Annotated in this window: 49 protein-coding genes and 1 pseudogene (1 of these 50 running past the window's edge); 19 read left to right on the forward strand and 31 right to left on the reverse strand. The window is 68.3% G+C overall.

Annotated features, from left to right (window positions below):
• Positions 1 to 3,252: non-ribosomal peptide synthetase (locus A5756_RS15115; protein ID WP_156659546.1), on the forward strand; the 3,252-nt coding region annotated here is incomplete at its 5' end.
• A 25-nt stretch (positions 3,253 to 3,277) separates the two neighbouring features.
• On the opposite strand, the gene A5756_RS15120 is transcribed toward A5756_RS15115, so the two are convergent.
• Positions 3,278 to 3,556 carry a DUF732 domain-containing protein gene (locus A5756_RS15120; protein WP_231989160.1) on the reverse strand — a complete coding sequence of 93 codons (279 nt, stop codon included), beginning with the start codon at positions 3,554 to 3,556 and terminating at the stop codon, positions 3,278 to 3,280.
• A gap of 534 nt (positions 3,557 to 4,090) precedes the next feature.
• On the opposite strand from A5756_RS15120, the gene A5756_RS15125 reads away from it, so the two are divergent.
• Genes A5756_RS15125 through A5756_RS15135 form a run of 3 tightly spaced genes read left to right on the forward strand, consistent with a single transcriptional unit; the run spans position 4,091 to position 9,217 of the window.
• The gene (locus A5756_RS15125; protein WP_066953623.1) at positions 4,091 to 5,896 is read left to right on the forward strand and encodes an N-acetylglutaminylglutamine amidotransferase; all 1,806 of its coding nucleotides are present in this window, start codon (positions 4,091 to 4,093) and stop codon (positions 5,894 to 5,896) included.
• Positions 5,893 to 7,686, forward strand: a complete 1,794-nt coding sequence (ngg, locus tag A5756_RS15130; RefSeq protein ID WP_066953624.1) for an N-acetylglutaminylglutamine synthetase — start codon at positions 5,893 to 5,895, stop codon at positions 7,684 to 7,686. Before A5756_RS15125 ends, ngg begins: the two co-directional genes overlap by 4 nt.
• 55 nt (positions 7,687 to 7,741) lie before the next feature.
• Positions 7,742 to 9,217: an MFS transporter gene (locus A5756_RS15135; RefSeq protein ID WP_066953625.1), complete on the forward strand. Its 1,476-nt coding sequence runs from the start codon at positions 7,742 to 7,744 to the stop codon at positions 9,215 to 9,217.
• Here the strand turns inward: A5756_RS15135 and A5756_RS26485 are convergent.
• Complete coding sequence (locus tag A5756_RS26485) at positions 9,208 to 10,713, reverse strand: serine/threonine-protein kinase (RefSeq protein WP_066953626.1); 1,506 nt, start codon at positions 10,711 to 10,713, stop codon at positions 9,208 to 9,210. The genes A5756_RS15135 and A5756_RS26485 overlap by 10 nt on opposite strands.
• 365 nt (positions 10,714 to 11,078) lie before the next feature.
• Between A5756_RS26485 and A5756_RS15145 the strand changes: the two genes are divergently transcribed.
• Both A5756_RS15145 and A5756_RS15150 read left to right on the forward strand, forming a co-directional pair.
• Positions 11,079 to 11,792: a TetR/AcrR family transcriptional regulator gene (locus A5756_RS15145; protein WP_066953929.1), complete on the forward strand. Its 714-nt coding sequence runs from the start codon at positions 11,079 to 11,081 to the stop codon at positions 11,790 to 11,792.
• Between the two features lie 19 nt (positions 11,793 to 11,811).
• A complete protein-coding gene (locus A5756_RS15150) occupies positions 11,812 to 12,717 on the forward strand; it encodes an alpha/beta fold hydrolase (protein WP_066953628.1) in 906 nt (301 codons plus the stop codon).
• Between the two features lie 31 nt (positions 12,718 to 12,748).
• Here the strand turns inward: A5756_RS15150 and A5756_RS15155 are convergent, their stop codons facing one another.
• The 9 genes and pseudogenes from A5756_RS15155 to A5756_RS15200 form a co-directional block, all read right to left on the reverse strand.
• Positions 12,749 to 13,573, reverse strand: a complete 825-nt coding sequence (locus A5756_RS15155) for a DUF1707 domain-containing protein (RefSeq protein ID WP_066953631.1) — start codon at positions 13,571 to 13,573, stop codon at positions 12,749 to 12,751.
• A 6-nt stretch (positions 13,574 to 13,579) separates the two neighbouring features.
• Complete coding sequence (locus A5756_RS15160) at positions 13,580 to 15,361, reverse strand: serine/threonine protein kinase PknE (RefSeq protein ID WP_066953632.1); 1,782 nt, start codon at positions 15,359 to 15,361, stop codon at positions 13,580 to 13,582.
• A 101-nt stretch (positions 15,362 to 15,462) separates the two neighbouring features.
• Complete coding sequence (locus A5756_RS15165; RefSeq protein WP_066953634.1) at positions 15,463 to 15,804, reverse strand: hypothetical protein; 342 nt, start codon at positions 15,802 to 15,804, stop codon at positions 15,463 to 15,465.
• Between the two features lie 144 nt (positions 15,805 to 15,948).
• The gene (locus A5756_RS15170; RefSeq protein WP_082960040.1) at positions 15,949 to 16,638 is read right to left on the reverse strand and encodes a pyrimidine reductase family protein; all 690 of its coding nucleotides are present in this window, start codon (positions 16,636 to 16,638) and stop codon (positions 15,949 to 15,951) included.
• Between the two features lie 2 nt (positions 16,639 to 16,640).
• Positions 16,641 to 17,138, reverse strand: a complete 498-nt coding sequence (locus A5756_RS15175) for a flavin reductase family protein (protein ID WP_066953643.1) — start codon at positions 17,136 to 17,138, stop codon at positions 16,641 to 16,643.
• Positions 17,139 to 17,184: 46 nt separating this feature from the next.
• Entirely contained in the window at positions 17,185 to 17,592 is a 408-nt protein-coding gene (locus A5756_RS15180) for an ArsI/CadI family heavy metal resistance metalloenzyme (RefSeq protein ID WP_066953645.1), read from the reverse strand.
• A 26-nt stretch (positions 17,593 to 17,618) separates the two neighbouring features.
• A pseudogene (arsB, locus tag A5756_RS15190) lies at positions 17,619 to 19,116 on the reverse strand (ACR3 family arsenite efflux transporter).
• Complete coding sequence (locus A5756_RS15195; protein ID WP_066953654.1) at positions 19,113 to 19,439, reverse strand: helix-turn-helix transcriptional regulator; 327 nt, start codon at positions 19,437 to 19,439, stop codon at positions 19,113 to 19,115. The pseudogene arsB and the gene A5756_RS15195 overlap by 4 nt, the downstream one beginning before the upstream one ends.
• Before the next feature lie 38 nt (positions 19,440 to 19,477).
• On the reverse strand, positions 19,478 to 20,725 hold the full coding sequence (locus A5756_RS15200; protein ID WP_066953656.1) for an APC family permease: 1,248 nt from the start codon (positions 20,723 to 20,725) through the stop codon (positions 19,478 to 19,480).
• A gap of 53 nt (positions 20,726 to 20,778) precedes the next feature.
• Between A5756_RS15200 and A5756_RS15205 the strand changes: the two genes are divergently transcribed.
• Both A5756_RS15205 and A5756_RS15210 read left to right on the forward strand, forming a co-directional pair.
• A complete protein-coding gene (locus A5756_RS15205) occupies positions 20,779 to 21,525 on the forward strand; it encodes an ArsR family transcriptional regulator (RefSeq protein WP_231989155.1) in 747 nt (248 codons plus the stop codon).
• A gap of 1 nt (position 21,526) precedes the next feature.
• On the forward strand, positions 21,527 to 22,984 hold the full coding sequence (locus A5756_RS15210) for a multicopper oxidase family protein (RefSeq protein WP_066953660.1): 1,458 nt from the start codon (positions 21,527 to 21,529) through the stop codon (positions 22,982 to 22,984).
• A gap of 2 nt (positions 22,985 to 22,986) precedes the next feature.
• Here A5756_RS15210 and A5756_RS15215 read toward each other — a convergent pair whose 3' ends face one another.
• Positions 22,987 to 24,111, reverse strand: a complete 1,125-nt coding sequence (locus A5756_RS15215) for an FAD-dependent oxidoreductase (RefSeq protein WP_066953662.1) — start codon at positions 24,109 to 24,111, stop codon at positions 22,987 to 22,989.
• 83 nt (positions 24,112 to 24,194) lie between these two features.
• Between A5756_RS15215 and A5756_RS15220 the strand changes: the two genes are divergently transcribed.
• Positions 24,195 to 25,040 (forward strand): hypothetical protein, encoded by an 846-nt coding sequence (locus A5756_RS15220; RefSeq protein WP_369817359.1) that lies wholly within the window; start codon positions 24,195 to 24,197, stop codon positions 25,038 to 25,040.
• Here the strand turns inward: A5756_RS15220 and A5756_RS15225 are convergent.
• Positions 25,033 to 25,965: a TIGR03619 family F420-dependent LLM class oxidoreductase gene (locus A5756_RS15225; RefSeq protein ID WP_066953664.1), complete on the reverse strand. Its 933-nt coding sequence runs from the start codon at positions 25,963 to 25,965 to the stop codon at positions 25,033 to 25,035. The genes A5756_RS15220 and A5756_RS15225 overlap by 8 nt on opposite strands.
• Before the next feature lie 134 nt (positions 25,966 to 26,099).
• Between A5756_RS15225 and A5756_RS15230 the strand changes: the two genes are divergently transcribed.
• Positions 26,100 to 26,783 carry a PadR family transcriptional regulator gene (locus A5756_RS15230; RefSeq protein ID WP_066953666.1) on the forward strand — a complete coding sequence of 228 codons (684 nt, stop codon included), beginning with the start codon at positions 26,100 to 26,102 and terminating at the stop codon, positions 26,781 to 26,783.
• A gap of 52 nt (positions 26,784 to 26,835) precedes the next feature.
• Here A5756_RS15230 and A5756_RS15235 read toward each other — a convergent pair whose 3' ends face one another.
• Positions 26,836 to 28,548, reverse strand: coding sequence for a 3-ketosteroid-delta-1-dehydrogenase (locus A5756_RS15235; RefSeq protein ID WP_156659550.1), 1,713 nt, complete (start codon positions 28,546 to 28,548; stop codon positions 26,836 to 26,838).
• Positions 28,549 to 28,650: 102 nt separating this feature from the next.
• On the opposite strand from A5756_RS15235, the gene A5756_RS15240 reads away from it, so the two are divergent.
• Complete coding sequence (locus tag A5756_RS15240) at positions 28,651 to 29,781, forward strand: Rieske 2Fe-2S domain-containing protein (protein ID WP_066953668.1); 1,131 nt, start codon at positions 28,651 to 28,653, stop codon at positions 29,779 to 29,781.
• Between the two features lie 4 nt (positions 29,782 to 29,785).
• Positions 29,786 to 30,076 carry a ferredoxin gene (locus tag A5756_RS15245; RefSeq protein ID WP_066953938.1) on the forward strand — a complete coding sequence of 97 codons (291 nt, stop codon included), beginning with the start codon at positions 29,786 to 29,788 and terminating at the stop codon, positions 30,074 to 30,076.
• Positions 30,077 to 30,161: 85 nt separating this feature from the next.
• Here the strand turns inward: A5756_RS15245 and A5756_RS15250 are convergent, their stop codons facing one another.
• The 7 genes from A5756_RS15250 to A5756_RS15280 form a co-directional block, all read right to left on the reverse strand.
• Complete coding sequence (locus tag A5756_RS15250) at positions 30,162 to 31,238, reverse strand: hypothetical protein (RefSeq protein WP_066953670.1); 1,077 nt, start codon at positions 31,236 to 31,238, stop codon at positions 30,162 to 30,164.
• Between the two features lie 72 nt (positions 31,239 to 31,310).
• The gene (locus A5756_RS15255; RefSeq protein ID WP_082948211.1) at positions 31,311 to 32,201 is read right to left on the reverse strand and encodes an alpha/beta hydrolase; all 891 of its coding nucleotides are present in this window, start codon (positions 32,199 to 32,201) and stop codon (positions 31,311 to 31,313) included.
• A gap of 67 nt (positions 32,202 to 32,268) precedes the next feature.
• Entirely contained in the window at positions 32,269 to 33,138 is an 870-nt protein-coding gene (locus tag A5756_RS15260; protein WP_066953672.1) for an SDR family NAD(P)-dependent oxidoreductase, read from the reverse strand.
• Positions 33,135 to 33,614, reverse strand: a complete 480-nt coding sequence (locus tag A5756_RS15265) for a nuclear transport factor 2 family protein (RefSeq protein WP_066953673.1) — start codon at positions 33,612 to 33,614, stop codon at positions 33,135 to 33,137. Before A5756_RS15265 ends, A5756_RS15260 begins: the two co-directional genes overlap by 4 nt.
• A 70-nt stretch (positions 33,615 to 33,684) precedes the next feature.
• Positions 33,685 to 34,710, reverse strand: coding sequence for an acyl-CoA dehydrogenase family protein (locus A5756_RS15270; protein WP_066953674.1), 1,026 nt, complete (start codon positions 34,708 to 34,710; stop codon positions 33,685 to 33,687).
• Positions 34,707 to 35,846, reverse strand: coding sequence for an acyl-CoA dehydrogenase family protein (locus A5756_RS15275; protein ID WP_066953944.1), 1,140 nt, complete (start codon positions 35,844 to 35,846; stop codon positions 34,707 to 34,709). The genes A5756_RS15270 and A5756_RS15275 overlap by 4 nt, the downstream gene beginning before the upstream one ends.
• A gap of 25 nt (positions 35,847 to 35,871) precedes the next feature.
• Positions 35,872 to 37,458, reverse strand: a complete 1,587-nt coding sequence (locus A5756_RS15280) for an acyl-CoA synthetase (RefSeq protein WP_066953675.1) — start codon at positions 37,456 to 37,458, stop codon at positions 35,872 to 35,874.
• Between the two features lie 102 nt (positions 37,459 to 37,560).
• Between A5756_RS15280 and A5756_RS15285 the strand changes: the two genes are divergently transcribed.
• Together A5756_RS15285 and A5756_RS15290 are read left to right on the forward strand one after the other, a co-directional pair.
• The gene (locus tag A5756_RS15285) at positions 37,561 to 39,492 is read left to right on the forward strand and encodes an NAD(P)/FAD-dependent oxidoreductase (RefSeq protein WP_066953676.1); all 1,932 of its coding nucleotides are present in this window, start codon (positions 37,561 to 37,563) and stop codon (positions 39,490 to 39,492) included.
• Entirely contained in the window at positions 39,489 to 40,376 is an 888-nt protein-coding gene (locus A5756_RS15290) for an SDR family NAD(P)-dependent oxidoreductase (protein ID WP_066953677.1), read from the forward strand. Before A5756_RS15285 ends, A5756_RS15290 begins: the two co-directional genes overlap by 4 nt.
• Positions 40,377 to 40,402: 26 nt before the next feature.
• Here A5756_RS15290 and A5756_RS15295 read toward each other — a convergent pair whose 3' ends face one another.
• The 6 genes from A5756_RS15295 to A5756_RS15320 form a co-directional block, all read right to left on the reverse strand.
• A complete protein-coding gene (locus tag A5756_RS15295; RefSeq protein ID WP_066953678.1) occupies positions 40,403 to 41,029 on the reverse strand; it encodes a Dabb family protein in 627 nt (208 codons plus the stop codon).
• Complete coding sequence (locus tag A5756_RS15300; protein WP_066953684.1) at positions 41,022 to 41,369, reverse strand: hypothetical protein; 348 nt, start codon at positions 41,367 to 41,369, stop codon at positions 41,022 to 41,024. The genes A5756_RS15295 and A5756_RS15300 overlap by 8 nt, the downstream gene beginning before the upstream one ends.
• A 10-nt stretch (positions 41,370 to 41,379) precedes the next feature.
• A complete protein-coding gene (locus A5756_RS15305) occupies positions 41,380 to 42,189 on the reverse strand; it encodes an IclR family transcriptional regulator (RefSeq protein WP_156659559.1) in 810 nt (269 codons plus the stop codon).
• 144 nt (positions 42,190 to 42,333) lie between these two features.
• Complete coding sequence (locus A5756_RS15310) at positions 42,334 to 43,800, reverse strand: FAD-dependent oxidoreductase (protein WP_066953689.1); 1,467 nt, start codon at positions 43,798 to 43,800, stop codon at positions 42,334 to 42,336.
• Positions 43,797 to 44,717, reverse strand: a complete 921-nt coding sequence (gene bphC / locus A5756_RS15315) for a biphenyl-2,3-diol 1,2-dioxygenase (RefSeq protein WP_066953692.1) — start codon at positions 44,715 to 44,717, stop codon at positions 43,797 to 43,799. Before bphC ends, A5756_RS15310 begins: the two co-directional genes overlap by 4 nt.
• A 9-nt stretch (positions 44,718 to 44,726) precedes the next feature.
• Positions 44,727 to 45,911, reverse strand: coding sequence for an acyl-CoA dehydrogenase family protein (locus A5756_RS15320; protein WP_066953695.1), 1,185 nt, complete (start codon positions 45,909 to 45,911; stop codon positions 44,727 to 44,729).
• A 193-nt stretch (positions 45,912 to 46,104) separates the two neighbouring features.
• Between A5756_RS15320 and A5756_RS15325 the strand changes: the two genes are divergently transcribed.
• From A5756_RS15325 to A5756_RS15335, 3 genes are all read left to right on the forward strand, one after another.
• A complete protein-coding gene (locus tag A5756_RS15325; RefSeq protein WP_369817358.1) occupies positions 46,105 to 47,799 on the forward strand; it encodes a flavin-containing monooxygenase in 1,695 nt (564 codons plus the stop codon).
• Positions 47,796 to 48,596 (forward strand): mycofactocin-coupled SDR family oxidoreductase, encoded by an 801-nt coding sequence (locus A5756_RS15330; protein ID WP_066953702.1) that lies wholly within the window; start codon positions 47,796 to 47,798, stop codon positions 48,594 to 48,596. Before A5756_RS15325 ends, A5756_RS15330 begins: the two co-directional genes overlap by 4 nt.
• 97 nt (positions 48,597 to 48,693) lie before the next feature.
• On the forward strand, positions 48,694 to 49,290 hold the full coding sequence (locus tag A5756_RS15335) for a PaaI family thioesterase (protein ID WP_066953947.1): 597 nt from the start codon (positions 48,694 to 48,696) through the stop codon (positions 49,288 to 49,290).
• 5 nt (positions 49,291 to 49,295) lie between these two features.
• Here the strand turns inward: A5756_RS15335 and A5756_RS15340 are convergent, their stop codons facing one another.
• Positions 49,296 to 53,753, reverse strand: coding sequence for a cation-translocating P-type ATPase (locus A5756_RS15340; RefSeq protein ID WP_231989156.1), 4,458 nt, complete (start codon positions 53,751 to 53,753; stop codon positions 49,296 to 49,298).
• A gap of 375 nt (positions 53,754 to 54,128) precedes the next feature.
• On the opposite strand from A5756_RS15340, the gene A5756_RS15345 reads away from it, so the two are divergent.
• The gene (locus A5756_RS15345; RefSeq protein WP_066953707.1) at positions 54,129 to 54,605 is read left to right on the forward strand and encodes a nuclear transport factor 2 family protein; all 477 of its coding nucleotides are present in this window, start codon (positions 54,129 to 54,131) and stop codon (positions 54,603 to 54,605) included.
• A 52-nt stretch (positions 54,606 to 54,657) separates the two neighbouring features.
• Here A5756_RS15345 and A5756_RS15350 read toward each other — a convergent pair whose 3' ends face one another.
• The 3 genes from A5756_RS15350 to A5756_RS15360 all read right to left on the reverse strand — a co-directional run bounded on the left by A5756_RS15350 (position 54,658) and on the right by A5756_RS15360 (position 57,586).
• On the reverse strand, positions 54,658 to 55,518 hold the full coding sequence (locus A5756_RS15350; protein WP_082959064.1) for an alpha/beta fold hydrolase: 861 nt from the start codon (positions 55,516 to 55,518) through the stop codon (positions 54,658 to 54,660).
• Positions 55,519 to 55,545: 27 nt separating this feature from the next.
• A complete protein-coding gene (locus tag A5756_RS15355) occupies positions 55,546 to 56,937 on the reverse strand; it encodes a wax ester/triacylglycerol synthase family O-acyltransferase (protein ID WP_066953710.1) in 1,392 nt (463 codons plus the stop codon).
• Between the two features lie 199 nt (positions 56,938 to 57,136).
• Positions 57,137 to 57,586, reverse strand: coding sequence for a nuclear transport factor 2 family protein (locus tag A5756_RS15360; RefSeq protein ID WP_066953713.1), 450 nt, complete (start codon positions 57,584 to 57,586; stop codon positions 57,137 to 57,139).
• Between the two features lie 76 nt (positions 57,587 to 57,662).
• Here A5756_RS15360 and A5756_RS15365 point away from each other — a divergent pair, with 76 nt between their 5' ends.
• Positions 57,663 to 57,671: the start of a transglutaminase family protein gene (locus A5756_RS15365; protein WP_066953716.1), read on the forward strand. It continues 834 nt past the right edge of the window; the window shows 9 of its 843 coding nt (coding positions 1–9); the start codon lies at positions 57,663 to 57,665; its stop codon lies beyond the right edge, outside the window.

Here is a 57,671-nt window from a genome sequence, read left to right on the forward strand (position 1 = left end):
GGCCGGGTGCTCGTCGGCTTCGACACCCCGACGCTGGTCGCGCCGCCACACAAGTTGGAGCTGGGTGCCCGCGGCCTCACGACGTTCACGGTGCCGGCCGAAACCACCCGGGCGCTCGGCGAGCTGGCCCGCTCCCACCAGACCACGGTCAGCACCGTGCTGCAGGCCGCGTGGGCGCAGCTGCTGACGTGGCTCACCGGCAACCACGACGTCGCGTTCGGCACCACGGTGTCGGGCCGGTCCGCCGAGGTCGCCGGCGCCGAGTCGATGGTTGGCCTGATGATCAACACGATCCCGGTGCGCGCCAACATCACCCCGGCGACCACCACCACGGAGCTACTGGACCAGCTGCAAACCGCCCACAACGACACCCTCGAGCACGAGCACCTGTCGCTCAGCGAAATCCACCGGATGACCGGTCACGAGAAGCTGTTCGACACGCTCTTCGCCTACGAGAACTATCCGCTGGAAACATCCGCGATGGCGGTCAACCACGAGCTGTCCATCACCGACTTCAACGTCTTCGAGCGCAACCACTACCCCCTGACGATGCAGGCCGCCCTATCCGGCGAACAACTCGGCCTCAGAGTGGAATACGACGCCGGCGTCTTCGACGCGCGCACCATCGAGGCGCTCACCGCGCGACTGCAGCGGGTGCTGGTGGCGATGACCACCGACCCGGCCCGGCGGCTCTCCTCGGTCGACCTGCTGGACGGGCCAGAGCATGCCCGCCTGGATGAAATCGGCAACCGGGCAGCGCTGACCCGGCCGACACCCCCGCCCGTCTCGATCGTGGAGCTGTTCGCCGCACAGGTCGCCCACCAGCCGGACGCCGTGGCGATCGGCTGGGGCCGGCTGTCCATGACGTACCGGGAGCTGGACGAGGCGGCGAACCGGTTGGCGCACCTGTTGATCGCCGAGGGCGCCGGCCCGGGACAGTCTGTGGCGCTGCTGTTTTCGCGTTCGGCGCAGGCGATCGTGGCCAGCCTGGCGGTGCTCAAGACGGGGGCGGCGTACCTGCCGGTCGACCCGGCCGCCCCGGCCGCGCGGATCAGATTCATGCTCCAGGATGCCGCGCCGATCGCCGCGGTCACCACCGCGGGACTGCTGTCGCGGCTGGACGGCAGCGGCGTGCGGGTCATCGACATCGAGGACCCGGAGATCGACGGCTATCCGCGCACCGCGCCGCCCGCACCCGCGGCGGACGGCATCGCCTACATCATCTACACCTCGGGGACCACCGGGGTTCCGAAAGGTGTTGCGGTCACGCACCGTAACGTGACGCAACTCATCGGCTCGCTCGACGCCGGCCTGCCGGCCCCGGGCGTGTGGACGCAGTGCCACTCGTACGCCTTCGACGTGTCGGTGTGGGAGATCTTCGCCCCGCTGCTGCGCGGCGGACGCGTGGTGGTGGTGCCCGAGTCGGTGGTGCGCTCACCGGAGGACTTCCGCGCCTTACTGGTCGACCAGAAGGTCAGCGTGCTGACCCAGACGCCGTCGGCGGTCGCGGCGCTGGACCCGGCCGGCCTGGATTCGGTGGCGCTGGTGATGGCCGGTGAGGCCTGCCCACCCGAGGTGGTCGATCGCTGGGCGCCGGGGCGGGTGATGGTCAACGCCTACGGCCCGACCGAGACGACGATGTGCGTGGCGATCAGCGCTCCGCTCGCGGCGGGCTCGGGAACGCCGCCGATCGGCTCGCCGGTGCCCGGCGCCGGGTTGTTCGTGCTGGACGGCTGGCTGCGGCCGGTGGCCCCCGGCGTAGTGGGCGAGTTGTACGTGGCCGGTACCGGGGTGGCCGCGGGATATCTCAAGCGCGCCGGATTGACCGGTTCGCGGTTTGTGGCCTGCCCGTTCGGCGAACCCGGGGCTCGCATGTACCGCACCGGTGACCTGGTGCTCTGGGGTGCCGACGGGCAGCTGGTGTATGTGGCTCGCGCCGACGAGCAGGTCAAGATCCGCGGCTACCGCATCGAACTGGGCGAGGTCCAGGCGGCGCTCGCCCGGTTGGACGGCGTGCAGCAGGCCGTGGTGATCGCCCGTGCGGACCGCCCCGGGGACAAACGCCTGGTCGGCTACGTCACCGGAACGGTCGATCCCGCCGAGGCGCGCACCGCGCTGGCCGGGCGACTGCCGGGCTACATGGTTCCCACGGCCGTGGTGGGACTCGACGCGTTACCGCTGACGCCCAACGGCAAGTTGGACACCCGCGCCCTGCCGGCGCCCGAGTACGCCGGCGGTGGATATCGGGCCCCGTCGAACGCAACCGAGGAGATCCTTGCCGGCATCTTCGCTCAGGTGCTCGGGGTCGAGCGGGTCGGTGTCGACGACTCCTTCTTCGACCTGGGCGGCGACAGCATTTCCGCGATGCGCTTGATCGCGACGATCAACACCAACCTGGTTGTCGACCTTGCCGTACGCACCCTGTTCGACGCGCCCACCGTCGCGACCCTGAGCCAGCGCCTGGGCACGGACACGACCGCCACCCAGGACGTCGTACCCATTCAGACCCTGAAGCAGGGCGCCGGCACTCCGTTGTTCTGCATTCACCCTGCGGGCGGCGTGAGCTGGCCGTATCAGGTGCTCGGCAGCTACCTGGACTGCCCGATCATCGGTGTCCAGCAGACCCGGCAGGGCGGGGAGACCGAACCGCGATCGATCCGCGAGATGGCGGAGAACTATGCCGACAGGCTGCAGGAGATCCATCCCTCCGGGCCCTACAACCTGCTGGGCTGGTCGTTCGGCGGGGTGATCGCGCACGAACTCGCGGTGGAGCTGCAGCGGCGCGGAGGCGTGATCGGCCGCCTGATCCTGCTCGACGCCCAACCCACCATGAACGGCGGTGGCGCCCCGCCCGAGGACGCGGTGGGCGAACTACAGCTGCCGGAAGCCTCGCGATCCAGGCGGCTTGTCGACCTGCTCTCCGAAAATCTTCGCCAGAACATCGACCGGTTCCGAACTCACCGGCCCGGCGTTTTCCAGGGCGACATCACCATCTTCTCCGCCGCGGGGGACGGGGCAGACCGCGATGGGTTCCTGTCCCAGTCGTGGCGGCCGCTTGTCTCCGGGGAGATTCTCACGTACTCCATCGACTGCGCGCACGACGACATGCTGACCCACGATTCGGTGGGGCTGTACGGACAGCGACTCAGGCATCTGCTGGTCCTCGCGGAGCGCCGGCTCGAACTGGCCCAGGGTGGTCAGCAAGCGGTGGCGTCGCGGGACGACAAGCTGCCCGGCGAGCGCGCCGGATAATGGTCAGGAGACCCTCAGGAGACCCTCAGGAGACCGGGGTGCCGATAGCGCCTCTGTGTTGGGGGCAATAGGACGCGACTGAGGCGCCGAGAAGATAGCCGGCCTCGTGCGCCGACAGATCGGTGGCCCGTACCACGTTCAGCACCAACGAGGTTGGCGTCTTCCCCGAATCGAGTCCGGCGCACATGTTATGTCCCGCGGCGATTGCCGCTCCGCGGTCGGTAAAGACAATCCCGTTGCGCTGAATCTCCGAGATGAACGAATCGTCTTTTTGATCGGCCGACGCCGGCGTCGCGAAAAACACCGCGGCGCCGCCCGCGAGCGCGACTATTGCCGACCAGTTCCCAAGGCGCGCAATTGTTCGGGTCACGATGTTCCTCGATGTGGCATCTGGGCTCTACGCCTTAACGGTGGCTGAACATTAGCCAGAATCGACGCATTTTTCCCGGCGGCTTCAACCGCGCCACCTCACAGAGATCGGCCCCGTTTTCCCGGGCGATTGGCGGCTCGTGCCCCAGCACGCCGCGCGGCACAGCGCCACGCGGGTATCAAAATCCCTGTGCGGCGGGCATTTCCATTCGCCACCCCCGGCGCGCACGATCCGCGCGCCGGCGCAGCGGCGAGGCGCACCTCGCGCGGGGCGGCCACCGGCGAGAGCGGAGCGAAACCAAGATTTAACCGTCGCGGCGGCCGGCGCGGGCAAACTCCGGCCCTCCCACCGATAATCCGCGCCCGATTTGCCGCCGTCGGCCCCCGGAAGCCGGTGCGAGCTGCGCGCCGACCCATTTCACAGTGGCCGTACGGGTGCGCCGGAACCCCCTTCGGTATGGTTCAAGGAGTGTGCGGAGTCACCGGGGAGGTACGGCTCGACGGGCAGGTCCCCGATGTAGCAGCGGTGTCAGCAATGGCCGCCGTGATGGCGCGACGGGGTCCCGACGCTTCCGGCGCCTGGTCACAGGGCCGTGTCGCGCTCGGTCATCGTCGCCTCAAGATCATCGACCTGAGCGAGGCCGGCGCCCAGCCGATGGTGGACCCGGAACTGGGTCTGGCCATCGCCTTCAACGGCTGCATCTACAACTACAAAGAGCTGCGCCACGAACTCACCGGACACGGCTACCGGTTCTTCTCGCACAGTGACACCGAAGTCCTGATCAAGGGCTACCACCACTGGGGCGATGACTTCGTCAGCCACCTGCACGGCATGTTCGCCTTCGCGATCGTCGAACGCGACAGCGGCCGGGTGCTGCTCGGTCGCGACCGGCTGGGGATCAAACCGCTCTACCTGACCGAGGACAGCCACCGCGTCCGGTTCGCCTCGGCCCTGCCCGCGTTGCTGGCCGGCGGCGGGGTGGACACCCGCATCGACCCGATCGCGTTGCACCACTACATGACGTTTCACTCGGTGGTCCCCGCGCCCCTGACCATCCTGCGGGGCGTCCGCAAGGTGCCGCCCGCTTCGCTTGTCGCCATCGAGCCCGACGGCCGGCGCACCATCACCACGTACTGGACCCCCGACTTCACCCGGCACGACGACCGCGCCGGCTGGTCGGAAACCGACTGGGAAGACGTGGTGCTGGACGCGCTTCGCGTCGCGGTCAAACGCCGGCTGGTCGCCGACGTGCCGGTCGGCTGCCTGTTGTCCGGAGGTGTCGACTCGAGCCTGATCGTCGGCCTGCTCGCGGAGGCGGGCCAGCACGGCCTGATGACCTTCTCCATCGGCTTCGAGTCGGCCGGTGGCGTGGCGGGCGACGAGTTCCGGTGGTCAGACATCATCGCCCGCCGCTTCGAAACCGACCACCATCAGATCCGCATCGAAACCGACCGGATGCTGCCCGCGCTCGACGGGGCGATCGGCGCGATGAGCGAGCCGATGGTCAGCCACGACTGTGTGGCCTTCTACTTGCTCAGCCAGGAAGTGGCGCGCCACGTGAAGGTCGTGCAGTCGGGCCAGGGCGCCGACGAGGTGTTCGCCGGCTATCACTGGTACCCGCCGATGGGCTCGCCGGCCGCCGCCTCATTGGAGGGCGCGGTCGCCGAGTACCGCGGCGCCTTCTTCGACCGCGATTCGGCGGAACTGGCAGGCCTGCTCGGGCCGGGCATCATGGCCCCGGGTGACCCGAGTGAGCGCTTCGTCACCGAGCACTTCGCGCGCGCCGGCGCCGAGACAGGCGTCGATCGCGCGCTGCGGCTCGACACCACCGTGATGCTGGTGGACGACCCGGTGAAACGGGTCGACAACATGACCATGGCGTGGGGCCTGGAGGGCCGGGTGCCTTTCCTCGACCACGAGCTCGTCGAGCTGGCGGCGACCTGCCCCCCGGAACTGAAGATCGCCCACGAAGGCAAGGGCGTGCTCAAACAGGCTGCGCGACGGGTGATTCCGTCGGACGTCATCGACCGCCCCAAGGGATACTTCCCGGTCCCCGCGCTGACCCACCTCGAAGGGCCCTACCTCGACATGGTGCGCGATGCACTCTATGCGCCAGTTGCCAAGGAGCGCGGCCTGTTTCGCACGGAGGCGGTCGACGCCCTGCTGGCCGACCCCAACGGCAAGCTGACGCCGTTGCGCGGCAACGAACTCTGGCAGCTCGCCCTGCTCGAGCTCTGGCTGCAGCGGCACGGCATCACGGGCCCGGTGGCATGACCGTGACCGATCCCCCCGGCGACCACACCGAGGCGATCACGATGGGCCTCCACGACGCCTCGCCGCCGGAGCTGGTGGAGGCGATGGCCAAGGATGTCGAGCTCGAATTGGGCTGGGGCCGGCTGATATTCGGCCAGACCTTCGCCGACTCCCACCAGCTCGTCGAGGCGCTGCGCCGGGAGGGACCCGGCCGCCGCGACATCTGCATCTACGCACGCGAATCCCACGTGGTGGTCGCCGAAGCGCCGACCGAACTCTTCATCGATCCCAGCCACACCTATCGGCTGCGCTTCACCGATGCCAAGCCCGAAGACCTGTCGCCCGCGCCGCTGGGCGTCACCGTGCGCACGCTGAACGATCCGGTCGACGCCGACGCCATGAACCGCGTCTACGTGCGCTGCGGAATGGTCCCGGCCGGGGTCGACGTCATCTGGAGCAACCACCTGAATGTGCCTGCGGTGACCTACCTGCTGGCGGTGCGCGACGAAGACGGCGCGGTGGTGGGCACCGTGACCGGCGTCGATCACGAGCTGCTGTTCTCCGACCCCGAACAGGGGTCGAGCCTGTGGACGCTGGCCGTCGACCCGGCCGCCGGGCTCCCCGGGATCGGCGCCGCCCTCACGCGGGCGCTCGCGGAGCGCTTCCGCAACGCGGGCCGCGCCTACATGGACCTGTCGGTCGCGCACGACAACGCCGCCGCCATCGGCCTGTACGAGAAGCTGGGCTTCCGCCGCGTGCCCGTGCTGGCGATCAAGCGCAAGAACGCCATCAACGAGCCACTTTTCAGCCCGCCGCCAGAGACGGTCGACGACCTCAACCCCTACGCCCGGATCATCGCCGACGAGGCGCTGCGCCGCGGCATCTGGGTGGAGGTGCTCGACGCCGAGACCGGCGAGATGCGCCTCACCCACGGCGGCCGCAGCGTGGTCACCCGGGAGTCGCTGTCCGAATACACCTCGGCGGTCGCCATGTGCCGCTGCGACGACAAACGGCTGACGCGCCGGCTCGTCTCCGAGGCGGGCATCACCGTGCCCCGCGCCCGGCTGGCCACCTTCGACGAAGGCGACTACAACTTCCTCACCGAGGTCGGGGAGGTCGTCGTCAAACCCACCCGCGGCGAACAGGGGAAGGGCATCACGGTCGGCGTGACCGCCGACAACGGCCCCGAGGAGCTGGCCGCCGCCCTGGCCCGCGCCCGTCAGCAATACCCCGACGTGCTGATCGAGCAGCGCGTGCAGGGCGATGACCTTCGGCTGGTGGTGATCGACGGCCGGGTGGTGGCCGCCGCGCTGCGGATGCCGCCCGAGATCATCGGCACCGGCGAGCACACCATTCGCGACCTGATCGCCGCCGAAAGCCGGCGGCGCTCCGCGGCCACCGGTGGCGAGTCCCGCATCCCGCTCGACGACCTCACCGAGGCGACGGTCGCCGAGGCGGGCTGGACGCTGGACGACGTGCTGCCCCAGGGCACCCGCCTTCGCGTCCGGCGCACCGCCAACCTGCACCAGGGCGGGACGATCCACGACGTCACCGCGGTGGTGAACGCGGAACTGTGCCGGGTCGCGGTGACGGCGGCCGAGGCGATCGGCATCCCGGTGACGGGCATCGACCTGCTGGTGCCCGACGTCACCGGCGCCGAGTACGCCTTCATCGAGGCCAACGAACGACCAGGGCTGGCCAACCACGAACCACAGCCCACGGCCGCGGCGTTCATCGACTTCCTGTTCCCCGGCCACCCGGGCCAGCCGCAAGCCTGGACTCCAGAGGAGTCGCGCGCCGAACGCGGCTGAGGCTTGCTGTGCGCCTCGCTTGGGTAATTCTCCAATCACCTCAGATAGGAGCCAGATGAGCGAAAGCGTGCAAACCGGAACCATCACGACCCGCGTGCCGGCGCGGCTGGACAGGCTGCCGTGGTCCCGATTCCACTGGCGCGTCGTCATCGGGCTCGGCGGGGTGTGGATCCTCGACGGGCTCGAGGTCACGATGGTGGGCAACGTGTCCGCTCGCCTCACCGAAAAGGGCAGCGGCATCGACCTGAACGCGGCGCAGATCGGCCTGGCCGCCGCGTTCTACATCGCCGGTGCCTGCCTGGGCGCGCTGTTCTTCGGTCACCTGACGGACCGCTTCGGGCGCCGCAATCTGTTCATGCTGACCCTGGCGGTCTATCTGGTGGCCACAGTCGCGACCGCATTCGCTTTCGCCCCTTGGTATTTCTTCGCCGCGCGCTTCTTCACCGGCGCCGGCATCGGCGGCGAGTACGCCGCGATCAATTCGGCCATCGACGAATTGATCCCCGCACGCCTGCGCGGGCGCGTCGACCTGATCATCAACGGCACGTACTGGCTCGGCTCGGCCGCGGGGGCCGCCGGTGCGCTCGTCCTGCTCGACACCTCGAACTTCGCGCCCAACATCGGCTGGCGGCTCGCCTTCGGCATCGGCGCCATCTTCGGCATCTTCGTCCTTCTCGTCCGGCGCAACGTCCCGGAGAGTCCGCGGTGGTTGTTCATTCATGGCCGCGACCAGGAGGCCGAGCGGATCGTCGGCGAGATCGAGGAAGCGGTGCGGCAGGAAACCGGCGAGCCGCTGCCCGAGCCGCACGGGCGTGAGCTCAAAATCCGCCAGCGCGAGACGATTTCGTTCGGCGAAATCGCCCGGGTGGCGTTCAAGCTCTATCCGCAACGCGCCATCCTGGGGCTGGCGCTGTTCACCGGGCAGGCGTTCCTCTACAACGGGGTGACGTTCAATCTGGGCACGCTCTTGAGCGGGTTCTATGGAGTGCCGTCCGGGAAGGTGCCGCTGTTCTTCATCCTCTGGGCGCTCAGCAATTTCGTCGGGCCGCTCGCGCTCGGCCACCTCTTCGACACCATCGGGCGCAAGCCGATGATCACGGCCACCTACATCGGGTCCGCGGTCGTCGCCGCCGCCCTGGCGGTCCTGTTCGTGACCCAGACCGGCGGGGTCTGGGCGTTCATCGGCGTCCTCGCGGTCGCGTTCTTCCTCGCCTCCGCGGGCGCGAGCGCCGCCTATCTGACGGTCAGCGAGATCTTCCCGATGGAGACCAGGGCGCTGGCGATTGCGTTCTTCTACGCGGTGGGGACCGCGATCGGCGGCATCACCGGCCCGTTGCTGTTCGGGCAGCTGATCAGTTCCGGGGAACGCGGTCAGGTGGTCTGGTCGTTCTTGACCGGCGCCGCCGTCATGGCGATCGCGGGGCTGGTCGAATTGCGGCTCGGGATCGCGGCAGAACGCCGCCCGCTCGAAGAGCTGGCCTTGCCTCTGACCGTCGCCGACGCCGACGCCGATCGGCGGGATCAACCGTAGGCGTCCCACCAGGTGTGCAGGTCTTCAACGGTGGCCGGGTCCCCGGACACGTCGCTGAGCATCAGTTTCGCGTCGTTGGTCCAGATCACGTTCGGGTGGTTGTTGTAGGTGCCGCACGCGATCAGCCCGGCCATGTCGTTCGGGGTCTGGTCGTAATGCCAGCTGACCGGTGAGCGTCCCTCGCCGGGACAGTTCACCAGGCTGACGTTGGCGATGTCGTTCTCGAAGGCCCGCTTCAACGGGTCGGGCGTCGCGAACAGCCCGTAGGTGGCGTGGCTGGGACCGCCGGGCTGGGTGTTCTGCCCGCAGGTGACCATCGCGACCGCGTGCACCCAGATGCTGCCCGACTCCGGGGTCGCCGGCGTGCACGTGCCGGCCAGGTAGCCGGGCGGGAGCAGGCTGATCAGCCGGGCCTGGTCGTCATTGGGGGCGGCGCTCGACGGCGGCGGGGTCTTCGCGACGGTCGCCTTGGCGTGCCGCTGGCCGGCGGGTTTCAGGATGAGCCAGAGCCCGACGGCGCAGACGGCGACGACGACCACCGCGGCGGCGGCCACGATCGGCCAGCGATTGCGCTTAGCCGATGTGCCTGGCCGCTCGGAATCCGATGCGGGGGAGAGGATTTCGCTCTGGCGCAGGATCGTGTCCGCGCGTTCGCGCTCGGGGCTGCTGAGCGCCAGCCGCGCGGCCTCGGCCAGGGCGCCGGCGGTGGGGTAGCGCTCGATCGGGTTCTTGGCCATGCCGCCCGCGATCGCGGCGTCGAAGGCCGGGCTCACCCCGGCGCCCTGCTCGCTGGGTTTGGGGATGGGCTGCATCATGTGGGCGCTGATCAGCATCCCGGTGCTGTCGGCGCGATATGGCGGGGTCGCGGTCAGGCATTCGTAGAGCACGCAGGCCAGCGCGTAGACGTCGGCGCGCGGCGTCACGTCTTCACTCGAAAACCGTTCGGGCGCCATGTACTTCAACGTGCCGACCGCGGTGCCCAGTTGGGTGAGCTTTTCGTCGGTCTTGGCGCTGGCGATCCCGAAGTCGACGAGATAAGCGAAGTCGTCGCCGGTGATCAGGATGTTCTGCGGTTTGACGTCACGGTGGGTCACCCCGGCCGCATGGGCGGCGTCCAGGGCCGACGCGATCTGCCGGATGATGGCCACCGCCCGCGGTGCCGGCAGTGGCCCGGCCCGTTCGAGCATGCTGCCCAGGTCGACGCCCTCGATGAGCCGCATCTCGAGATACAGCTGCCCGTCGATTTCGCCGTAGTCGTGTATCGGGACCACGTGGGGTTCCAACAGCCGGCCGGTGATGAGGGCCTCGCGTTCCATTCGCTTGCGGAACACGGGATCCTGGCTGAAGGTGTGCGACATCAGTTTCAGCGCGACGGTCCACTGTTTGACGGTGTGTTCGGCTTCGTAGACCTCGCCCATTCCACCGCGACCGAGCAGCCGCGTGAGCCGGTAGGGCCCGAACATCGTCCCTACCCGCGGGTCCTGCGCGCCGGTCACTGCTGACTCCCATCGAAGGACCATGGCGGTGAGCGCCCATTGGCCGCACCGCAGGAAAAGTACAACATGCTCGCGCGGATGTGTCCGCGCGGGCGGGTGGTCAATCGGAAGCCGCAGCGGCGCCACTGCAGCCGCGATTGGCCAAAATCACGGTGGCGCAGCATGTTCGGATATTGACGTGCACAAGTCCCTTCGTTATTCGGCCGGGGTGCAGCGGGACGCATCCGACCGGTGGTCTTGTATACCGACCATCGGTCGGTTAACGTCTGTCTGATGGTCGAGGAGCCGAGTGTGCGGACTCGCCGGGGGCTGTGGGAGCCGGGCTCCCTCGACGGGGCTCCTGCCTTGGTGGCGGGATGGTCCGCATGCCACGGGTAGTGAAGCACCCCGACATTCGCCGGGCCGAGCTGTTGGAGCGAGCATCGGCGATGTTTGTCCAGCGCGGCTACGACAATGTCAGCCTGAATGACCTGATTGCCGACGCGGGGGTTTCCAAAGGTGCCTTCTACCATTGGTTTCCGTCAAAAGAGGCCCTGATAACCGCGCTGGCCGAGCGCAGCGCGCGCGATCAGTACGCATCGGTCGAAGACGCGGTCGGCCGATGCGGTGGTAACGCGTTGGATCGGTTGAACGCCCTATTGCAGTCGGGTTTTGACGTCAAGATGGAGTTGGAGCTTCCCGAACGGCTGGCCGCGATGGTTTCGTTGCTGCGGCCCGAGAATGCGCATCTGTACGGGCGAATCGTCGCTGCCGGAGAGGGTTTGGTCCGGCCACTACTGACGAAACTGATTTCCGACGGTGTGCAGGAGGGCGTCTTCGACACATTCGATCCCGAAGGCGTTGCCGATATGGTGCAGGGCCTCGCCGCCCGGCTCAACTCCAACGTCGTGCAGGTAGCCGATGCTTGCGATGAGTCGGCCAGAGATCGAGCGATCGAGGTTCTGACGATGAGGTCAAGGCTGCACGGCCTTGCGATCGACCGTGTCCTGCGACTACCCGACGGCAGCGTCGCCGTACTCACCCCTGAGCAGGTCAAGGCGATGGTAGCGGCACTGCCGCGCAATTACCGACGCGGTTGAATGGAAAGGACTGGTCTCGTTGAGCACGGCGAAACCGAAGTATTCAAAGGGCGCGGTGACGTCCAAAGACGGCACGACGATCGGCTTTCGCCGGCTTGGCGACGGCCCCGGGTTGGTGATCCTGCACGGCGGCGCACTGGCCTCCCAGCACTACTTGAAGCTGGGCGCCGCATTAGCCGACCGGTTCACCGTCTACCTGCCGGACCGACGCGGTCGGGGGATGAGTGGGCCCTATGGTCCCAACTACAGCATCGCCAGCGAGGACGAAGACCTCGACGCCATTGTCACCGGCACCGGCGCCCGGTATGTCTTCGGAGTCGCTGATGGCGGCTTGTTCGCCCTACATGCATCCATGGCGATACCGGCGATCCGCAAGGTCGCCGTCTTCGAGCCGGTCCTGTTCGTCGGCCAACCGGGGCTCGACGAGTTCAGAGGAATAATCACCCGTGGGCAACGCCTGGTGGCCAGCAACGACATCGGCGCAGCGATGGCAAGCCTGGCCAGAGACGCCCAAGGCTCAGACCCACGGGCACAGGCGGTTTCAGCGCCGTACCGTGTGCTGGGCCGGGTGATGACGCAGCCGAACATCTGTCGCGTGTTGTTATGGGCCGACGCGCGCCGGGTCAAGGATGACGATGCCGCCCTGCGTGACTTGATTGTCGCGTGGAAACGGGAATTGGAAATGGTCGAGGCCACCGAGGGCACCATCGACGACTACAAAAACGTGACCGCCGAGGTCTTGCTGCTGTGTGGCACCGGCGCCCCAACACTTTTCACCGGCACCCTGGACGCCTTGCAGACGGTGCTGCCGCGCGCGACCCGCGTCGAGTTACCCGGACTCAACCACGGCGCCCCCCAGGACCAAGGCGGCAGCCCCGCGGTCGTCGCCGAGTCACTGCGAACGTTCTTCGGCACCGGTACTTGACGGCGGGACCGGACCGGCGGGCTGTGGTCGCTCAGCGCGTTGGGGGAGAGATCTGGGTGACGGTGCCGTCCGCGGCCACCACGATGGTGCCGCTGAGGGCGCCGTCGCTGGCGTTGATCTGCAGGTGCAGGCCACCGTCCTTGCGCGATTCGATCCCCAGGAAGATCCGGTTGGCGTCGTAGATCTGTAGGGTCTGGGGCGCCTGCTGCACGACGTCGACGACCGCCTGCACGTCGAACTTGCTGAGGTCACCGACCACCAAGCGGGATGACACCGCGTTCTCGGGGCCGCCGCTGGCCCAGTTGCCGTCGCGATACAGCCAGCTCACCAGCTTCCGGGGGTTCGCCGTGTCCGGACGCATGACGACCACCTGGGTTTGGTAGATGTTCAGCTGATAGCCCAGGGTGTCGCCGAACTGCGTCCGCATCTGCGCCAGCACTCCGCTCACGCCGCTCAGGGTCAGCAGCCGCGGCGGCGGAGGGGTCGGGGTGGTGGTCATGGCCGCGGAGCTACTGGGGGCCGCGGTGGGGGCGGCGGATGGCGCTGGGGCCGAAGGGGTGTCGCGCTGCAGTCCCCAGGCGAGGCCGGCGCCGAGCAGCACCAGCGCGACGGCCACGGCAATCCAGGCCCGGCGCCTATTGATTCCGGCCGGCGTCGACGGCGGTCGTGCGGCGGCCGGGCGGATCTGGAGGTCGGTCACCAGCGACCGCAGCTCGCCCAGCGTGGTCGCCCTGGTTGCGGCGGCTACCCGCTCGCGGTGCTCTTCGGTCGACAGCTGGCCGTCGCCGAGGGCCGCGTCGAGCGCTTCGCAGGTCCGGTTTCGGTCGTTGTCGCTCGCCCGGGTGTCATCGATCATCGCCCGCTACCCGATGAGCTTCGTCAGCCAGGTCGGGTCGGAATAGTTCACCGACGCGGTGCCGTCCCACACGAACGGTGTCGAATTGGCGTTGAGCCCGGACAGCGTCGCGTACCCGGCCGCGGACTTCGCCTTGCCTGTGCCGACGTCGTCCCCGGACTTGATGCACGTCAGCACGTCGGCGTCCGCGCCGATGTTCTTGGCCAGTTGGGCCAGTTCGCCGTCGGTGCGGTCCTCCGCGGCGTCCTCCGCCGGCTGGAAGTTGCTGGCGAACAAGCCCGAATAGAAGGCGGTGTAGGTCTTGGCGTCGTTTTGCGCTGCGACGCAGTACGACGCCGCCACCGCCCGGGTCGAATAGTTCTTGCTGTGTGACTTGTCGTCGAGGAAGTCGAGCAGGTGGTAGCGCACCGCGAGCTTCTTGTTGTTCACCGCGCTCTCGATGTCACCCGCGTTCGACCTGATGAAACTGCCGCAGGGCGGGCAGATGGGTTCGTTGAACACGTCGATGGTCATCGACGCCGCCGAGCTGCCGACGAACACACCGTCATCGAGGACCCGGAGCGCGACGGCATCCGGTGCTGGCGGCGGCTTGGTCGGCTCCGGCGGCGACGCCGACTCCCAGGGCCGAACGACGGCGAGCGCCACGCCCACGGTGGCCACCAGGGCGGTGGCGGCGACGCCCACCCACAGCCAAGGCTTTCTGCTGCGCCGCGGCGGCTGGCCCCATGGCGGCGCCCCGGCGATGCTGGGAGTCCAACTGGGGGAACCGGCCCAGCCTGTCGGCTGGGGCACCGGACCCCCGGGCGGTGGCGGCGCCGACCACATCGGACCGGACGAAGGGGCGTGCGCCGGGGCGGCCTGGGCGATTCCCCCGGGCTGCTGGCCGGCGAACGCCGCCGGCATCCGCGCCACCTGGCTGCGCGCCAGGATGTCGGTGGCCCGGTCCTGGTCTGGTTCGGCCAGTGCCGCGTAGGCCGCCGCCGACAGGTCACCGCAACTGGCGTAGCGGTCCGCGGGATCCTTGGCCATGCCGCGGGCGATCACCGCGTCGAAGGCGACCGGGATGCCGGGCCGCGCGGCACTGGGCCGCGGGATCGCCTGGTGCAGGTGGGCACCCATCACGCTGATCTGGTCGCCGGTATACGGCGGGGATCCGGTCAGGCACTCGTACAGCACGCAGGCCAAGGCGTAGATGTCGGCCCGATGGGTGACCTCGGAGTCGCTGAAGCGCTCCGGGGCCATGTATTTGACGGTGCCCACGGTGGTGCCGATCTGCGTCAGCTTTTCGTCGGCGGTGGCGCTGGCGATTCCGAAGTCCACGAGGTAGGCGAAGTCGTCGCCGCTCACCAGGATGTTTTCCGGCTTGACGTCGCGATGCAGGACGCCGGCGGCGTGCGCGGCGTCGAGCGCCGAGCCGATCTGGCGCACGATGGCCACCGCCCGGGGCGGGGACAGCGGCCCGTACCGGCTCAGCATGGTGGCCAGGTCCTTGCCGTCGATCAGACGCATGTCGACGTACAGCTGGCCGTCGATCTCGCCGAAGTCGTGAATGGGGACGACGTGCGGTTCCTGCAGCCGGCCCGCGGTGCGGGCCTCGCGCTGCATGCGGGAGCGGAAGACCGGGTCGGTGGACAGCGTCTGCGACATCAGCTTCAGCGCGACGGTGCGTTCCCGGACCGTGTCCTCGGCCTCATAGACGTCGCCCATGCCGCCGCGACCGATCAGCCGCCGCAGCAGATATGGCCCGAACTGCGAACCCTCCCGCGAATCCGCGGTCGTGTCACCCATCCCGACTCCTCAGTCACCGACCGTGCGCAGGCATAAGGCTAAGGTTTCACAGGCCACTGGGCACGGCGAATAGCGAAAGCCAGCTAATTGGGCAACGCGGATTAACGGAGTTCGTCGTCACCGTTGGTGCGTTCGGTCAGCCCTTCGCGGGACAGGGCGCGGACGAATCCGAACGCCTGCATCCCGGCGGGGCCGGGGTTTTCGGTGATCCAGTCGTTGATCTTGCCGAACGCGTTGGCCAGGTCATCGCGCTTGACGCGGACCAGATAGGTCATCCTGTCGTCGTCCGGATCGTCGATGGATTCGGCGACGGCGACGGGATTCTTGAAGGCGTACGCGATCCCGTGTACGGCGTCGTGGTTCAGCGCCCATTGAAGTTCGCTGGGCCGCAGCCGGTTGACCGCCAGATTGCGGTAGTCATGGTCGTCTTTTGAGCTGCTCACCTGGCCGATAGTCCTCCTCTGTGTGGCTCGAGAAAGTGGACGGCGAGGAATTGAAAATGATGCCGCGCAGGCGATTCGATACGAGTGCGCAACCGGGCATTTCCATCATAGGAAGCGGTCCCGTCGGCTGCATGTCGAGCGGAATCAGCGGCGATATTTCAAGAACAGGTAACCGTCGCAAGCCAGCGCGTGTTCGAGGCGCATCGTCACCGGTGCGGGCAGCGACGACGGGGTGAGACGTTGGCCCACCGGCTGGCTGGCGGCGAGTTTGGGCGCCAAAGTCACGCAGATCTCATCGACGGCGTCGGCTTCCACCAGCTCGTCGAGCACGGTCGGGCCGCCCTCGCACAGGATGCGGTGCAGCCCCCGCGCGCGCAGCAGCGCGCCGGCCCGCGCCACGTCGACGGATTCTTCGCCGGCCACCAATACGTGCCGCCCACCGTCGCCGAACTCGTCTCGCGCCGCCGCTGCGTGCGCGCACGTCACCACGATCGGTGGCTGGTCGGGGTCGCCGAACAGCCTCGACGGGAGCCGGCCGCTGCGGCTGATCACCGCGATCGGGGGCGGTGCGGTCCGGGCCGGGTCGAGGAGCCGCACCGGGCCGTAGTTCTCGGCGCGCGCGGTGCCGGCGCCCACCAGGACGACGTCGGCGAAGCCGCGCAGGGTTTTCAGCAGCTGTTGGTCGATGGGACACGACAGCGGACCGGCTCGACCGCCGAAGGCGGCCGCGCCGTCGGCGCTGAAGATCATGTTGGCGCGCACGCCCGGCGGGGGATCGGCGTAGAACGATGCGAGTTCGGTGATGCCGGCGACGGTGCCCACCCGGGGGATCACTGCTACGCCTCGTGGCCGGGTTCCAGATGCTGAACGTCGCTGAATGACACCCAGCTTTCCAGTTCCCGCGGGGGCCGGCCGTCCACCGGCGCGAGCAGATGCCCTACGTGGTCACCCAGCGTGAAACGCTCGAGAATCTCGCCGACGAACCATGCGGCCGCGTCGTCGAGGATGGGCATCCGCGCCGGACCGCTGTGCCACGAGCAGCGGTCGAACTTGTTGATCTTGTCGCCGGTTTGGCTGCCGAACAGCTCGACGATGTCGAGGTGCTCGTGGTCGAACACGTGCACCGCCAGGTGAGTCGCCTCGGTGGCGACCCGGAATGTGTGGTTCTTCCGGGACAGACCGACCAGAAATCGGGGTGGGTGAATGCTGGTCTGGCTGGCGAACCCGACCAGGCAGCCCGCCGCGACGCCGTCGGCCCGCGTCGTGACGACGTACATCGGGTAGTTCAGCACCGCGACCAGCTTTTCGAACGCGTCTTCTCCCGGGTCGGCCATCCGGTCAGTGTTCCCGTTGGGCCCGCGGGGGAATCGGGCGGTGCCCCTAGGCCTGGCAGCAGGGCTCGTCGGTGGTTTCTCCGAAGGTGTCGGAGTCCGCGATCACCGTGTAGACCTCCCAGCGTTCCCCGCCGGGACCGGTGACCCAGACCTTGTCCTGGCTGGCGAAGCAGCAGGTGGTGTTGAGCTCCTCCTCGGTGACCAGCCCACCTTCGGCGAGGCGGGCGATTTCGGCGTGCACGGTGTCACTGGTGGCGACCTCCACGCCGAGGTGGTTGAGGCTGCCGCCGTGGCCGGGATTCTCCAGCAGCACCAGCTTCAGCGGGGGCTCGGCGATCGCGAAGTTCGCGTATCCGGGTTTGACCTTGGCCGGTTCGGTGCCGAACAGCTTGGAATAGAAGGCGATCGCCTGGCCGAGGTCGTCGACGTTGAGGGCGAGTTGCACACGAGACATGAGGTGTCCTTTCTTTCGGTGCGGGGCTATGGGGTGGTGGGCAGGAGTTCGGCGATCAGCGCCTCGACGCGGTGGGCGATGTCGTCGCGGATGGCGCGCACCGTGGTGAGCGGCTGGCCGGCGGGGTCGGGCACGTCCCAGTCGCGATAGGACACTCCCGGAAAGTACGGGCAGGTGTCACCGCAGCCCATGGTGATGACGACGTCGCTGGTTCGCACGTCGTCGCCGGTGAGGATTTTCGGGTCGGCGGCGGCGATGTCGATGCCTCGTTCGGCCATGGCGGCAATCGCAACGGGGTTGACCTCGTCGGCGGGTTGCGTTCCGGCCGAGCGGACTTCGATGCGGCCGTCGGCCATCGTGCTCAGCAGGGCGGCGGCCATCTGTGAGCGTCCGGCGTTGTGCACGCAGACGAACAGGACGCTGGGTTTACCGGACATCGGCGCGGGTCCCTCGGGTCGACTCGGCCGGGAACAGCCGGGCGCGCAGCGCAAGCGAAACGTAGACCAGCCCAACCAGCACGGGCACCTCGATCAGTGGTCCGACAACCCCGGCGAGGGCTTGCCCCGACGTGGCGCCGTAGGTCGCGATGGCCACCGCGATGGCCAGTTCGAAGTTGTTCCCGGCGGCGGTGAATGCCAGCGTGGCGGTGCGGGCATAGCCGAGCCGCAGCAGCAGGCCGAGGCCGTACCCGCCCGCCCACATGATCGCGAAGTAGGCCAGCAGCGGAATGGCGATGCGGGCCACGTCCCCCGGCCGGGACGCGATCGCATGGCCCTGCAGCGCAAACAGAATCACGATGGTGAACAACAACCCGTACAGCGCCCACGGCCCGATGCGGGGGATAAACCGCATCTCATACCAGTCGCGGCCCCGGATCCGTTCGCCCAGCCGCCGAGACAGGTACCCGGCGAGCAGCGGGATGCCGAGGAAGATGAGCACCGCCTTGGCGATCTGCCATGGCGAGACGTGGATGCCGGTTTGGGGCAGGCCCAACCACCCGGGCAGCACCGATAGGTAGAACCAGCCCAGGGCGGCGAACATGACCACCTGGAACAGCGAATTGAGTGCGACCAGCACGGCCGCTGCCTCGCGGTCCCCGCAGGCCAGGTCGTTCCAGATGATGACCATCGCGATGCAGCGGGCGAGCCCGACGATGATCAGGCCGGTGCGGTACTCGGGCAGATCCGCCAGCAGCGACCAGGCCAGCGTGAACATCACCGCGGGACCGATCACCCAATTGAGCAACACCGAGGACACCATCAGCTTGCGGTCGGCGGTGACCTCGTCGAGCCGGTCGTAGCGGACCTTGGCCAGCACCGGATACATCATGACCAACAGGCCGACCGCAATCGGCAGCGAAACCCCTTGCACCGCAACCGCGCTCAGCGCCGTTCCGAGCCCGGGAACGATGCGTCCAAGCAACACGCCAGCGGCCATCGCCGCACCGATCCATATCGGCAGGAACCGGTCCATGACAGGGAGCCGGGCCGTTGCCGCGGCTGCGGTGGACGTCGGCGTGCTCATGGCTTCAAGACCGACGAAAGTTGCTGCAGCGCGGCGGGAATCACCCAGTAGTACACCCAGGTGCCGCGTCGCTCGCAGTCCAGCAGCCCGGCCGAGCGCAGCAACTTGAGGTGATGGGAAATCGTCGGCTGCGAAAGGTCGAAGGTCGCCGAAATCTCGCAGACGCAGGCCTCGCCGCCGGGGTGGCTGGCGATCAGGCTCAACAACCTCAGGCGCACGGGGTCGCCCAGGGCTTTGAACATCGTCGCCAGCTCGGCGGCCTGGGACTCGGCCATCGCGGCCGTCCCCAGGGTCGGGCAGCATGCCACCTGTTGATTCGACATTCTTCTATATAAGCACTTATCGAATCAGCGCGCCACCCTCACTTCGCGCGGACGAGCCGAATCGCGTAGGCGGCGACGCCCAACCCCAGCACCGTCACGCCCGACAGCACCGACGAGGGCGGCATCGCGAACGCCAAGACGACACACCCGACCAATCCGAGCACCGGGATCGCGCGGTGCGGGCGGCCCTCGTCGGGCTCGAGGGTGAACGCGGAGGCGTTGGCCACGGCGTAGTAGATGAGCACGGCGAACGAGGAGAACCCGATGGCGCCGCGCAGGTCGGCGGTCGCGGCCAGGACCGCCACCACGAGGCCGATCAGCAGTTCGGCGCGGTGGGGGACCCCGAACCGCGGGTGCACGCTTGCGAGAGCGTGCGGCAGGTGGTGGTCACGGGCCATGGCCAGCGTGGTCCGCGAGACGCCCAGGATCAGCGCCAGCAGGGAGCCCAGTGCCGCGACGGCAGCCCCCACCTGGACGACGGGAACCAGCCAGGCCGTCCCGGCGGCCCACACCGTGTCGACGAGCGGCGCCGTCGCCTGACCGAGGCGCCGCGGCCCGAGCACCGAGAGCGCGGCCACGGCCACCAGCGCGTAGACGGCCAGGGCGATGGCGAGGGCGAGCGGTATCGCGCGGGGGATGGTGCGCGCCGGGTCGCGCACCTCCTCGCCCAGGGTGGCGATGCGCGCGTAGCCGGCGAAGGCGAAGAACAACAGCCCCGCGGCCTGAATCACCCCGCCGACGGTGGTCCCCGCCGGGCGGACGTGTACCGCGTCGCCCGCTGCGGACGTGAACGCGGCGACGACCACCGCGGCCAGCACGGCGAGGACGAGCGCGACGATGACGCGGGTCAGCCAGGCCGACTTCCGCACCCCGGCGTAGTTCACCGCGGTCAGCGCCACCACGGCGGCTACGGCGACCGGGTGCGCGTGCGCGGGCCACGCGTAGGAGCCGATGGTCAGGGCCATCGCGGCGCACGAGGCGGTCTTGCCGACGACGAAGCCCCACCCCGCCAGGTATCCCCAGAAGTCGCCCAGCCGCTCGCGGCCGTAAACATAGGTGCCGCCGGAGGCGGGGTAGCGGGCGGCCAGGCGCGCGGACGAGGTGGCATTGCAGTAGGCCACCACCGCGGCCACCGCCAGGCCCAGCGGCAGGCCCGAGCCCGCGGCGCGCGCGGCCGGGCCGAGCGCAGCGAAGATCCCGGCGCCGATCATCGAGCCGAGCCCGATCGTCACCGCGTCGAACAAACCCAGGCTTCGGCGAAGCTCGCCGGAGTTCTTGTCGGCCAATCGGTCTCCTCACCGCGCACGCAGCGGCCAACCTATCAAAATAGTTTGATGTAATGTCTGCTGGGATGGCGGCGAGCAAGACGGCGGTTCCGTCGCTGATGCGAATGGCGTCGCACCCGGTGCGCTGGGCGCTGCTGACCGAATTGGCGGGCAGCGACCTCCGGGTGCGGGAACTGGCTGCCGCCGTCGACGAGCCGCAGAACCTGATCTCGTATCACTTGGGGCTGCTGCGCTCGGCCGGCCTCGTCGACGCACGGCGCAGCAGTTTCGACGGTCGCGACACCTACTACCGGCTGAACCTGACGGGCTGCGCGGGGGCGTTCCGCGAGTCGGCCCTGGCGCTGCACCCGGCGCTGGCGCCGACTCCTGCCGCCAAGCCGGCGGCGCGCTCGGTGCTGTTCCTGTGTTCCGGCAACAGCGCGCGCTCGCCGATGGCCGAGGCGCTGCTTCGGCGACGGGGCCAGGGCCGCATCCGCGCCGCCAGCGCCGGCAGCCATCCCAAACCGCACCTGCACCGCGACGCGATTCGCATCATGCGCGACCGGTACGGGGTCGACCTCGCAGCGCAGCGGCCGCAACCGTTGACCGCGGTGGCGCGGCGTCGCTTCGACTGCGTGATCACGCTGTGCGACAAGGTCCGCGAGTACGCGCGCGGCCACCACCTGGCGACGACGATGCACTGGAGCCTGCCCGATCCGTCGGCCGGCGGCTACCGCGAATTCGAGAGGGTGGCAAGCGAATTGGACGAGCGCATCGACTTCCTCCTGCCCGTTCTCGACGCTTACCCGCGGGGGCGATGACGTGTCGCTCGCTAGGCGTGACTTCTTCAAGTGGGGCGGCCTGGCCGCGCTCGCCGCTAGCGGGGGCGCGTGCGCACGGCCAGCTCCACCCGGCGCCAAGGCCGATTACACGCTGCGAATCGGCACGGGGGCAGTCGAATTGGCGCCTGGTCACGTCGTGTCGACCCTGACCTACAACGGCCAGTTTCCGGGCCCGCTGCTGCGCTTCAAAGAGGGTCAGCGGACGACGGTGGACGTCTTCAACGACACCGATTCCCCCGAGCAGCTGCACTGGCACGGCCAGCACGTCGGCGTCGACGTCGACGGCTCCGCCGAGGAGGGCACGCCCTACATCCCCGCGCACGGCATGCGGCGGATTTCCTTCGTCCCCGGCCCGGCGGGCTTCCGCTTCTACCACACCCATGTGGTGCCGCGATCCGACCTGTCCCGCGGTCAGTACACCGGACTCGTCGGCCCCGTCTACATCGAGCCCAGGCAGAACCCCGGGGCCTATGACCAAGAGGTCTTCCTGACGCTGAAGGAATTCGAGCCCGCGTTCAGCCGCGGCGGCGACATGGCCAGTGAATTCCTGGCCGGCGACGAGGACCCGGAGCTCAAAGCCAGGGGGGAGTCGTCGATGGCGGCCTCGCTGGCCCGTGGCGAACCCCGCGGCTTCGAGGTCGGCTACGGCGCGTTCGCCGTCAACGGCCGGATGCTCGGCCACGGCGATCCCATCCGCGTGCGGACCGGCGAAAAGGTTCTGCTGCACGTCCTCAACGGCAGCGCCACCGAGACCCGCAGCTTGGCGTTGCCCGGGCACACCTTCAACGTGGTTGCGCTGGACGGCAATCCCGTTCCCAACCCGGCGCCGGTGCCCGTGCTGTGGCTCGGTGCGGCCGAACGCATTTCGGCGGTGGTCACCATGGAGAACCCCGGGGTGTGGGTGCTGGGCGACCTGTCCGACGATGACCGCGGCCACGGCATGGGCGTCGTCGTCGAATATGCCGGGCGCGGCGGGGATCCGCAGTGGGCGACGCCCCCGCCGTCCAAGTGGGATTACCGGCTGTTCGCGCCGCCCAACCCGGCGCCGGCCCCGCCACCCGATCACACCATCGAGCTGCTGATCGAGAAGCGCAACGCCGCTGACAACGGGTTCAACGTGTGGACGTTCAACGGCACACCGTTTTCCATGGACACCAACCAACCCGTGCTCAATGTGCAGCGCGACAAGCGCTACCGGCTGCGCTTCCGCAATGCCAGCGACGACTTGCACCCAATGCACCTGCACCGGCACACATTCGAAATCACCCACTTCGCCGGCACGCCGACGGCCGGCGTGCGCAAGGACGTCGCGATGCTGGGTGGCTACCAGAGCATGGACGTCGACTTCGTCGCCGACCAGCCCGGCCTGTCGCTGCTGCATTGCCACCAGCAGATCCACATGGATTACGGGCTCATGCTGCTGCTCAACGGCGCCTGATCTCAGCCGAGCGGATTGTTCTCCCGCACACCGCGATACATGCCCCAGCGCACGATCCACGGCATCACCACCCGCTCGACCGACCACAACGGAAATCGGAACGCGTGCCCGGTGGGCAGAAACACTTCCAGCCCGTCGGGTTGGATACCCACCAGCGAACCCCACCGCCGCGTCGGCGCACGGTAGGTCTCGAGCCGCCCGCCGCTGAGTTCGGCCCGGACATTGCGGGCCACGAACGCATCTCCGCGGTTGCGGGCCGAGCTCCGCAGCGGATCGGTCGCCGCGACGTCGCCGACCGCGAAGACAGCCGGGTGCCCCGGGACGCGCAGTTCTGGGGTCACGCGTACGAACCGGTCCTCGTTCAGCAGCTCGCGCGGCAGCCAATCGGTGTTGGGGCGCACCCGCCCGATCGCCCACAGCACGGCGTCGGCGTAGGCCGGGGGTTGTCCGGTGCTCCAGGACACCGGGTCACCCGTGATTTCGTCGCCCGCGAAGGCGTCGGGCAGGACGGCGCGGTGGCCGGGGTGGATGCCCACGCCCAGGGCGGTGAGCCGGCCGCGAATCCGGTCCCAAATTCGTGGGTGGTACTCACCCAAGGCGCGCGATCCGGGGAAGTACAGGTCGATCCGCTTGTCCGGCCACGTGGTGGCCATGTTGAGCGCGCTGCTCACCGCCGCCGCGCCGCCGCCCACGACGACGACGGAACCGGCGGCCGCCAGCCGGTCGTGCGCGGCGCGCAGCTCCGCCCCGACCTCCGTCGCCGATTGCAGCGTCGGCCGGCGCCAGAAGCCGTTACTGACCCCGGTCGCGATGATCAGCGCGTCGTACTCCTCGGCGAGCTCCGCCCCGTCGGCGCGTTTGCCCAGGACGGTGCGGGCGGCCAGGTCCACGCTGGTCAGCCGGGCCTGCACCGTCCGCACCCGGTCCAGGCGCCGGAACCGGTCGAACGGAATCCAGTAATCGCGGGCCCAATCGTCCGGGCGCGAGAGCCGAACGCCGAGTTCCTGGCCGCTGACCAGCGCGGGCTTGACGGAGATGCCGACGACGTCGGCGTGCCCGGACAGCCGGATCGCGGCCAGGACACCCGCGTCTCCAAGCCCGGCAATGACGACACGCTTGCGGTTCATGTCGCTATCCTGCCTGGCATGAAGTTTTCGACCACGCGCTGATCGATCGATTGCCAGGAGCACGTGAGTTGATCGCCACCGAGATGCAGCGGCCGATGCACCCGCGCGCGCGTGCCGCGTTGCGCGCCGCCGTGCGCGCGTCGGCGCCCCGGCCCGACGCCGCCCGGCGGGCTGCCAAGGACTTCGAGAAGCCGGGCCTGGCGGCGGTGTGCGCGGAGATCCGGTGGGCGTTCACCGCGCCCCGCACGTGGCTGATGGGGGTGGTCGCCAACATCATCTTCGCCGCGGCATGGCTACTGGTGCAGCCGCTGACCATCGGCCGCCACCACACCGACTGGGTGATTTTGATTGGCACCTACTTTTCATCGTGGGTGCTGGCCGACGTCACCACCACCAACCTGTTCGGCGCCGATCACTATCGCGTCCTGGCGGGCCTGTCCGACGGCATGCCGTTCTGGCGAATCCTGCTGATCAAGAACCTCGCCCTGCTTGCGATCGTCGGGCTGCCCACCTTGCTGGCGGCCATGGCGTTGACGCTGTGCCTGGAAACGCCTGGGCGGCTGGGGATCACGATCCCTACCGTCGCCGTGCCCATCGTTTCCTGGCTGGGGATCGGCAACCTGATCTCGGTGCTGCATCCGGTCAGCGTCGAGCCGCTGATCCGGCGCTGGCGGCAGCGCGGCAACCGGCGCCGCACGGGCAGCTGGCTGACGGTGCTGACCCTTCCGTACGCGCTGTACTACATTGCCGACCCGATGAACGGGGTCGAGCACAAGGTGCTTTGGACGAAGCTCCCCGCGATGATCTGGCCGGTGTTCGGTCGCGACACCAAGAGCTTCGTGCACCTGGCGATAGCCGTGGGCGTCTGGGTCTTCGGCACGGCCACCGCGGTGTGGTGGGTGCGCAAGCGCGGGTTGACGATCAGGTGATCGGTCCGGCCACTTTGGGCTTGATCTCCTCGATCACCCACTGCGCGTAGTCGAGGTATTCGTCGACGCCGCCGACGGCGGGGATGGGTACGGCGCTGACCGTCACGCCCTGGCCGGCGAGCCAGCCCAACCGGTCGACGATCTCGTCGGCGCTCATGCCGGGCCGTCCGGCCGGGTCGTCGCGTGCGACGTGTCCCTCACCGACCCGGTTCGTGCTCAGCCCGTACATCACCTCGAACGGCCGGCCGTCATAGCACGGCTGGGATTTGAGGTAGTCGAGCCTGTCGGCGATCTGTTCGGGTGGCGTCAGGAACGGCCACCAGCCGGACGCGTACCTGGCCGCCCTGCGCAGCGCGGCATCGGCGTCTCCGCCGATCCAGATCGGAAGGTGGGGCTTTTGAACCGGTTTCGGCTCGAACGCGATGCCGTCGAACGACACGTAGCGGCCCTCGAATCGCGGGGTGTCACTGGTCCACAGCTCCACGATGGCCGCCAGGTATTCGTCGGCGATGCGTCCCCTTTCGCCGAACGGCACCCCGAGGAGCTCGAATTCCCTTGCCAGCCAGCCGACCCCGAACGTAACCATCATCCGGCCCCCGCTCATCCAGTCCGCGGTGGCCAGCGCCTTCGCCAGGGCGATCGGCTGGTGCAACGGCAGGATGGTGACGCAGGAATTGACGGCGACCCGGTCGGTCGCGCCGGCGATGTAGGCCTGGGCGGCCGTCGAGTGCAGGTAGTGCGGCCCGGACAGCTCGACGTGCTCGGTGGGGATGACGAGATGTTCGGGGACGGCGATCATGTCGTAGCCCCACCGGTCGGCGCACTTGACCATGCGGGTCTGGTCGGGCCCCGTGACCGCGGCCTCCCAGGGTTGCGTCATCGCCGGCAGGCGCACCATGTGGGGCAGGGGGAACGCGAATTTCATGGTGGTTTCCTCCAAAGCCCATCACGCATGCCCGGGGACCGGCTGTATCCCTTGCGACCATCGCCCACCACACTGCATCCCGCCCAGCGGTCCGCGTCAAACAGATCCTCGTCGCGGGTTGTTAACCTTGCGCCGTGGCCTCCGAACCGGACCCTACCGGCCAGTCGAAGGCGGCGCTTGCCGCCACGAGTTGGGCGCTGCTGGGCATGATGTCCTACGAGGAGGAGGTCTCCGGCTACGACCTGAAAAAGTGGATCGACTGGAGCGTCGATCTGTACTACTGGAGTCCGTCGTATAGCCAGATCTACACCGAGCTGAAGAAGCTCGAGGGGCTGGGCCTGGTGACCTCACGCGTTGAGCGCGACGAGGGCCCGCGCAGCCGCCGGCTCTACAGGATCACGCCGGCCGGGATGGCCGCCGTCACCGACTGGACCAACAACGCCCCGGTGGACCCCCCGGTGCTCAAGCACAGCGTCCTGCTGCGGGTGACGTTTGGTCACCTCAGCAACCCGGCCCGGCTCAAGGAGCTGCTCGCCGAACACGTCGCCTACGCCGAGGCCAGGCACCGCAAGGCGGTTGAGGACGCCGACGGCGCCGAGGCCCAACCCGCATGGGCGTATTCGGTGATCGCGCTTCGCTGGGCGGCCAAGTACTACGCCGCGGAGCGCGAATTCGCGCTCGAACTGATGAAGGACATCGACGGGGCGGACGCCATTCTGAAGAAGGCGGCGAAGGGGGGCTTCGGGCAGCCGCGCCCGATGCCCGGCTACTGGCGTGAGGTCGAGAAGCAGGTCGAGGCCAAACGCAAAGCGGACTGATCCTGATGGCGGCGACCCGCTTCGCCCGGCCTCGCCGCCCTCGCGATCGCCGCTAGCGCGTCGCGTCCCGCGCCGCCGCATCGCGGGCCGCGATGAAGCCGTACACCAGGCCCTGCGCGATCGTCGCCCCCGCGCCCGGGTACGTCGTGCCGAACGCGTTGGCGGCGGTGTTGCCGATCGCGTACAGGCCGGCGATCACGCTTCCATCCTCGCGGAGCACCCGTGCGCGCTGGTCGGCCTTCAGTCCGCCGCACGTGCCCAGGTCGCTGAGCACCATCTTCACGGCGTAGAACGGGCCGTTGACCAACGGGCGCAGATTGGGGTTCGGCTTGATCGTGGGGTCGCCGTAGTAGCGGTCGTAGGCGCTGCGCCCCCGGCCGAAGTCGGGATCCTCACCGGCGGCGGCGTTTTGGTTGAACCGCGTCATCGTCTCGCGGAATTCCGGCACCGACACGTTCATCCGGGCACCCAGCTCGCCGAGGTTGTCCGCACGCACCGCGATGCCCGCGTCGTACCAGGCTTGCGGGATGCGCATGCGCGGGAACAGTTCGGCGCCAAAGACATAACTGTTGCGGTACTGCTGGTCGAACACGATCCACATCGCGTCCACGGGGCTGCCCGACCGCTCCAGCTCGAGCAGCCGCTGGCCGAACGACATGTAGTCCGCGGACTCGTTGGCGAATCGGTGGCCGTTTTGGTCGACGATGAGGCTTCCGGGCAGTGAACGTTCGGCCAGCATTACCGCCGGCGCCTTGCCCGGCAGGGGCGCGATGGCGGGAAACCACCAGGCTTGATCCATCAAAGCGATATCGGCGCCGAATTCCTGCCCCGCGCGAATGCCGTCGCCCGTATTGGATTGGGCCCCCAGGCTCAGATTGGCGCCCAGCGACTCGGACTGGAACTTCCACCGCATGTCCATGCTGTGGTCGAAACCGCCCGTTGCCAGCACCACTGCGCGCCGGGCGGTGATCGTCACCTCGCGCCCGTCATGGTCGACGACCGCGCCAGTCACCCGCTGCCCGTCGCCTTGCAGGCGGACGAGCGGGCAGTCGGTCCACACCGGGATGCCGGCGCGCAGCACCCCCGCGAACAGCCCGGCCATCAGACCCTGGCCGCCCGCTGCGTAGCGCCGACCGATCAGCCTCCCGCCGAAGCCCTGGGCCACCCGCTTGCCGAACGTCGGGATGCCCTTGCGCGGCACCCGGGCCACGAGGTTCATCCACCGGTAGTCGGCGCCCGTCGTCGGTATCGAGACACCGGCCTCGAGCACGCCGGGGCGCAAGCGGGCGCGGTACCGGCCGAGGATCGAGGTGTCGAACGGGTGGCATTCGCACGTCCGGCCCGCCGCGCTGCCACCCGGCTCCTCGGGGTGGTAGTCGGAGTAGTCGCGGGCCCAGAACAGCCGCAGCGGGGTCGCTCGGCGCAGCATGTCGACCGTCGCCGGGACGTGGGCCACGAATTCGGCCGATCGCTGTGGCGGGGCCGAACCCGCCACCACCGAGTCCAGATACGCGACGGCGCGCTCGGGGGAGTCCCCGGCGCCGGCGTCTCGCAGAATGGGACTGACGGGTAGCCACAACGCGCCGCCCGACCGGGCAGTGGACCCGCCCACGTACGACGACTTCTCCACGATCAGCACCGACAGCCCGAGTTCGTGGGCGGCCAGTGCCGCGGCCATGCCGGTCCCGGACCCGACCACCAGCAGGTCGACCGTCATATCGGCCACGGGTAGCCCGGCGGGGATCGTCGCGCTCTGGGGGTTCACGCGCAAAACCGTATGCCCAGGCCGCCCGGCAACGGAAGAGCCGTCCTGATCAGTGGGAACAAGCGGCTCCGCAAACGGAGCGACGGGAGTTTAATCATCCCTATGACGACGCAGTCCGAGGTCGACGAAGTTCGGCTGATTGAAGCGCAGGCCGTTCCGACGCGGTTCGCCCGCGGCTGGCACTGCCTGGGCCTGACTCGGGGTTTCGGTGATGGGAAGCCGCACGCCGTCAACGCCTTCGGACAAAAGCTCGTTGTCTTCCGCAGCGCGAACGGCACCATCAACGTCCTTGACGCCTTCTGCCGGCACATGGGCGGTGATCTCTCGCAGGGCGAAATCAAGGGCGACGAGATCGCCTGCCCGTTCCACGACTGGCGCTGGGGCGGTGACGGGCGGTGCAAGCAGGTGCCCTACAGCCGGCGGACGCCGAAGTTGGCGCGCACCGCGGCGTGGACCACGCTGCAGCAGGACGGGATGTTGTTCGTGTGGAACGACCCGGAACGAAAACCGCCGCCCGCGGAGGTCACGATCCCGCGCATCGAGGGTGCCACCAGCGACGAGTGGACCGACTGGCACTGGTACACCACTGTCGTGCACAGCAACTGTCGCGAGATCATCGACAACGTGGTGGACATGGCCCACTTCTTCTACATCCACGGCTCGTTGCCCACCTATTTCAAGAACATCTTCGAGGGGCAGGTGGCCACCCAGTACATGAACGGCGGGAGCCGACCCGACATCGGTAGCCCCGAGGGGACCACGATGCTGGGGACCACGTCGGTGGCGTCCTACTATGGGCCGTCGTTCATGATCGACGACTTGACCTACCACTACACCGACGGCGACGCCAAGACGATCCTGATCAACTGCCACTATCCGATCGACTCGAATTCCTTTGTGCTGCAATACGGCATCATCGTCAAGAAGTCGGACAAGTTGCCTGGCGATGAGGCGCTGAAGACCGCGATCAGCCTGGGCGACTTCGTCAAGATCGGGTTCGAGCAGGACGTGCAGATCTGGCGGCACAAAGCGCGCATCGACAACCCGCTTCTGGTCGAGGAGGACGGGCCGGTCTACCAGTTACGTCGCTGGTATCAGCAGTTCTACGTCGACGCCGCCGACGTCCAACCGGACATGGTGGACCGCTTCGAGTTCGAGCTCGACACCACCCGGCCCTACGAGGCGTGGATGAAAGAGGTCGAGGCCAACATGGCCGCGCAGGGTGCCGGTTAGTGTGATGCCGCTCGATTCGCCTGTCCGGCAGGACAATCGCCTCGACGAGATGCCGATGTGCCCCGTTTGGTGCCGGAGGTGCGGCGCGCAGGTACTGGCTCGCAAAAGTAGCTGGAATCAGACCAGCGTGCAGTGGAACGCCGATGCGACGGCCCGGTGCGTCGAGCGGGCCGAAGCACAGAGGATTTCCACGCCCGGCGGTCGCGGCGTGTTCCTGGCGTGTTCGGCGTTGCAGGGGTCGATGCTCGAGGCCGTACGGCGTGGCGGTTTGGCGATCGTCGACGAAACTGTTTGACCCTTATTCCGCCGGCCGTCGAATTATGGTGGCGGTGAAGGAGTTTCCGTGCAGACAGGTCGACGTTCGGCGGTGAGGTGGTCCGTCATGCGAGCTGGAATGCGCTGATGGGCGCCTCTTCGGGGTAGACGGCGGGGCCGCCCAAGTCATAGCCGGCGTTGAGCGCGCCGATGAACGCCGGGTCGTGCAATGGCTCACTGGGAATGTCGAGCTTGATGCCCCTGCCGTTGAGGTCGTCGACCATGATGTCGATGGCCTTCTCGATCGTCAGGTCGTGCGAGCCCTCCATGTTCTTCTTCAGCTCGTCATGGTCGGTGAACACCTCTGCGGACCAGTGCACCAGGAACCGCAGTTGGCCGGTGGGGTGGCGGGCGATCACCTCGTCGCCGTTCTTGAGCAACCATTGATGCCGATCACCGGGGTCACCGGAAAAGACGGTGTCGAACGACAATCCGGCCGGAACTTGTTGTTCGAGTGGTCCGTTCGCTTCGCCGCGATGCACCATCATTTCGTTCTGCACCACCACGCCACGGTTGTTGATCGGCGGCAACACGCGTTTGGGGGCCTTGAGCGGCCCGTCGGGCCAGTAGGTGAATCCGCTCCCGGGATCGAGCGAGAACCAAGTGATCACCTGCGCCATCTTGATCAGGTACTCGCCGAACAGGCCGGACTTGCCCATCACGCTGGTGAGCCAGGTCGGCGCGTTCTCATGACGCACGCCGCGAAAGCTCGGCGAGTCCAGATGTCCCGGGTCGCGGTTGGCACAGGGCCCGTTGATGTTGAAGAGCATCAGCTGCGGCTTGGCGTACTGGGCGTTCCAGTAGCTTTTAGCCATCTCGAGGAACCGCGCGTTGTAAAAGCAGTCGTACAGCTCGGGGTAGAGCACCGCACCGTAATTGGCGAGGTAGCCGCGGAAGGTCGGGGTCAGGAACAGGTCGAGCGATGGGGTGAAGCCTTCTGGGAAAAGGCCGCTCATGGTGGCGATCAGCTCATCGGGTGACGCGAAGTGTTGCGCGATGATCAACCGCCACGGCCCTTCGGTGCGTACCACGTCGAGCAGGCGTTCGCGCTGATCGTCGGTATAGACGTTGTCGATCTCGCGCGGCGGCGCGGCCGGCCGTAACACGTCGGAAAGCTCCATCCGCCGGTCGTCGGTGAGCATCAGCTGTCTCCTCTGGAAGTTCGTGGTCTGATTGTGGGCGGCGTGGTGGCGATGCGCGCGGCGGTGACCCGGTCACCGGGACGTCAAAACTTCGACCGGATGGCCGAACTTGGCCCGTAGTAGCGCGCCGATCTCGGCGATGGCCAGCCGGCCCCGCGCCGTGGCATCGGAACGCATCAGAAATCCGTGGCACATCCCGGGATAACGGGTCAGGGTGGTCTGCACGCCGGCGTCCCGCAGCCGATTCGCATACCGCTCACCCCAATCCCGGATCGGGTCGCACTCCGCGGTGACGACGATGGCCGGAGGGAGCCCGGCGAGCTCGGATGCGTATGCGGGAACCAGGTATGGGCTGCTGGGCGCACCCGCATCCCCGTCGACCAGGGAGTGCATGTAGTCGATGTCATCGCGGGTGAGCATCGGGGCGTCGGCCAAGGAGGTGACGGACGGAGCCGTCATGTCGCGGTCCAGGCCTGGATAAAGCAGCACCTGCGTTCGGATCGGCGGCCCGCCGCGATCACGGGCGGCGAGCGCGACGCCGGCCGCCAGTGCGCCACCGGCGCTGTCGCCGATCACCCCGAGTCTTTCGGGGTCGACCCGGAGATGGCGGGCGTTCCGTGACACCCATTGCGTCGCGGCGTACGCATCGTCGAACTGCGCGGGCGGCGGCCACTCCGGGGCCAGGCGGTAGTCGACCGCTACGACGGTGGCCGCCGACGCCGCAGCCAGCTCACGGGCCAGGGGCTCGAACGAGCGGTTCGACCCCATCACGAGCCCGCCGCCGTGCAAATACACCAGCACGGGTCCGGCGCTCCCGGTGTCGGGACGGTAGACCCGTGCCGGGAGGTCGCCGGCGGGACCGGGAATGGCTTCTTCCGTGACGGCGGCCATCTCGGCCATCGACTCGGGCGGTGGCGCGGATTCGAGCGCGGCGCGCACCGCCGCGAGCCCGCGCTGGCGCATCGGTGGGATGTCACCGAACGAAGCGATGCGAGCGGCGGCATCGGGGTCCAGTCCGCAGGTCCCCGCCTCAGAGCTGGTCGGCACCGAACCGGCGTTCCGTGCGCAGTGCCGGGGGTCGTTGCGTGGCAAGCACTTCCGCGCGCTCCGCCATCGCCGCCCCGACTTGGGGATGGGTGAGCAGGTAGAATCGGTCCTCGGCGGCCTGTTGGAACAGCGTCTCGGCGGCCGCCAATGGGTCCATCCCCACCGCTTTGATGTCCAGCATGGCCGCGCGATGCGTCTCGGCGGCGCCGACATCGGCGGCCTCCGTGGCATCGACGCCGCCCGCGGATTCGAAGATGTTCGACACCACCGGTCCGGGCAACACCGCCTGCACATGTATGTGGTGGTCGTGTCCCGCCAATTGAACCTCGGTGCAGAGGCATTCGGTCATCGAGAGCACGGCGTGCTTGCTCACGATGTAAGGCGTCTGCAACGGCATTGCCACGACGGCGCCGACCGACGCAACGTTCCACACCCACGCCTGCTCGTCGACGGACATCATTTTCGGCAGAAATGCCCGCACGCCGTAGAAGACTCCGCTGATGTTGACGTCGACGACGCGCTGCCAACTCGTCACCGGCGTGTCCCACAGATAGCCGAACTGTTCGATCCCCGCGTTGTTCACCAGCAGCCGCACCGCGCCGAAATCCCGATAAACCCGGTCCGCGAGGTCCTGCACCGCCTCGGGATCACGCACGTCGCAGACGATGTCGACGGCCGTGCCGCCGGCCGCGCGCAGTTCGCCGCGCAGCGCTGCGATCCCGTCGGCGTCGATGTCGGCGAGCACCACGGTCATGCCCAACCGGTGGGCGTGCCGCGCCAAACCGGCACCGATCCCTGATCCAGCCCCGGTGATGACGGCGACGCCGCCGGAGAATGCGTCGCCGGCGGTCATGACGGTGCGGTGCTGTCGGCATGCAGGTCGGCCAGCAGGACCGAGTTCGTCGCATCCAGAACCACGTCCATCTCCGTGAATTGCAGTCCGTCTGCGCCGCGCCGCACGCCGACGTTGACGACCCCGCTGGACACCGCGAACGGCACGAAGTTGGCGATCTGGTTGACGAGGATGTAGAACCGCGCCCGGGTGATCGCACCGTCGGTCCCGGTGCGGTGGATGTTGGTGGCGTGGTGTCGCAGTGGGTACGGGCTCTGCTTGCGGTGCTCGGACAGCCAGTCCATCACCGCATCGCGGCCGTTGAGTTCGGGCGACATCAGTTCCTCGAAAGGGCTTGCGCCCGAATCGCTTCTAGTCACGTAGCGCACGTCATGGGCGTATCTAACCGCAAGCTCGTCGTAGTGGGCCTCGTCGTAGTGGTACCAGAACTCGCCGATGAACTCCTGCAGTTCCGACAGCGTGACGTCGTTGTTCATGGCATCGAATCAAACCCCATTGTGACCGCGGCGGCACCGCGACCGCCCGATCAGTGGAACACCGTCCGTGTCACTCGGTAATGAGGCTCCACAAGCCCCCGGCGCTCGCGTGCATTGCGGCGTCGGTGACGACGTCGTCCCAGTAACGCATCGAACCGAACTCCGATCGCCACGCGAGCGCAGCCCTGGTGAATTCATGCAGGCGGTGCTCACGGGTGGTGCCGATGGCGCCGTGCACTTGGTGGGCGTTTCTGACCACCACGGATGCCGCGTAGCCCGCACACGAACGCGCCGCGGCCACAAGGAATTCCAGCGTCGGGCTCGACCACTCCGCCGTGACGCCGGCCGTCAACGCCGCCTCGGTTGCGGCCCTGGCGAGCGCGGCCTCGGCGGCAATGTCGGAGACCAGGTGCTGAACGCCCTGGAATTTCGACAGCGGGCGCCCGAACTGGGTTCGCGAGCTGACGTGCTCGATGCACAGCTGCAGTATCTCGTCGAGGGCGGCGCACACCTGGATCGCCCGCACCAACCCTGACTTCAGCCGCAGCTGGCGCAGAAGGGTCGGGCCGATTGTTTTTCCCTGTAAGCCGGAGAGCTCGGCAGCCACGGTGTCGCGTGGCTCACCGATCAGATTGACGCCGGGGGTGATGCTGAGCCTTTCGGGGGCAACGTCGGTGACGCGATATTGTCCGTCGGCGCGCCATACGACCACTACCCGTTCGGCCATGCTCGCCCACGGCACCTCCGTCGCGACGCCGTGCGTGTCGACGACGCAGACCGTCCGCGCCGCGCCGTCGGCGGCCGACCCGTTGGCCTCCAGGAGCCAGCATGCCAACAAGTCGTGCTCCGCCAGTGGGATCCGGATACCGCTGCGCACCGACGCCTTCAGGAGTTCGGCCGCCTCGTACCACCCGGCCCCGCTGCCGCCGTGCTCGACCGCACCGGTGAGGCGCAGAAGACCGAGTTCGGCGAGCTGGCGCCACAGATCAGAGCCCCGCTCGACGAGCGTTGCGCCCGCGAGCTTTTCGCGGTGACCGGCAAAGACGGCACCCATCATGTCGGCCAACGCTTCGTCGACGGACGGCCGGGCGCTCACCGCAGCCCCAATCCGCGGGCGATGACTCCGCGAAGCACCTCGTTGGTGCCGCCGCGCAGGGTAAACCCGGGCCGCTGGTCCACGGCGGCACGCACCAAGTCCGCGAAGATCCGATCGGGGGAGTCCTGCAGGTCGGCAAACTCGGCGATGTCGCCTTCGGTGCTGGTGCCGAGCACCTTTACCAGGGCGGCGGGGATGTCGGCCGGCTCGCGCCGTTCCAACGCGCCGGCCACCGCGGTGGACATGTGGTGCAGGCCGGTGACCCGCGCAACGAGCCTCCCCAGATCCGCGTTGCGGGGAATGGCGTTCGCCGCCATCCGGTCGGCGCAGGCGGCCAGCAGGACGAAGGTCGACAGGTACCGCTCGGGTCCGCTGCGCTCGAAGCTCAGCTCGGAAGTCACCTGCCGCCAGCCGTCGCCGATTGCGCCGAACACCATGTCGTCGGGGACGAACGCCTCATCGAGTATCACCTCGTTGAAGTGGTGGGCGCCGTTCATCGAGACGATCGGGCGCACTTCGACGCCGGGCCCGCGCAGGTCGACGATGAATTGGCTCAACCCGGCATGCCGGTGCTCTGGATCCGGTGGCGTTGTGCGGGCGAGCACGATGAACGCGTGCGCGAGGTGTGCGCCCGACGTCCAAACCTTGGTGCCGGTCAGCGACCAGCCTCCGTCGACGCGCCGCGCCCTGGTGCGCACGCCGGCCAGGTCGGAGCCGGACTCCGGTTCGCTCATGCCGATCGCGAAGAAGCACTCGCCGCGCACGATCCGCGGCAGGAAACTCAGCTTTTGCGACTCCGTGCCGTATTTCAGCAACGACGGCACGATCTGCCGGTCGGCGATCCAGTGCGCGGCGACGGGGGCGCCGGCGGCGAGCAACTCCTCGGTGACGGCGAACCGCTCCAGGAACGAACGCCCGTGGCCGCCGTATTCGACGGGCACCGTCATTCCCAACCAGCCGCGCGCCGCGAGCGCGGCGGTGAAGTTCTCGTCCCATCCCGACAGCCAGGCGTCCACCGACGGGGTGAACGCCCCGGCCGCCCGCTGGTCGTCGAGGAACTGCCGCACCTCGTCGCGAAGGCCCTGCGTCGACACCGGGTCGATCGAGTTAGGGGGCACCAACCGGGTGAACGCCATCACCGTATCTTCCACCCTGTGCGTTTCACCGCTCAGCTGATCCCGAGCTGAATCGCTCGCGCAGCATCCGTTTCAACAGCTTGCCGCTGGGGTTCTTCGGTAGCGAATCGACGAAGAAAATTCGCTTGGGCGTCTTGAACCCCGCCAGGTGCGCGCGGCAGTGCGCGAGTATGTCGCCCTCGGCGAGGTTGACGCCGTCGCGCAGCACCACCGCGGCGACGACGGCCTCGACCCAAACGGGGTGGGCCAGCCCGAACACGGCGGCTTCTTCGACGCCGCTGTGGCGGTAGATGACTTCTTCGACTTCCCGGCTTGCGACGTTTTCCCCGCCGGTCTTGATCATGTCCTTCTTGCGGTCCACGACATGCAGCAGCCCGTTCTCGTCGTAGTAGCCGAGGTCGCCGGAGTGGAACCAGCCGCCCCGGAAGGCCTCGGCTGTCTTCTGCGGGTCGTCCAGGTAGCCCAGCATCAAATGCGGGCTGCGGTGGGCGATTTCACCGACGACGCCCGCGGCAAGCGGGGCGCCGTTGTCATCCAGGATCGCCGTCTCCACGTTGGCGACCGGACGCCCCGCCGAACCTGCGTGTGCGTCCTGTTCGTCGGGGGCGAGCGCGGAGGCCAGCGGCGCCATTTCGGTCTGGCCGTAGAAGTTCCACAACCTCAGGCGCGGCAGGCGCTCCCGAATCTCGCTGAGGATCTCAACCGGCATCGCCGAGGCGCCGTAATACCCTTTGCGCAGGCTGGACAGGTCGACGGTGTCGAAGACGGGTGATCGCAGCAACGAGATCCAGACCGTCGGTGGGGCGAAATAGTTGGTGACGGCGTAGCGCTCGATAGTGCGCAGGACGAGTTCGGGATCCGGCCGCGGCAGGATGATGCTGGTGGCGCCGAGATAGACATCGGTGGCCAGGAAGTTGTCGAGCTGTGCGCAGTGGTAGAGCGGCAGGGAATGGATCTCGACATCGTCGGCGGACTTGTCGCCGGCCAGGATCGTGCTGATGTAGTTCCACATCAGGCTTCGGCTGGTGTGCATGGCGCCCTTGGGTCGCGATTCGGTGCCGCTGGTGTACATCAGGCGCACCAGTTGGTCGTCGTCGATGTGGGGGCGTGGGGCCGTCGAGGTGGTGCTCAGCCACTCGGCGAAGTCGGGCCAGCCACGCGCGGCGGACTGCCCGGGCGGCAACAGCACCGCCTTCGTAGCCACCGATCCACCCAGTCGCATGGCCCGGTCAGCGGTGGGGGTCAAGGCCGCTTCGACGATGAATCCTCGTGCGCCACTATGGCCGAGGATGTAGGAGACCTCCTCGGCGGTGAGCATGAAGTTGACCGGGACGAGGACAACCCCCGCCCGCGCGGTGGCGAATACCAGTACGGCGTATTGCCAGCAGTTGTGGGACAAGAGCGCCAGCCGGTCGCCGGCTCTGAAACCGTTGTCGGCCAAGGCCGCGGCCGCACGGTCCACCAGGTTCTCGAGCTCGGCGAAACTCAGCACGACGTCACCGTCGACAATCGCGATCTTGTCCGGGTGCCTGCGCGCCGGCCGGCGGGGGATATCGCCGAGCGCGTGGCTGCGCGCGCGCGTGATGGTGACGTCAAGGTCGCCCGACTGCATGCGCGCCACCGTAGGCGCCGATACTCGACGGCTTGTCGCCGGTGTCCCGCTGAGTAGACAAGGGCCGCCCGGTAGCGGTGGGCGGCGGCGATACTCGGCGTCATGAGCACTGGCGCAACCGCGAGGGCCGACCGCACCGGGCGGGTGGGCGATGATCGCGACGAACTGCGGGCCAACCTGGCCCGGGCCGACCCCGGCGTGCTCGTCGCGGTGCTGGCGCAACTCACCGGTGACGCCGGGGTGGTCGACCGCTTCGCGCCGAAGATCACCCACGTGCCCGACCCGCCGGAGCAGGCGGGCGCTACCGATCCGGTGACGAGGGCGGCCATCGTCGAGGCCGTGGTCAGCGCGCTGCAGATACCCCGGTCTCGTCACGCCGCCCGTGCCGACGACCCCGACCTGTTCGCGCGCATCGCGCCGGTCGCACTCGGCGGGACGATCGACCCCGAGTACATCCCGCTGCTGTTGGAGCAGGGCGGATTCCAGCCGCCGCAGCCGGTGTTGCCACGCACCGCGAAGCTCCCCGACGACTTCCGGGTGGCGATCATCGGCGCCGGTATCGCGGGATTGACCGCCGCATTGGAGTTGGCCGACGCCGGCGTGGACTACCAGATCTTCGACCGTCACGACGAGGTAGGCGGGACCTGGTACACCACAACCTATCCCGGAATCGGTGTGGACACCCCTTCGGCGTATTACTCGTTGTCGCGCGACATCAACGGCGACTGGTCGAGTTATTACCCGATGGGGGCGGAGTATCAGTCCTATCTCGTGTCGGTGGCCGACAAATACGAACTGCGGCAACGCACCCGCTTCGGTACCGAAGTCGAAGCCCTCCGCTGGGACGACGAGCGCCGTCAGTGGCAGATCCGTGCGCTGGGCCCCGGCGGCGCCCGTGAGATCAGTTACGCCAATGTGGTGATCCCGGCCGCCGGCTACCTGAACCGGCCCCGCTGGCCGCAACTGGATGGACGGGGGACTTTCTCGGGAGTCGAAGTCCATTCGGCGCGGTGGGACCCTGGTCTGGATCTGACCGGCAAGCGGGTCGCCATCATCGGTGCGGGGTGCACAGCGGTGCAGATCGTCGACGCGTGCGTCGACCAGGTGTCGCACCTGACGGTGTTCCAGCGCCAGCCGCACTGGGTGGCGCCGCGGCGGCGGCTCACCGATGACGTGCCCGACTATCAGCGATGGCTGGGTACCCGATTACCGTTCTACGCCAATTGGATTCGGCTCAAATCCTATTGGGGAACCGCCGACAACAACTACCCGGTGATCTTGTACGACGCCGAATGGGCGCGTGGCCATCTGTCCATTTCGCCGGCCAACGACGCGCTGCTGCAGATGTGCCTGAAGTACATCGACGACGTCTTCGGCGCCGGCAGCGAACTGGCGCGGAAGGTCACGCCGGACTTCGCGCCGTACGGCAAGCGGATCATCCGCGATCCCGGCGGATACTATGCGGCGCTGGCCCGCGAGCACGTCGACGTCGAACCGAGCGAGCCGGCCCGAGTCAACGAGGCGGGCATCGTGACGTCCGACGGCCGGCAGATCGACCTGGACGTCATCGTCTACGCGACCGGTTACCATCTGGATTTCCTGTCGACCATGGACATTCAAGGGCGAGACGGCAAGAAGCTGGCCGACGAGTGGGGCAACCGACCGCGGGCGTACCGCGGTGGGACCGTCCCCGGGTTCCCGAACTTGTTCATCTCGTCGGCGCCCAATTACAGCCCGGGACACGGCGCGGGCCACAATTTCGGCGTCGAGGTGATGGTGCACTACGTCATGGAATGCCTGCAGCTCATGGCGCTGCGAGCGGCGTCGACGATCGAAGTCACGCAGCGCGCATACGACGACTACGTCGCCGACATCGACGCGACCATGCAGGGCACGGTGTGGTGCCACACCCCGTCCGCGCACACGTACTACCGTTCGGGCGGCGGACGGATCGTGACGGCCTTCCCATACAGGCTGCTCGACGTATGGCGTGATCACCGTGCACCGGTCGAGGGCGATTTCGAGTTGCGATGAGCGAGTTGCTCTCCGGGAGGACGGCTTTGGTCACCGGCAGCAGCCGCGGGATCGGCCGGGCGATCGCCCGGCGCTTGGCTGCGGAAGGCGCCACCGTGGCAGTCACGGCCCGCTCGCACGCCGCGTCGGCGTCCGTCCGCGGCGGGGCGGCCAGCACGCTTCCCGGCACCGTCGGCGAGACGGTCGGGTTGATCGAGGCCGCCGGCGGGCAGGCATTCGCCGTCGCGGCGGATCTCGAGGATGCCGCGCAGCGCGACGGGCTGATCGACGCGGTGCTCGATCGCACCGGCCGCATCGACATCCTGGTCAACAACGCGGGTTTCGCGGACTACTCCCTGGTCCAGGACATGAGCCTGGATACGTTCGACCGCACGGTGGAACACTACCTGCGCACGCCGTTCGTCTTGACGAAAGCGGCTGTGGCGCAGATGCGCAAGCAGGGAGCGGGCTGGATCGTCAACATCGGCTCGGTGACCGGGGTCGCACCGGTACGGCCGTATCGCGACTACAACAAGACCGCGGGCGACGTGATCTACGCGTCCTGCAAGGCCGCGCTGCATCGCTTCACCCAGGGCGTCGCCGCCGAATTACTCGATGCCAACATCGCGGTGAACTGCGTAGGCCCGTCGACGGCCGTTCGCACTCCCGGTGCGGCCCAGCTCATTCCGAATGGCTTCCCGACCGAGCCGGTGGAATACCTCGCCGAGACTGTGCTGGCGATGTGTCACCTGCCCGCCGCTGAGCGCACCGGGCTCGTCGCGTTCAGCCTGCACTTTCCGTGGTCGCAGCACCTACCGGTGCACAGCCTGGATGGAACCGCGGTACTGCCGCCGCTGCCGCCACCTCCGACGGCCAACCCTAATATCCGGGACGCGGGGCTTTAGCTCGCCGCGTCCACGACGCCCGCCCGTCAGCCGAGAACCGGGTCGTGGCAGGCGCAGAAGCTGTGGCAGACGCGGTCGTGGATGATGACGTCGGGACACTCCGGGTCGAACCAGCGGTCCACGACGGCCCAGTGGATCGGATGCATCAAATAGGGTCCCAGCAGTCCGTCGACGTCGGAGAACTCTTGCTCGAACACATGGGTCCAGGCGGAGGTGCCGACGCCCTCGGAGACCCGGCTCAGTTGCCATGCGCGGATGGACGAGACATAGCGCGCCATCGATGACAGTTCGTGCTCGAAACGTGCGACTGTGTCCGGCGCGGCCTGGGGTGCAACGCGAAGCAACAGCGTCCGGTACACCGTGCCCCTCGGCTCGCCGGATCCGACGGGCCGACCCGAGTAGTTCGCGCCGTTGACGCGGGTAACCGCCGAGTCGGACATCAAGGCATCGAAGATCGGTGCCGCACAGTCCCATTGGGCAGGTGTGCCGAACCGCAGGTGGACCAGGACGTCACCGCCGTTGCGCGCGCCCGGCAGCGTCGGCGCCACCACCCACCGCACAGCGCCGCTGTCGGCCGCGGCGGCACGCATCTCGTCGAGCAGTCGGTCGCGGTCGTCCTCGACGATGTCGAGCAACCTTGTGACGCTATACATCGCAGAGATCGTCGACATCATCGGCGCTCGCCGCGAAGGAGCGCGACCGCTCCTGCACGAACTCGCCGATCCGCGACCACCATTGGCCGAGGGCCGGGTCCGGCCTGCCCTTCCACGTCATCTCCCACCACGCCCGCACGTCGGGCAGCGTCCAGGTGATCGTCACGGTGTTGGTGTCGTCATCGAACCAGATCGGCGGGCTGACCAGAACATCGCGCAACGTCATCCCGCGCTCCCGCGCGCCAGGGGCGTACTCGGCGAGGTAGGCGTCGACGAACCGCCGGGCGCAGCCGGGCCGGGTAACCACCCGGTCGATCACGAAGACGTGGCCGTCCGACATGTGCACGCGTTCACGCGTACTGAAGGGCGGGACGCGACGGCGGACCTGCGGGACGCAGCGGGCGCAGCGGCTGCAGGGTTGGAGCGACGCGCTGCGGGCCGTCCTCGACGTTGCGCCAGATGCCCATCGCGGTCATCCGCACCGGGGCCGTCAACCGCTGGTCGAACGTCATGCGGTTCATCGGACCGCACACCGACACCGCGGCTACCGCCTCGCCCGGCGCCCCGATCGGCGCCGCGACGCAACCGAATCCGAGCAGCGACTCCTCGCGCTCGAAGGCGACGCCATGCGCGCGCACCTTTGCCAGTTCAACGGCCAACTGGGCGCCGCTGGAGATCGAGTATCTCGTCTTCCGAACCCGCAGATCGATGTCGGCATCCTCATCGCGATAGGCGAGGATCGCCTTGCCGACCGCGGTGCAGTGGGCGGGTTGGCGACCGCCCACCCGGGTGGGAATTCTCTGGTCGCCGATCTTGTCCAGGTACACAACGTCCGGGCCCTCAAGCACGGCCAGGTGCACGACAAGGCCCGTGGCGCGGTGCAATTCACCCAGCAACGGGCCGGCCGCCCGCACCAGCCGGTCCTGATGCACGGCGAGCGATCCTAGTTCGACGAGGCGCATCCCCAACTCGTAATCGCGGCCGCTGCGGCGCAGCCAGCGCAGCTGCACCAGGCGTTCGAGCATCCGATGCGCCGACGAGCGCGGCAGGCCGGTACGCCTGACGATCTGCGCCAAGGTGAGCCGCCCCGGACCCTCGAAGGCGTCGAGAACCAGCGATATGCGGTCGATGACGGCCGTGGGGGTGGCGGGTTCAGCGATACCTGACATCGATTCTCCAAATGTGCCTGACCGATATATTCCTATTAGGAATATATTCCTAGCACACTGGTGTGGCGGTTGTCACGCATAACGGACCCGGGCTTGGCGGCTCTGTGGTTGCGGCGATGAAGGATGCGGCCGGGCTCAGCCCTTGGTCGCGGACCGGCCCGCGCGCCGGCCGTAGAAGCTGCCGTCACCGAGCGAGACACCGCTGGCGTAACCCCACGCGGCCAGGCCGGCGGTGCAGCGGCCGGCGGCGAAGAGGCCGGGGATGGTTTCTCCGCTGACGTGGAGCACCTCGGCGTCGAGCGTGGTGGCCAGGCCGCCCAGGGTGAAACCGCCGGTGTTCTCCCGTAAGTCGATGGCGCCGATCGGGGAACCGATGGGCTTCAACCACTCCGGCTTCTTGTGCAGCAGCGGGTCCTCGCCGCGGGCGGCGGCCTCGTTGTAGGCGGCGACGGTCGCCTGCAGGGATCCCGGCGCCAGGCCCATGTCGCGTTCCAGGTCGGCGACGCTATCGGCCACCCAGGTCGCCGGGCGCAGCATGAATTTCGGGGACCACGACGCCATCGCCTCTTGTTGGGCGTCGTCGTCGATGATCAGGTAAGCGATGTTGTCCTGCTGGTAGAGGGTGAGCTGGCCGATGCGGCCCGGGTAGGTGTCCTCGGCGACGTAGCGCTGGCCGCGGCTGTTGACCAGGATGCCGCGCACCAGTTGCTGGGGGTCGATGAAGATGGCGACCTCGGTGGCGTCCATGTGCGCCAAATCGGCGCCCAGCGCCTGCGCCATCCGGATCGCCTGGCCGTCGTGCTGCTCGATCGAGGCGGCCGGGCGGCCGGCGATCCGCGGGGCATAGCGTGCCACCATCGCGTCGTTGTAGGCGAAGCTGCCCATGGCCAGGACCACCCCGCGCCGCGCCCGGACCGAAATTTCGCTGCCGTACCGGCGCCCGCGAATCCCGACCACCCGGCCGTCGGCTTCGACGACGAGGCGTTGCACCCGCACGTCGTAGATCGCACGCGCGCCGGCGGCGGTGGCGGTTTCGACGAGTGGCTTCATCAGCATGTAGCCCGCGCTGGCTTCGCCCTGTTTCTTGTTGGACATCTGCGGGACGTGTCCGCGCGGGGCGGGGGAGGCGATCGTGTTGAACGGGTAGGCGTTTTCGCCGCCGCTGTACATCAGGCCCTGGTCGCCCATCGGTTCCCAGCCGGGCTCGGAGAAGAACTCGGCCTTGAACGGCACGCCGCAGCCGACCAGCCAGTCGTAGTGGGCCACGCTGCCGGCGCAATAGTCGGCGATCCGGTTCTCATCGGCGCCGGGCCCCATCGCCACGTTGAGGAACGCGGCCATGTTGTCGACGGAATCGTCGAAACCGCAGGCCTTTTGCAAGGGCGTACCGCCCCCGAGGTAGATGAACCCGCCGGCCATTGCCGCCGCCCCGCCCCACGACCCGGTGCGTTCCAACACCAGCACGTCGGCGCCGTCGCGCGCCGCCTCTACCGCCGCGGCGGCACCGGCCACCCCGTAGCCCGCGATGACCACGTCGGCCTCGTCATCCCACGCCGTGATCGACGCGGCCGGGACCGGCGTGACATCGGTATCCGGCGTCATAACCGCATGGCCGCGGGCATTTCGCCGATCCACTGATGACCCCAGTAGCTGTCGGCGGTGATTTCCTCTGCGGTGTAATATCTTTCGTCGACACGCATGCCGTCGGTGCCGAACTCGATGTCCCAGTCGCCGGGGGCACGCACGTAGAACGAGATCATCTTGTCGTTGGTGTGTCGGCCCAGCGTGGAGGACAACTGGAAGCCCTCGGCGTTCACCCGGTCCAGCGCCTGCCCGACGGCGTCCAGGCTGTCGACCTCCACCATGATGTGCACCAGGCGCGGGTCGCGCTGATGTGCGGCCGGCACGATCGCCAGGCTGTGGTGTCGTTCGTTGATGCCCAGGAAGCGAACCCGCACGGGCCCAAACTCTTTCGGCAGCGGCACACGGAACGCGCCGCGGGCGCGGAAACCGAGCACCTCGGTGTAGAAGTCGAACAGCCCGTTCGGGTCCATCGCCGGCACCACGACGTGGCCCATGCCCTGGTCGCCGGTGACGAATTTCGCGCCGAACGGGGTGACGACGGGGCTGTGGTCGAGCACCGCACCATGGAACACCTCGAGGGTGGTGCCGGCGGGGTCCTCGAAGGTAATGACCTCTTCCACGCGGCGGGCCTCGGCCTCGTCGGTGGACAGCTGCTTGAACGGGGTCCCGGCGGCGTCCAGGGTCGCCTTGACCCGTTGCAGCCCCGGGCGGTCACGCACCTCCCAGCCGATCGTCAGCACCCGGTCGGTCTCACCGGGCACCACGATGAGCCTGGCGGCGCGCTCGTCCATCCGCAGGTACAGCGCCTCGGGGTCGGGGCCTCTAAAACTAGGGGAGCCCTCGGCGAAACCCAGTACCCCGAAGGCGAATTGCCGCCAGCGGTCGATGTCGTTCGTTGAAATCGTGATGTAGCCCAGGCTTTTCAGATCGGTCAACGTGCTCTCCTAGATCAAAGCCCGCAGGGGGCCCTCGGGCGGATCGATACCCAACGAACTCAGCGCCGACGCGTGATAGGTGGTGCCCGGCATGTGGATGGCGTGCAGCTGGCCGACGTGCATGTCGCGCCAATACCGTTGCAGCGGCTTGTCCATCCGGGCCGCGTTGCCGCCCGAGCGGGCGAAGATCTCGTCGACCGCGGCCACCGCGCGCCACACCGCGCGGATCTGGGTGCGCCGACCGGCCGCGCGGTCGGCGAACGACACCTCCTTGCCCGCGGCGACCATGTCGTAGATGCGGTCGGCGTTGGCCAGGAGTTCCTGGCGGGCGGCGTTGATGTCCGCGGCCGCCTCGCCGATGGCGAACATGACGTAGGGGTCGTCCTTGATCGCGGTTCCGGTGGCGCCGACGCGCTCGCGCTGGTAATCCAGGTGCGCGGCCAGGGCCCCTTCGGCGATGCCGATCGTGGCCGCCGAGATGCCCAGCGGGAACATCGTCGACCACGGCATCAGATAGAGCGGTTCGGTCATGCCGGCCTCGCGCTGGGCGGTGCCGTCCATCACCTTCGTCGCGTCCATCGTCCGGTAGGACGGGACGAACGCATCCTTGACGATGACGTCCTTGGAGCCGGTTCCGCGCAGCCCCACCACGTTCCACGAGTCCTCGACGATCTCGTAGTCCCTGCGCGGCAGGATCATGTGCAGCATCTGCGGCGGCATGATGGGAATGCCCTTGTCGTCGCCCAGCATCGCGCCCAGGATGATCCAGTCACAGTGGTCGGTGCCCGAGCTGAACTGCCAGCGGCCGTTGAAGATGTAGCCACCGTCGACGGGCTTGGCCACCCCCTGCGGTGCGTACGGCGAGGCCATCCACGTGTCGACGTCGTCGGCCCAGATTTCGGCCGCGACCTTCGGGTCGGCGTACGCCAACTGATAGGGGTGCACACCGACAACGCCGACGATCCAGCCGGCCGCCGGGTCCAGCGCCGCGGTCGCCATCGTCGTCTCGGCGAACTCGCGGGGGTGGACCTCGAACCCTTGGTACTGCTTGGTCTGCAGTAGCCGGATCAGGCCGGCGCCCTTCATCAGCTTGACCGTGTCGTCGGTGAGTCGGCCGATCCGCTCGGCCTCGGGGGCCTGGTCGCGCAACTGATCCGCCATCGCCACGACCCGGTCGAGTACCCGTTCGCTCATGTTGGTGTCCTTACGTCTGGAGGCTTAGTAATGGTCTACCGCAGTTCGTGCCGCAGCCGAAGCCGTTCCCGATGAGCGGAAGCAAAAGCGCTCAGAATTCAACTGACGATGCGCCGCTCACCGGCCGGGTCTGCACATGGGAACCGGGCCGTCCAGCCGGCTCCAGGTTGCCGTGCGCGCCGACGAGCGGCCGATGGCCGGGACAACGTCACCGCAGTGTCCGGTCACCGGGATCCGGCCCCGGCGGTCGAGGTGGCAGGACATACCGTCGGCGCCTGTGAATAGCGCGGAGCTGGTCGACGTTGTCGTGGTCGGCGCCGGGTTCGCCGGCCTCTACGCCCTGCACAAGCTCCGCAGTCAGGGATTGTCCGTGCGGGTCCTGGAGGCGGCGCCGGAGCTGGGAGGCACCTGGTACTACAACCGATACCCGGGGGCGCGCTGTGACGTCGAAAGCGTCGATTACTGCTATTCGTTCTCCGATGAACTGCAGCAAGAGTGGAACTGGACCGAGAAGTACGCCACCCAGGCGGAGATTCTCGCCTACCTGAACTGGGTGGCCGACAATCTCGACCTGCGCCGCGACATCACATTCCGCGCCCGCGTCGTGTCCGCGGCGCTCGACGAAACTACGCTGCGCTGGCTGGTCACCACCGACGGCGATGACGTGCTGTCCGCCCGGTTCTGCCTGATGGCGACCGGTCCGCTGTCAGCCGCGTTGACCCCGAACTTCCACGGCCTCGATTCGTTCGCGGGCGAGATCTATCACACCGCCGCGTGGCCACAGCATCCCGTCGATTTCACCGGAAAGCGGGTCGCCGTTATCGGCACCGGTTCGTCTGGCATTCAATCGATTCCGATCATCGCCGAACACGCCAAGCATCTCTTTGTCTTCCAGCGCACGCCCAACTACAGTGTCCCGGCCGGCAACAAGCCGTTGAGCGAACGGGAACTCGATGACATCAAGGCGAACTACGCAGAACGGCGGCGGCTCTCGTGGCGCAGCAGCGGCGGGTCACCACACATCACGGCGCCGAAGCCGACGATGGAATTCACGCCGGAGGAACGTCGGGTGGCGTTCGACAAGCGTTGGCAGCTGGGCGGTGTGCTGTTCTCGAAGACGTTCCCCGACCAGATGACCGACTTGACCGCCAACGACGAGGCCCGAAAGTTCTACGAGGAGAAGGTGCGCGCGGTCATCGACGACCCCGCGCTGGCGGACTTGCTTATCCCCAACGATCACCCGATCGGCACGAAACGGATCTGCACCGACAGCAACTACTTCAGCACCTTCAACCGGCCGAACGTGTCACTCATCAGTGTCCGCGACACACCGATCGAATGCGTGGACACCGCTGGGATCAGAACCGTCGACGCGCACTACGACGTCGACATGATCGTGCTGGCAACGGGTTTCGACGCTCTCACCGGTGCGCTGGCCAAGATCGACATCATCGGACGCGGCGGTCGTCGGTTGCGGGACGACTGGGCACAGGGGCCGCGCACCTACCTGGGGCTGAGCGTCGACGGATTTCCCAACCTGTTCCTGATCTCCGGTCCCGGGGCGCCCGCCGTGCTGGCGAACATGGTGCTGCACGCCGAGGCGCAGGTGAATTGGATCGCCGCAACCATTGTCTACCTCGATGGCCACGGGTTGGCCGCGATCGAGGCGACCCGCGATGCCGTCGACGGCTGGGGGGCCGAATGCGCCCGCCTCGCCGAGGCCACGCTGTTCACCAAGGCGGAGTCCTGGTACATGGGCGCCAACGTGCCCGGAAAGCCAAAGGGATTCATGTTGTTCGTCGGTGGCTTCGCAACATATAACGACATCTGCGACGAGGTGGCTAAGGCCGGTTACCCGGGCTTCGATCTGGTTAAGATGCCGCGATGAAGAGACTGCTTGGCAAGGTAGTGCTGGTCACCGGCGCGGCCAGGGGCACGGGACGGGTGCATTGTCAACGCTTCGCCGACGAGGGCGCAGATGTGATCGCGCTCGATGCCACCGCGGCGAGCGACGAGTTGCTTGACACCGCAAGGGATGTCGAAAACCGCGGGCGACGCTGCGTGACGGGTGTTGCCGACGTGAGTCATTTGGAGGCTGTAACGGGCGCCGTAGCCAACGGCGTCGCGGGACTGGGACGCCTCGACATCGTCGTCGCGAATGCCGGAATTCACCTTGCCGGTGGCCGGACATGGGAACTCGACCCCCGGGACTGGCAGCGCACGCTCGACATCAACCTGACCGGCGTATGGCACACGGTCAAGGCCGGTGTACCGCACATGGGCGAAGGCGGCGCCATCGTGATCATCAGTTCGACCAATGGTCTTCGCGGGACGCCCAATACCGCGCATTACACGGCGAGCAAACACGCGGTGGTGGGTTTGGCGCGCACCCTGGCGAACGAGCTCGGGCCGTCGAGCATCCGGGTCAACACTGTTCATCCCGGGCCGGTCGCGACTCCGATGGTGCTCAACGACAAGATGTTTCGGCGCTTACGCCCGGATCTCGAAAACCCGACCGCCGCGGACGCCGCGGAAGTGCTGCGGGCGCGCAACCTGCTGCCGGTGCCGTGGGTAGAGCCCGTCGACATCGCCAATGTGGCGGTGTTCCTGGCCTCCGAGGAGGCCCGCTACATCACGGGCACGCAGCTCGTCGTGGACGCCGGCCTCTCGCAGAAGGCGACATGAGCGGCGGACCGGATGAGCGGTCTCCATGCTCGTGGGGGTGGCGCGATCATCCGTGCTCGCCAAAACCGCACGCTTCGCGCAGCAAGGGCTGGCAGGGATGAAGGGCAACGATGACAGCGGCGCACCGGCGTATGAAGCGCTCACCCAGTCCGTTCGCCGGCTGATCGACGCGACCATCCGCACCGAGGCCGACACCGGTACCGTTGCGGCCGCGAAGACGCACATCGATTGCGCGATAGAGCAATTGAGCGAAAGCCTGATGCCGGGATCGTTCGGTGTTCGCCATCCGTTCGACGGCCAACCCGTGGCTTCCGGCAACGTCGTGATCGGCGTACGCAACCCGATCGCACCTCCGCTGGTGATTCACCGCGACGCCGGTGGCGCCGTGTGGACCGAGATCACCCTCGGCGCCGCCTACGAAGGACCTCCGGGACATGTCCATGGCGGAGTGTGCGCGTTGGTCCTCGACCACGTCCTGGGCGCGACCGCGCACGAACCCGGCCGACCGGCCTACACCGGCACGCTCACGCTGCGCTATGTGCGGGGGACCCCGTTGGGTCTGGTGCGGGCAGAAGCGTGGGTCGAGCGCGTCGAGGGCGTGAAGACCTTCGCGAAGGGGCAGATCACCGATAGCCAAGGGCTCACGGTCGGCGCGGAAGGTGTGTTCATCAAGCCGCGCGGTGCCCACGACTGATGGACTCACGGGCTATCGGTGACGGCCTCCGCCGAAATCCGATGCTGGTGTCGGTCCACCAACTTCAGTGCACGGGCGGCCTTGGCGGGAGCCGCGAGGACCGCGGTATGCGGCGCCCGGGATGCGTTGTGCCGCGGTGCTGGTGGGGCGGACTGGGCGGGCTCGGCGAGTTCCGGGTCATCGGTCAGTGGTGACTCCTCGTCCCCGCGACCCGGCCGCAACCGATTCGTGGCGGCGACGGCGAGCACGGCGGCCGCCGCGGTGCCCAGCCCCTGCGCCCAGCCCACCGGACCGACCGGTGTGCAGCCCAGCAGTTGGCTGATCCCCGGGGTGCTGATCATCGCGGTGAATGCGGCGAACGAGCCGGCTGCGGTGAGGAGCACCAGGGGCGCGTGCGAGTCGACCACGGTCTGACCAAGCTCGACGGCGACCAACGAGATCAGCGCGACGGTGGAGGCGCGCTGGGGCAGCCCGGTGACCGACGCCATCACCCAGGCGGTCGTGGCGGCGGTGGCGGTGAGCGCCCCCCGCGCGACAACGGTTCGCCGAAGCGCGCGTTCGTCGATGCCGCGGCCGACTCGTTGCACCGGCCCGGCGGGCGTGCTGACGGCGACCGCGGTCGCGGGCAACGCGTCGGTGAGCATGTTGATCAGCAGCAGCTGCCGGGTGTTCAGCGGCGACGTGCCGGTGAGGGCCGTGCCGATGACCGAGAAAATCACCTCGCCGGCGTTGCCGCCGAGCAGGCCGGCCACGGCCGCCTGGACGCCGCGCCACAGTCGGCGTCCCTCGTCGATGGCGGCCACCAGCGTCTCGATGCGCCCGTCGGTCAGGACGAGGTCGGCGGTCGTGTGGGCGGAGTCGCTGCCGCGGGCGACCACACCGACGCCGACGCTTGCGGCCCGGATCGCCGCGGCGTCGTTGGCGCCGTCGCCGACCATGGCGCACACCCGCCCGGCGCGCTCGAGCGTCTGGACGACCTGCACCTTGTTCTCCGGTGACATCCTGGCGAAGATCACCCGTTCGGAGACCGCGCGCTGCTGATCGTGGCGCGACAGCGCGTTCCATTCGGACCCCGTGATCACCTGGTCGGCGCTCACCGCGACCCCCAGTTCGCGGGCGATGGCCGTGGCGGTGACGGGGTGGTCGCCGGTGATCAGCCGGATTGCCACGCCCCGCTTGGCCAGGTCCGCCAGCAACCGTGGCGCCTGGGGGCGAGGCGTGTCCGACAGGCCCAGGAATCCGGTGAGCGTCAATCCCGTCTCGCACAATCCGGTGATGCTGTCGGGGTCCTTCCGCAACGATCGCGCCTGCGCCGCGGTCAGGCGGCGTTGGGCCACCGCAATCGTTCGCAGCCCGGCCGTCGTCAGGGCCGTCACCGCGTCCTCCGCCTCCGGGCCCGCTTGCCGGCACGCCGCCAAGACCACTTCCGGTGCGCCCTTGATGGTCAACTGCGTGCCCGTCACCGAGGCCGAGAACGCCCTGCCGGACCGGAACGGCAGGTGCGCGTCGGGCTCGGGTCGTGAACCGGACCCCGCGACCGCCTCCGCCGCCTTGATGATGGCTTCGTCGGTGGCATGGACGTGGGGATTGCCATCGTCCGCCGGCGCGGCCTGGGCGGCGCACCGCAGGATGTCATCGTGGGAATGGCCCGCCACCGGGTGCACCTCGGCGACGCGAAGACGGTTCTCGCTCAGCGTTCCGGTCTTGTCGAAGCAGACCACCTCGACGCGACCGAGCGCCTCGGCCGCGCGCGGGACCCGCACCAGCGCCCCGCATTCGCCCAGCCGCTGGGCCGACGCGGATTGGGCGAGGGTGGCCATCAGTGGCATGCCCTCGGGGACGGCCGCCACGGCGACCGCGATGGCGCTGCCGAGGGCTTGGCGCAGACCGCCGGCGCGCAGCAGGCCGAGCGCGCCGACCAGGACGCCGCCGCCCGCGCTAAACGGGAACGCGCGGCTCATCAGGTGGCTGAGTTGATGGTGCAGGCCGACCGTCGGCAGTTCACCGGACGCCAGTTCGGCCGCGCGGCGGCTCTGGGTGTCGGGCCCGACGGCGGTGACCAGCGCGACCGCGGTGCCGGCCACCACGGTGGTTCCGGCGTAGATCATGCAGCGGCGCTCGGCCAGTTCGGCCCCGGGCGTGGGCTCGACCTGCTTCTGGACTGACAGGGATTCACCGGTCAGCGACGATTCGTCGACCTCGAGGTCGTGTGCCTCGATGACCCGTGCGTCGGCGGGCACCACCTCGTCGCTGCGTACCTCGATCACGTCGCCTCGCCGCAGCTGTTCGACGACGACTTCGCGGTAGCCGGGTGGGGCGTCGGGCCCCTGGGTGAGGACGCGGGCCGGCGGGGTCTGCTGAGCGAGCAGGCGGTTCAGCCGGTTCTCGGCGCGAAGCTGTTGGGCCGTCGAGAGCAGCGCGTTCCCGGTCAGCACGGTGCCGACCAGCACCGCGTCGGTCGGTGACCCCAGCACCGCGGTGGCCGCCGAACACAATCCGAGGATTGGCGTCAACGGGTCGCCGGTCAACTCGGCGACGGCGGCCCTGGCGAACTCCCACGCGGCGGCGGGCAACCCCGCGCCGTCTTGTGCGGAATCCGTTGCGGCCGAGGGTTCTCCGGGGTCGCGCAGCGCCGCCAGCACTTCGCGGGCCCGCTCGGCCGACATCGCGTGCCACTCGAACGCCGGCGCCGGCCTGGGTACGGGCGTGCGAATCGTGCCGAGCGCCAACAGGTATCCCGACAGCAGCCCCGCGACCGCGCCGACGGTCACCGGGCCGGGCCCGCGCAACCGGCGCACCCCGGGCACCATGAACAACGCGCCCAGCGCCGATGCGCCCACCGAGATCGCGATGCCCTGCTGGCTCGCCCTCCTGGCCGCCGGTAGCGCGTGCAGCACCCGCCACGCTCCGGCCAGGTCGTCGAGCATCAGGTCGGCAGTCCAGGGCGGAGCAGCATCCGCGTCCGGCCTGATCCCCAGCGCCACGTCGGCGCCCGAAAGGGCTTGCGCACCAGAACAGGACAGCACCGCGACGGTGTGGCCGTCGCGTTGCAGTGCGGACACCGCATCGGCGAGCGCGCCGTCGATGTCGCCGTCGCCGACAGGGTGGACGTCGTCGAACGCGGGACGCAGGTCACCGAGCAAGTCGGTGTCAACGGACACCAGGCGCGCGCCGGAGTCGCGCGCGCGGGTGATCAACGCCGACGCGAGAGGGTGTGGGGCCGGGGCGATGAGCGCCTCGACCGCGCCGCCGCCATCGTCGTCGTTGGGAGATGCGGGAATCCCGTGCCAGCCCGGGGCCGGGGCGTCGTCGAGCAGATCCTGCGCGCGGGTCCAGGCGGTCAGTAAGTCGTCGTCGCGGGCGCCGCGGACGCGAACCACCCGCATCGAAGCGTCACACAGCACGCGCGGATCGACCAGCAGAGCGTCGACCTTGTCGAGCCTGCGCAGGCTTTCCGGCCGCAGCGGAAGCACCGCGTGGTGGTCCGCCAAACCTCGCCCGAGTGTGGCCGCGAACGCCTCATGGGTGGTGCGCATCGCCTTCGGCGAGGCCGCGAGCGCGGCGTTCGACGCCATCGTGACGTTGCGCGTGAGGGCCCCGGTCAGACCGACGCCGATCATCTGCACCCACGCCACGCGCTGCCCATGACGGTCGATCGGACCGGCCGGTGGGGGAACCGGGCGCAGGGAGCGGTGCACTTCCGGCTCGTCGGCATGCCGGGCCAACTCCGGCTCATAACGGGCCCATGCCCGCGCCGCGGCCCGGCACTCGGCGGCCTTGAACGCCTGCATCGCCAAGTCGACCGAGAGCTTCGCCGGTGACAGCGTGACCACATGCGCGGCCGTGCCGAACACCGACAACGCGGTGTCCGTCGCGCCGGGGCCGATCCCGCCCTCGAGCACACGACGCAGCCACGGTTGGTAATTCGCGATCGCGGACGCCGCCTCGACGGCTATGGGGGCCGCCGGCAACCGCAACGCGCGGCCCGCAACGGCGACCGCGAACCCGGCGGCGTTGACGGCCACCATCGCGCTGCGATGGGCCAACAACAGCCCGTCGCCGGGCAAGCTTTCGGCACGCGTGGAATGGCTTACGCCGCCGGCATTTTCGGCGGCATCGAGCGCGGAGCAGAGTGCGTCGAGCGACGCCCCGGCGTCGATGTCGACAACCACCCTCGACAGCGGACGGTTCAGCCTGACCTGCGTGACGCCGGGTTGCGCCCGCAGCGCATCAACCGCAGCGCGGCCACGTGCCGCACCGCCCGTGCCGTCGAGGCCGCGCACCTCGATCCACACGCGACCGTCGCCGCGCCCGCACCGCCGCGTCAGCGTGGAGTGGGAGATCTCACCCGAGAGCACCCTCGCGCCCACCCGGACCGGCAGCGCGACAACGTCGAGGCCGGCGGTCGCCAGCCTGCCGACCGCTTCGCCAAGTCCCGCGGCGGCGCCGAGCCCTGTCGACATCACCCGCAGCGGCGAAAGCTGTCGCACGCGCAACCCCTTTCCCGCACATGACGAATGGTGGCTTCGCGGTTTTCCGCGACGAGGCCGCCGACCGACGCTGGCCGCGACTGCAAACCCGACCAACCTAACCCGAGGTCAAGGACCCAGCAACTTGAGATTGCCGCGCGTAAACAACATGTAAAAAGTGATCGCGCCTGTTAGGAGGCCTCGATCAAAATGTTCGGGTTGGCCGATTTATGGATTGAGCAAACCAAAATGGGCCGTTGTGGTTACGCGGGATCGAGACCGGTCGGCCCTTGAAGCGCATGCCGTCCCTCCTAACGTGTTGGGATCGATAGTGGTCCGCTGCCGCGATCCCGACGATGAGGAGCAATTATGAGCGACATCGACGAGTTGGCGACTCGGCTGCGCCGGCTCGAGGACGAACGCGATATCGCGCGGCTGATCGCCTCCTATGGCCCGGCGGTCGACGCGGGGGATCCCGATGCGGCCGCGCGGTTGTGGGCACACGACGGAATCTACGACGTCGACGGCTGGCGCATGGAGGGCCAGGCGGAGGTGCACGCCATGGTGAGCTCGTCGGCCCATCAGAACCTGGTGGCGAAGGGATGCGGGCATTTCCTTGGGCCCTGCGTCGTCACGGTCACCGGCGAATCGGCGGTGGCGGTGTGCGAGTCCTTGGTCCTGGTCCGCGACGGCGATGGATATCGCGTATGGCGTTGCGCCGCAAACCACTTCACACTGCGACGGATCGACGGCCAGTGGCGGATCGAGGTCCGTACCACCCGTGTCCTGGACGGCAATCCCGACGCGCACGACCTATTGAGCAGAGGCCTGGCCGGGTCGGTTTAGCCTCGATGGCGGCGACCCGCTTCGCCCGGCTGCGCCGCGCTCGCGATCGCCGCTAGCGGGACAGGAACGCCAGCACCGTGCTCTCGAACGCCTCGCGGGCTTCGATCATCGCCCAGTGGCCGGAGTTGGGGAAGATGTGCAGCTCCGCGTTGGGGATGGTGCGCATCGGGATGAGCGCCATGTCCGGCGGGCTCACCCGATCGTCGCGTCCCCAGGTCAGCAGGGTGGGCGCGGTCAACTTGTGCATGACGGCCCACGGCAGCGGGCGGTCGGAGGCGGCCATCGCGGCGTTCATGGCACCGAAGGCCGCTTTCCCGTACATGCGGCGCGCGGCGGCCAGCGTGTCCGGGTCGGTGGCCAGCTCCCAGCGTTCCTCGATCAGTTCCTCGGTGATCAGCGCTTCGTTGTAGACCATCGACTTGAGCCAGTCGACCAGCCGCTGCCGGGTGGGGTCCTCGACGAACTCCTGCAGCAGCCGGATGCCCTCGCTGGGGCTCGGGCTGAAAATGTTGGTCCCGATGCCGCCGATGGTGACCAACCGGTGGACGCGGTCCGGGTTTCCGGTGGCGAAGTTGATGCCGACGCCGCCGCCCATCGAGTTTCCGACGATGTGCACCCGCTCGACGCCGAGCGCGTCCAGGAAGGGCGCCACGGTGCCGAACGCGGTCACCATCGGGTGACCGCCGAAGTCGTCGCTGACGCCGAACCCGGGGAACTCCAGGATCAGGCAACGGAACCGCTCGGCGAACGCGGGCAGTATGCCGCGGAAGTTCCGCCAGCCGGTGACACCCGGTCCCGAGCCGTGCAGGAACAGCAACACCGGAGCTGATTCCGGGCCGCAGTCGTAGTAGCGCAAAGCTCCCTTGGGAGTGCTGATTTCGCTCAGGTCCTGCTGCGTAACGGTGTCTGTCACGGGTGCCACCTTGCCATGCCGTGGCGGTCAGCTCCGCTGGTGGCTCGATTCGCTGCAATTCAGCAGCTCTTTGAGCGCCGCGGGAAACGCGTCGGCGAGGTCCCAGAGATCGGCAACCAGGTCGGGGCAGGAGATGAGGCCGACGCCGAGTCGGCCATTGAGCGACATGACGGTGATGTTGAGTCCGGCACCGGCGATGATCGGGCCGAGCGGATAAATCGCATCGACCCGGCAGCCCATGAAGTACAGCTGTTCCTGCGGCCCGGGCACGTTGGACAGCACCAGGTTGTGCGGCGGCTTCTCGGGCAGCGGGATACGGGGCAGCAGCTTCATCGCGGCGCCGAACATGGTCTGACCGGTCACCTGCGTCCAGTCCTGCAGCAGGCTGGAACCCATTGCGGCGGCGTGGTCCTTGGCCGCGGCGTTGCCCTGCGCGATGCCGCTCAGTCGTTCCGCCGGGTCGTCGATGTGGGTTTCGAGGCGGCAGAGCATCCAGGTGGTCTGGTTGCGGCCCGGCCGGTCGGATTTGCCCCGCACCGAGACCGGCACGCTGGCCACCATCGGGCTGTCCGAAAGTTCGTTGCGGTCCAAGAAGAACTGTCGCAGGGCGCCCGCGCACAGCGCCGTCACCACATCGTTGATGGTGACTCCGAACCTGTTCTTGACCTTCTTGACGTCCTCGAGGTCAAGCGACGTGAACGCGACGTTGCGGCGCCGGGTGAAGGGGCCGTTGAACGCCGTCGGCGGCGCAGCGAACGGGGCGGCCATCGTGGGTCTGCCGCCGCGGGCGCGCAACAGCGTCTGCGCGAGCGTCAGCGCGGTTGCCGGCACCACCTTGGCCAGGCGCCACGGCCGCAACGCGGCGCCGATGAGTCCGGACGCGGCGATCTGTAGGGGATTCGCCCCACCGGAGCGGGCGGCGGGCTCCGGGGCTGGGGCGTCCTGCGCGGTGCTGCACAACTGGGCCAGCAGGTTGGCCCCGCCGATCCCGTCGACCACCGCGTGGTGGGCCTTGAGGACGACCGACAGCGCGCGGCCGTGCAGGCCCTCGATCACCCACATTTCCCACAGCGGGCGATCGCGGTCCAGCGCCAGCCCGGCGATGTGCCCGCAGATCTCCGCTAACTCCCGGGATCCCCCGGGCGCCGGCAGGGCAACCCGGTGGAGATGCCGCGCGAGGTCGAAAAGTTCGTCGTCCACCCAGACCGGGTGGTCGAAGTTCAGCTGGGTGTCGGCCAGCTTGAGGCGGAATTCCGGCACCGCGTCCACTTGCGCCGACAGCGCCCCGCGAAATTGCTCGAAGGTGTAGCCCTCGGGCAACTCAGCGGGGTCCAACTCCAGCACGCAGCAAACATTCAACGGCTGCGTTGGGGATTCCAGGTACAGAAAGAACGCGTCTAATCCACTCAGTCGTTGCATTTTTGCTCGTCTCGATTGTGTGGCCATGACCGCTGGTCACGTGACCTGCGGTCAGCCCCGGGCCCCACCGGGGAACGCAATCACGGTTGACTGCAATCTCAAGGTCTGATCCCTATCTGTAGCCGTTGAACGGTCTGCGGCAAACATTTGAGCGAGAGATTCAACGAAATTGCCACCGACGTTCATCTCGGCGCAGGACTCAGTCACCGCGCGACCGCCTTGCCATCGTCGACCCGCGCGCCGCCCAGTCGGTCGACACCTTGCGATGCTTGATCAGCCAGGCGTCACCGTCGGGCACCAGGGTGTCGCGATAACGGCCGAAATGGTCGAGGCCGATGTCGGTGAGCACGGTGAAGTAAGACGAGACCTGCGCCTGATCGGCATCCAGTGCGGTGAACACCACGTTGGTGACGTTGTGCCGGACGACGGGCTTCACGCGGGCGCCGGCGGCGACGGTCCCGGTGATGCCGCCGAGGAAGGTGACGATCGCGGATCGACCGCGCAGCGGCTCGAAGCCTCGTATCTCGAGGACACCGTCTGGGCAGAACGTCTCCGCGAGACCCTCGAGGCGGCCCGCGTCACCGGACCAGTTGTATCTCGCCAACGTCTCGCGGATTCGTTCACGGGCGACCAGTTCCCAAGTCTCCACCGTCGTGACTCCTCGCCAGGAGCGCTCTCGCGCTGCGTATCGCCGGGTCTTTGTGTTGGATGACTAGCGTAGGCAGGTGGCGAGC

The sequence above is a fragment of the Mycobacterium sp. 852002-53434_SCH5985345 genome (assembly GCF_001667155.1).
Classification (GTDB): domain Bacteria; phylum Actinomycetota; class Actinomycetes; order Mycobacteriales; family Mycobacteriaceae; genus Mycobacterium.

Bases quoted from the DNA above. Each gene is read 5' to 3' on its own strand.
- ngg (WP_066953624.1), top strand. From the start codon at position 5,893: ATGACCGTGACCGATCCCCCCGGCGACCACACCGAGGCGATCACGATG.
- A5756_RS15135 (WP_066953625.1), top strand. From the start codon at position 7,742: ATGAGCGAAAGCGTGCAAACCGGAACCATCACGACCCGCGTGCCGGCG.
- A5756_RS15145 (WP_066953929.1), top strand. From the start codon at position 11,079: ATGCCACGGGTAGTGAAGCACCCCGACATTCGCCGGGCCGAGCTGTTG.
- A5756_RS15155 (WP_066953631.1), bottom strand. From the start codon at position 13,573: ATGATCGATGACACCCGGGCGAGCGACAACGACCGAAACCGGACCTGC.
- A5756_RS15160 (WP_066953632.1), bottom strand. From the start codon at position 15,361: ATGGGTGACACGACCGCGGATTCGCGGGAGGGTTCGCAGTTCGGGCCA.
- A5756_RS15175 (WP_066953643.1), bottom strand. From the start codon at position 17,138: ATGGCCGACCCGGGAGAAGACGCGTTCGAAAAGCTGGTCGCGGTGCTG.
- A5756_RS15180 (WP_066953645.1), bottom strand. From the start codon at position 17,592: ATGTCTCGTGTGCAACTCGCCCTCAACGTCGACGACCTCGGCCAGGCG.
- A5756_RS15195 (WP_066953654.1), bottom strand. From the start codon at position 19,439: ATGTCGAATCAACAGGTGGCATGCTGCCCGACCCTGGGGACGGCCGCG.
- A5756_RS15205 (WP_231989155.1), top strand. From the start codon at position 20,779: ATGTCTGCTGGGATGGCGGCGAGCAAGACGGCGGTTCCGTCGCTGATG.
- A5756_RS15215 (WP_066953662.1), bottom strand. From the start codon at position 24,111: ATGAACCGCAAGCGTGTCGTCATTGCCGGGCTTGGAGACGCGGGTGTC.
- A5756_RS15220 (WP_369817359.1), top strand. From the start codon at position 24,195: ATGCAGCGGCCGATGCACCCGCGCGCGCGTGCCGCGTTGCGCGCCGCC.
- A5756_RS15225 (WP_066953664.1), bottom strand. From the start codon at position 25,965: ATGAAATTCGCGTTCCCCCTGCCCCACATGGTGCGCCTGCCGGCGATG.
- A5756_RS15240 (WP_066953668.1), top strand. From the start codon at position 28,651: ATGACGACGCAGTCCGAGGTCGACGAAGTTCGGCTGATTGAAGCGCAG.
- A5756_RS15245 (WP_066953938.1), top strand. From the start codon at position 29,786: ATGCCGCTCGATTCGCCTGTCCGGCAGGACAATCGCCTCGACGAGATG.
- A5756_RS15250 (WP_066953670.1), bottom strand. From the start codon at position 31,238: ATGCTCACCGACGACCGGCGGATGGAGCTTTCCGACGTGTTACGGCCG.
- A5756_RS15255 (WP_082948211.1), bottom strand. From the start codon at position 32,201: ATGCGCCAGCGCGGGCTCGCGGCGGTGCGCGCCGCGCTCGAATCCGCG.
- A5756_RS15260 (WP_066953672.1), bottom strand. From the start codon at position 33,138: ATGACCGCCGGCGACGCATTCTCCGGCGGCGTCGCCGTCATCACCGGG.
- A5756_RS15265 (WP_066953673.1), bottom strand. From the start codon at position 33,614: ATGAACAACGACGTCACGCTGTCGGAACTGCAGGAGTTCATCGGCGAG.
- A5756_RS15275 (WP_066953944.1), bottom strand. From the start codon at position 35,846: ATGGCGTTCACCCGGTTGGTGCCCCCTAACTCGATCGACCCGGTGTCG.
- A5756_RS15280 (WP_066953675.1), bottom strand. From the start codon at position 37,458: ATGCAGTCGGGCGACCTTGACGTCACCATCACGCGCGCGCGCAGCCAC.
- A5756_RS15285 (WP_066953676.1), top strand. From the start codon at position 37,561: ATGAGCACTGGCGCAACCGCGAGGGCCGACCGCACCGGGCGGGTGGGC.
- A5756_RS15290 (WP_066953677.1), top strand. From the start codon at position 39,489: ATGAGCGAGTTGCTCTCCGGGAGGACGGCTTTGGTCACCGGCAGCAGC.
- A5756_RS15295 (WP_066953678.1), bottom strand. From the start codon at position 41,029: ATGTATAGCGTCACAAGGTTGCTCGACATCGTCGAGGACGACCGCGAC.
- A5756_RS15300 (WP_066953684.1), bottom strand. From the start codon at position 41,369: ATGTCGGACGGCCACGTCTTCGTGATCGACCGGGTGGTTACCCGGCCC.
- A5756_RS15310 (WP_066953689.1), bottom strand. From the start codon at position 43,800: ATGACGCCGGATACCGATGTCACGCCGGTCCCGGCCGCGTCGATCACG.
- A5756_RS15320 (WP_066953695.1), bottom strand. From the start codon at position 45,911: ATGAGCGAACGGGTACTCGACCGGGTCGTGGCGATGGCGGATCAGTTG.
- A5756_RS15325 (WP_369817358.1), top strand. From the start codon at position 46,105: ATGGCCGGGACAACGTCACCGCAGTGTCCGGTCACCGGGATCCGGCCC.
- A5756_RS15330 (WP_066953702.1), top strand. From the start codon at position 47,796: ATGAAGAGACTGCTTGGCAAGGTAGTGCTGGTCACCGGCGCGGCCAGG.
- A5756_RS15335 (WP_066953947.1), top strand. From the start codon at position 48,694: ATGAAGGGCAACGATGACAGCGGCGCACCGGCGTATGAAGCGCTCACC.
- A5756_RS15340 (WP_231989156.1), bottom strand. From the start codon at position 53,753: ATGTCGACAGGGCTCGGCGCCGCCGCGGGACTTGGCGAAGCGGTCGGC.
- A5756_RS15345 (WP_066953707.1), top strand. From the start codon at position 54,129: ATGAGCGACATCGACGAGTTGGCGACTCGGCTGCGCCGGCTCGAGGAC.
- A5756_RS15355 (WP_066953710.1), bottom strand. From the start codon at position 56,937: ATGCAACGACTGAGTGGATTAGACGCGTTCTTTCTGTACCTGGAATCC.